Raw genomic sequence first — 57,671 nt, forward strand, 5'->3', positions numbered from 1 at the left:
AGGCTGCTGGGTATGAGGCCGAATAAATGCGACACGCTTTAGAGAGGAATTTTTGAACCCGGCTTATTTCGTCAGAGCGGCAATGCGATCAAGAGCGCTTCCAAAACCTTTGAGCGAGACCTTGAAAGCAACTGGCTGGCTGGGTTCAAGTGCGGTAGCAGTGATATTGAGATTGGCTGCCGTCTTGAGCTTACCGACTTGCTTGGCATCGAAAGAAAGTGGCGCCAGACAACCCTGCGGCAGGCAGGTCGAGAAGGTGAGCGCGGGTGCTTCTCCCTCGTCGATCTTCAATGTGGCGCCCTTCGCCAGATTCAACCCAAACGGCATCAAAAGCACGCCTTCAACCTTGCCGCCAGCGACATTGCGCAGTTCGACCGTCAGGACACGCTGGCCAGTCTGGGAGGAGTTCTGCATCTGGTTCATGATGCAGTTTGTGCTCTCTTTCTGCGCCTGGCAGGAGATGGACCAGTCCTGATAGGTTTCTGTGAGGGTGCTGGCGCCTCCGGGTAACGGCGCTGCGGAAGCTGTTGCCGTGAGAGCCAAGAATGCGGCGGCGGAGAGGAACGAATAACGATAGTTCATAGAAATGCCTTTGTGAAAATATTGTTTTGATGCGCCCCTGTAATGAATGCCAGGGACACTTGATCGTTTTCATCGCCTACAGACGATGGTGGAAGTTCCATGCGACTGGCGAATGCGTTAGGGCGCGTTTCGATTTGATCGATTCAGATCGACGCTTTGTTTGTTTTAAAGCGCATCTTGTCCGAAAGCCGCTTCACACTTTTCGGAATACGCTCTAATTGACGGTAGCTTTCGTTTGTCCGCGCAGTTGCTCAATCTGGGCCGTGATCTTGCTTAAATCCTCGTTGAGGAAGTCCTGCTCACGCTGGCGCAGCCATTGGTCCAGTTCCGGCTTCGTCGCTTGAGACGGCGCATTAGCGGCATTCAGCAGAAGAAGCGGAAAGGTTTCCTTGAGGAACTTTTCCCGGGCGCCACCCTTCTTTTCATCTATGGCGCAAACCATGGAGATCGCCGCATTGGCTATCGCCTCGGTTGCTTGCAGACGCGCTGCAAGGTTCAGAATCAATTGATGAAGGTGTTCAATATCGGTCATGGTTTTATCCTGACTGGCTGGTGTTGTATTCAAGTATGGAAATCAATCCGCGGCCCCGCGCAGCCTTGTCCGTTGCGATGATCACGCTCTCAACACAGTCGCCGCGTGGCTACACGATGCTAACGATGCCGGCCGTGCTGATGCCTGCGAACCACAGCGGAGCTTTCGGCGTAGGCAACTGTCCAGAAATATCCTCGACCAGAGGGGCAAATGCCCGCAGTACAAATCTTGGATATGGTCAGGCGCGTACCAGGCCGCCACCTCAGATCGATGAACGGCCCGGACCGGACAAGGTCACCACCCGCGTCAACAAAGGCCGCCATCGGTCTTTCCTTTCTCGCATTCAAAGTGAGGCTCCCGGTCCTCCATTGGAGTTTCGGGAGCCTCAGATTGCAGAGCTCATAGCCCAGGCCTGGGTCTTACCACTTCAACTTGAAGCCGACGGTTGCCTTAAGAGCATAGCTGTCAGCGAAGTGATTGAGTGAGGTGTTGATCGAGCCCTCACCATAGACGGCGTATTTCTGGTCCGCCCAGGCATAGGTGCCACCGGCACCGATGCCTGCCCAAGTCTTGTCGTTGTCGGTGTCGATATCAACACCGGCCACGTTGATCCGCATTCCGCCAAGGAAGGACTGGTAAAGATTGGCGACACCATAGACCGAAGTGTTGACCATGAGGCCGTCTTCACCCGTCCAGTCGTTGCGGTAGTTTGCAGCAAGGCCAAGACGCGCCGTCAGGCTGTTGGAATTGTCGAGACCAACCCGGTTACCCATAATGTCCTGGAAAGCGTCCGCATCCAGCGACGACCACATCAGCTGCGCCTGCGGCGTCAGCGACCAATGATCATCGATGGCGACACGCTGGCCTGCTTCCACACTCATGGCATAACCGAAGGCCTTCGCGCCGGTAGCCAGTGCCGAATTCATGTCATCGGAAGACAGGTCATTATCGAACCAGGTAAGCTGGCCCTGCGTGTCTACATAGAAGCCATTGTTGCCATACCAGGTCGCTGTTGCACCAAGGCTCCAGGCACGCGTGTCGGTATAGCCGTCACCGAAGAACGAGCTGGTATTGCCATGGGCCGTACCGTACTGCCCGGTGATGCCAGCAACCAGTTTTCCGTTGTCATCCTCGTAGAACTGACCGTCAACGCCTGCCTGCATGATGAAGGTATTGATGTCCTGCTTCATGCCGGTGACGCTTTGCGGTTCAAGCCGGTTATGCGCTCCTTCGATACGCGCCCAGATGCCATTTCCGTCGACCATGGCGCCGTTCGTCTGGCCGTCGCCATTCTCGCCCGTCCAGTACCGGTTGCCCACACGTTCCTGCAAGGTCGGCAACTTGTTCAAGGCCTGCATGTTCTGGCCGTACCCCTGATAGACCGGCACGCCAGCGCCATAACGGGGACCATTGTTGTCTGGGTTGTTTGGTTCCGTATCACCATAACGGCTCACGAGATACCAGTTACCATCCTTGTTACCGCTGCCCGATCCTTGCTGCAGTGTATAGGCATAGGCGCCAGCCCAGATAGCCTTCTTGTTATCCTTGGTTGTGTAATCGCTGACAAGCGAAAAGGTACCATTGGACTGCCCGGCAACATCGACAACTTCGATACCGTTGACCGTCTGGCCACCAAGCCCACCACGATTAACTACTTGCAGATTGGTAGTGCCTGAGGTGTCACCAGCAACCTTCAATCTGTCGGTCTTGGAGTTGTCGTCACCAAGCACCGTGTTGATGACGAGGGTGCCATTGGAGCCGGTGTAGTTACCAGCTACCGTTAAAGTGGTTCCGGCTGTCATGTCACTCAGAGTAACAGTGCCACCATTGTCGAGGGAGGCCACAGTCGTATCGTACCCGCCAATATCCAGCGTCCCGTTGCGCGTCGTCGTATAGGCCGATGCCGAACTGAATGCACCTTGGCTTCCCTGCGCCAGCGTCCCCTGCTTGACAAGCGTTGCACCGGTATACTGGTTGGAACCAGTGAGCGTCAGGTCAGCCGCACCGGATTTGGTGAAGCTGCCAGTGCCGGACAATACGCCGCTATAGGTCGAGTCCGCAGCTTCATTGACGGTGAAGGTTCCTGAGCCAATGTTGACCGTTCCGGCCCCACTGAGACCGCCAACCGTGTTGCTGGTACTTCCGAGATCTACTTTGCCATTATCCCCGACAGTCAGGACCCCGGTGCCGAAAGCATTGTCACTGCCCGCCTTTACGGTACCGCTGTTGACCGTCAGCCCGCCGCTGAAGCTGTTGTTTCCGCTCAACGTCAGAATTGTATTCGCACCGTCCTGAGTGACCTTGCCACCGCCGGCAATATTTCCGGCGAAATTGTAGTCACCCCCCTGCTTGAAGGATAACGTTCCCTCTCCGTTAACATCATTGGCAACTGTCACGTCACCTTTTATGTCACCCGAGTTGGTTCCGTCACCAAGCTGGAGCACACCGTTGCTGACGGTTGTTCCGCCGGTATAGGTGTTCTGTCCGGTAAGGACTAGTTTGCCGAGTTCGGTTTTATCGAGACCCTGGTTGCCGGTAAGCACGGACCCGATGGTTGCAGTCATCGCGGCGCCATCGACGGTTCCATCGCCAACCGCAATGATCGGCGCTCCCGTCGTGCTCGTCAGGTTGAGAGAGCCGCCATTAATCACATAACCATCGACAACGAAGCGCATACCGGCCGCATTAACCTGTCCAGCAGTGTCATCGACAGTGACATTACCCTTTTTGCCACCGAAGAAAGCGAATGAGCCATCATCGAAAGGCGCAAGCACACTGGCCTTATCGTCGGACCAGTTTTTATTGGTCGCGCTCCAGGTACCATCACCTCCGACAATGTTACCACTTTCGATATCGGCGATAGTCCCTTCCCCGTTCCAGTACTGAACCTTTGCGCCATAGGCGTTCACGATATAGACTGAGCCGGTATAGGCGGTCACGACCGACATACGGTCCTTCGCCGCCTGTCCTCCCGGTACGGTACCGAACGAAAGGCCATCATCCGTCAGTGTGCCATCATAGGTGAACAGTTTGTAGGTCCCTGGACCGAAACCGCCAGTATCGACCACATTGAGGGTACCATCCATCGTCAGACTGCCATCCACATGGAAAGCAGCCTGCTGGGACACGCTGCCCCACTGGACGCTGGTTGTGCTATTAGCGGCGAGGGTCAGATCACCTCCGATAGTCAGCGTCTGCCCGCCTTTACCGTAGAGAGTTCCGCTTGCCACATCGACATTGCCGTCGATCTTGCCAGCACCGCCAACTCCGGCTGTGCTGTTGACGAGATTTACATTGCCGCCCAGTTCATTGTCGACCTGCAGATAGCCGTTGTTGACAGACGCGGTCCCGGTAGCGGCACTTGCGTCACCGTTGATGATCAGCTTGCCGCTTCCATCCTTCGACCAATCCGTGGTTCCGGTCATATTGCCAGCCAATGTCAGGTCGGCATCGTTCTGGAATGTCGCTCCGGCATCGCCAACAACCACATCACGGTCCATCGTGAACTGCGCGGTATTCTGCAACGTGCCATTCTTGATTGTCAGAGAACCGCTTGTGTCGCCCATATTGGCGTCAGCCGAAACAGCCAGCGTTCCGCTGTTGATTGTGGTGCCACCGCTATAGGTGTTGGTGCCCTTCAATGTCAGCGCGTCACTGCCGGACTGTTCGACATTGCCGAAACCACTGATCGTTCCCGCAAAGACCGGATTGCTCGACATGTCGAAGACAAGCGCGCCGTTATTGTTTGCATCTGCACCGGTATTGACATTGCCCAGGATTTTTCCGGTTGTCCCGCCATTACCAAGCTGGAGCGTGCCGCCAGCTATTGTTGTATCGCCAACATAAGTGTTGTCCTTGGCCAGAACCAGTGTTCCAGCTCCGCTCTTCGTCAGGCCGCCATTACCTGAGACAACGCCGTCAACAATCGTGTCATTGACCGTGTCATCCGTTTCGATCGTACCGTTGCCTGCTCCGAGAGCAAAGGCGCGGGCACTGGCAAAGCCTTGACTGTATTTGAGAGTCCCACCGTCAATACTAACCTGACCGCTAACATTGCCGAGGTTGTTCTCGTTGCTTACTGAAAGCGTTCCGGCCGTGATCGATGTGCCGCCGCTGTAAGTGTTGTTCCCAGTGAGGATCGTTTCGCCGGTACCCTTCTGCGCAAACTGACCGGCCCCTGAGATCACGCCACCGAAGGTAAATGTTCCAGTTTTGTTAATAGCGAACGTTGCTATCTGCGGCCCTTGGGCATCGACGGAAATTCCATCAGCTTCATTGATCGTGCCGCCGTCGCCGAGTTCAAGCGAACCCTGCAGAACATCCGTTCCACCAGTATAGGTGTTGGCACCTGTTAGAACCAGAGTGCCATAATCGGTTTTCTGCAGGCCTTCCGTACCAGCAATCGGCGCTGCGATCGTGGCCGTCATGGCCTTCCCGGCATCGGTTGTATCCCCTACACGAATGATGGGTTTATCAGTTGAGGGAGTGTTTGGGTCATGAGCCAGTGTGATGGGATTGTTACCGGTCAGACTATATCCGTCCGCTTGGAACGCCATACCGGACGCTTGAATACCCGTATCAACGGCTACTGTTCCAGCCGGCCCGTTAAAGAGAGCAAACTCATAGTTGTTCCAGAGACCTGTAATGCCTAGATCGTTTGAGTCATGCCAGCTCGGATCAGTCTGGTTCCAAGTGCCGTCGCCACCCTTCCAGGTATTCAGAACAACACCAGCAGAGTTCATAATGTTTATTTGCTTGTTAACATCATCATAGACAATATAGGCATCAGATGATTGGCCGCCCGGTACGGTACCTATCTTCAAGTTTGCGGGATCGGTTCCGGTAGCTGTGCCCTGATAATCAAACAGGCGATAGGCTCCGGGGCCGAAACCGCCAAAATCCTGAATATTCACGGTACTGCCTTGGAAGCTCAGCGCACCTTGAACATTAAACAGACCTGTGCTGTTCGGAGCTCCGTAAGCAACCTGTATCGTGCTGCCTGCCTGCATAGTCAGGCTACCACCGAAGGTCAGTGTCGCGCCATCCTGGCCCTTCAGCATTCCGGCAACCGTGGTATTGCCTCCGATTGTGCCGCTACCACCAAGGGTTCCACCGGCTGCCACACTCATTGATGATGCTGCGCTGCCAAGGGTGCCATTCACATAGAGACTTCCTGCGGTGACATTCGTTGTTCCTTCGAAGGCACTGCTATCAGCCGTGAACGTCGACGATCCCGGCCCGTTCTGCTCCAGAATGCCGCTACCGCTTAAGACATCATCAAAATTAATGTTAGTATCTGCAGCAGCATCAAAAGCGAGCGTGCCATCGTTCAACACATCGCCTGCGAGAGAACCATTATTCGTTCCATCACCGATCTGTAACTTTCCACCACTATCGATGGTCGTACCGCCGTCGATAACCGCAGAACCTGTCAGAATCGTCGTGCCTGCACCAGTCTGCTCCAGTTTTCCGCTTCCGGCGATATCACCTCCATAGGTCAGTGTGTCCCGGTTGAAGATCAGAGTGCCATTGTTCTCGATATTGCCCGTCAGACTCCCGCGCAAACCGTCATCGCTGCCGATCTGCAGTATTCCCTGCTCAATGGACGTTCCGCCACTATAGGTATTGGTTCCCGAAAGCGTAAGCTTGCCTAGGCCAATTTTAGTCAGTCCGCCCGTACCGGTAATATCGCCCGCCAGTTCTGGACTGTTCATCAAGGTGTCGATTGTGCCGCCCGCGGCCTGAAGCGCAATCTCACGGTTCGACTTGAAATCGCTGCCAGTGATCTGGAGCTCGCCGCCATTGAAGGAGAGGTTGCCTGTCGAAGCTCCCAGATTGTCATCGCTGCCGACCTGCAGCACACCGTCATTTATAGACGTACCGCCCTTATAGGTGTTGACACCTTCGAGTACGAGCGCGCCTTCACCAGCTTTCGTGAGACCGCCATCACCGCTGATCACCTTGCTGATCGTCGATGTTCCCTCATCAGTCTGGATCGTCGCATCCCCGTTCAGCGTGAAGGTGCGGTCCATTGTAACGCCATTTGCCAACTCAAGCGTGGTGCCACCAGCCATGGTGACGGAACCACTCGCCTCGCCAAGATTGGCATCGGCACTGATCTGCAGAATACCGCCGTTGATCGTCGTGCCGCCAGCATAGGTGTTGGTCCCCGACAGCGTAAGCAAGCCGCTACCTGTCTTCGTCAGACCACCGGTACCGGATACAACAGCAGCAAGCGTGTTGCTGTTCGTTCCGGTGTCGACAACACCACCACCATTGAGAGTAACAGCGTGGCTGAACGCAAAAGAATTTGTCAGCTTAAGGGTCGCACCGTTGGCGATACTTAGCGCACCGGTGCCCAGATTGTCGTCTTCGCTGATAGCAAGTGTTCCAGCCGTGATCGAGGTGCCGCCACTATAGGCGTTTTGACCGGAAAGGGTGATGGTGGTACCCGTTCCCGATTGAACGACCGACCCCGTTCCGGAAATGACCCCGGTAAACTCCTGATCTGCACTGCTGCTAAATTCGAGAGTACCATCATTGGTCACATCACCTGTTATCCAGCCAGCACCGCTGAGACGAAGCGTACCCTCCTTGATGAAGGTATTGCCGCTGTAGGAATTGCCGGCATTTGTCAAAACCAGTGTTCCAGTGCCGTCTTTCGTCAATTCGCCAGTGCCGGAGAGAATACCACCAAGTGTGCCCGTATTGCCCTGGGTGTCGATCAGACCTCCCGCATCGTTGATTGTCATGGCTCTTGCAGTCGTGACATCAGCGGACAACTGTAGTGTTCCACCGTTGAAAGTGACCGCACCGCTGGTTACACCAAGATTTTCATCTTTGCTGATCTGAACGACACCGCCGTCAAGGAACGTGCCTTTGTAGGTATTGGTCCCTGCAAGAACGAGTGTACCCACGCCGGACTTGTGCAATTCACCACCACCGACGACACCGCTCAGTGTGCTGGTACCTGCCATGGTATCAATAGTGGAACCCGTCGTTCCCAGCGTAATGCCTCTGGCGCTCGTCACGCCCTGGCTGAACTGCAGTTCGGCTTCACCGTCAATCGTGACGGCTCCCGTAGCTATACCAAGATTGGTATCGTCCGAAATCTGCAGGATACCCGCCTTGATATCGGTTCCACCTTGATAGTCATTTGTTCCGCTAAGAACCAGGGTACCCGTTCCAGCCTTGTTCAACGCACCGGTTCCGGTCAGCTTGCCGGTGAGTGTGTTGACGCCATCATCAAAAACATCAATCGTGCTATTGGCATTGGTGAGTTTGATGCCACGCGTGGTATCAAAACTTTCATCCAGACGCAGGGTCGCATCACCGATGATAATGCTGTGGCTAGTGTCCGCGCCGAAGTTCGCATCCTCAAAAACCGCCAGCGTACCTGCGTCAATTTCGGTATCGCCGGTATAGGTGTTGATACCGGTCAGGGTAAGTGTGCCGGAACCTGTCTTGGTAAGGTTGCCTCCGTCGATCACGCCTGAAATCGAATTGTCATTCCCATTCGTATCAATTGTCGCCCCGGTGCCGTCAAGCGTCAGGTCATGCGTCATGATGAAAGCATCACCAAACTGCAACGTCGCATCCTTGACATACAAATGGCTCGTGGGATTTCCCAGATTGCTATTGTCGCTGATCTGCAAGGTGCCAGCATTCACATGCAAATTGCCGGTGAACGTATTGTCACCGCCCAGAACAAGCGTTCCCGTGCCCGACTTGTTGAATTGCCCGGTGCCATCAATGACACCTGTAATCGTATCGTTGTAAGTGCCTGTATCGATGGTACCGCCAGAGGCGCCAATCGAATAACCTCGCGTCGATGACAGATCAGCAGCAAACTGAAGTGCACCGCCATCGATATCGACGACGCCTGCAACATTGCCAAGATTATTGTCGGCAGCAACGATCAGGCTGCCGCCCAGAATATCCGTGCCGCCACTATAGCTATTGGCTCCGGCAAGCGTCGTCGCGCCAGTGCCCTTCTGAACCAGCGTTCCGCGACCATCAATTATGTTGCCCAGCGTGAAATTGTCGGAACGATCGATCGCCAGAACTGGAATATATTCCTCATCTGATTTTCCCAACGTGATGCCGCCGGTGACGCTGCCGGTCGTTCCGCCGTCCCCAAGCTGAAGCGTACCAGCCTGAACGGTGGTCTGGCCCGTGTAATCATTGGCTGCAGTGAGTATCAGGGTACCAAGATCGGTTTTTTCCATACCGTCTGTACCGGATAGTACCGCGTTAATGGTAGCCGAGAAGTCTGACGATCCGGCATCACCCACACGTATGATAGGCGCATCTGTAGAACCACTTGCTAGCGTCAGTGGATCCCCGTTAATTATATAACCATCAGTATAAAAATTCATACCTGCAGTAGTAACCGGACCGCTAACCGTAACCGTACCGGCTTGGCCGCTAAACATCGCATATTGAGTAGCAACCCAACTTGCATGCAGACCGCCATCTACATCTGTCCAGTTTGTTGTCGCCGCGTCCCAGGTACCGTCGCCCCCCGTCACCGATGAACCAGAGCTGGTTACAGAACCATCCCAATATCCGAGAACCATTCCCTGATGATTTGTGAGATAGAAATCATTGCCATCGCTATGGAGATCAATATCTCCAGCAACTACACCTTGTGGAAGAGTGCCTACTTGCAATGTACCAGAAACCGTTCCGCCAAAATGGAACAGGTTGTACTGACCCGGGCCAAAACCACCGAGAGAACTGATATTCACTGTATTGTTGTTTAAGTTCAGATTGCCACTAACGTTGAACAGCGTACCCGCACTGGCATCGAATGCACCGTAGGACACATTCAGCACACCTCCCGAAGCAAGCGTCAGGTTGCTTCCGAAGTTAAGCGTTGAACCTTGTGCTCCTATAAGTATGCCACCGCTGTTGATCGTCGTATCGCCGCCGATAGTACCTTCACTACCATTACCGCTAAGCGATGCACCGCTCGCAACCGTAACAGTTCCGGTACCAAGCTTCCCGTCGACGACAAGCCCCCCCGCGCTCACCGTCGTGGCACCGGAGAAGGCCGAGTTGTCTCCGCTTACAGTGAGGCTGCCCGTGCCCTGCTTTTCCAGCGTACCAGTGCCGCTGAGAACATGGGTGAAATCAATATTATTGCTGCGATCGACAATCAATTTACTGTTGTTGACGATATCGCCGTTGATAGAGCCAGTGCCGCCGCCATTGCCGATCTGAAGCGTACCTGCCGAGATGGTGGTCGTACCTGCATAATCATTGTTGCCGGTGACTGTCAGCTTGCCCGCACCGCGTTTTTCAAATGTACCCGAGCCACTGATCTTCTTGTCATAAGAAAGATCGTCCGAACGGTCCACGATAAGCGCCGCATTGTTTACAATATCGCTGTTGAGTTTTCCGCTGGTGCCGCCGGCGCCCAGCTGAAGCGTACCGCTGTCAATCGTCGTAAGACCAGTATAGGTGCTATCACCCGTCAGAATGAGCGTGCCCGTACCAATTTGCTTCAACGAACCTGTGCCGGTGATTGTGCCAGAGTACGTGTAGGAATCGGAACGATTGAACGCCAGAGTGCCGCTGTTGGTGACACTACCAGATATGGCGCCGGTAGCTGCGCCGTTACCAACCTGCAGCACACCACGCTCAATCACAGTATTGCCGGTATAGGTGTTTGCACCAGTCAGAATCGTAGTACCAGTGCCGCTTTGTTTCAGTACACCGGAACCACTGACCACTCCTGAGAATGTACTTGAGTCACTGCGGTTGAACGCCAGCGTTGCGTTGTTGACAACATTTCCCGTAATCGATCCAGCAGCCGCCCCGCTACCGAGCTGCAATGTACCTGCGGAAATTGTCGTGCCACCACTGTAAGTATTGGCGCCCGTCAGAACCAGCGTTCCGCTACCCGTTTTGGTCAGCTTGCCTGCGCCGCTTACAACACCACTGAGCGTATCCGCATCAGTGCCCGTATCGATTGTGCCGTTCTTGTTGGTAATACTGAATGCACGCCCGGACGTGATCGTACCTGCAAGGCTGAGTGTGCCGCCATCCAGTGTCACGTTGCCCGTTGTCGCACCAAGCTTGGCATCGCTGGCGACCTGCAGTGTGCCACCGCTGATGGTCGTCCCGCCGGAATAGCTATTCGTACCGTCGAGAATGAGCGTACCGGTTCCACTCTTGACCACCGAGCCAGTACCGCTGATGCTACCGGAATAGGTCTTGTTGTCGCTGCGGTTAAAGTTCAATGCACCGTTGTTCGTGACCGCGTTGCTGGCAAGCCAGCCAGTCGTACCGCCATTGCCGACTTGCAGGGTTCCGGCGGAAATCGTTGTTGCGCCCGTATAGGTGCTGTCGCCCGTAAGCGTCAGCGTTCCGGCACCCAACTTGGTGAGACTACCGCCACCGCTGATGACGCCAGCATAAGCCAAGTCATTGGAACGATTGAAAACCACCGAACCACTATTGGCTATATTGCTTACAATCGAACCCGTTGTGCTGCCATTGCCGATCTGCAACACGCCTGCTGCAACCGTCGTCGGCCCCGTCGCGCTGTCGGCGCCGGTCAGAATCATCGTGCCCGCGCCCGTCTTGGTCAGCGCACCCGCGCCACTGATGGCGCCTGAAAAAATGCTGCTGCCAGTGACCGTTTCGATCGTGCCGCCGCCTGCGCCAAGCGTCACGGCGCGCGCATTGTCGAAGGCAGACGAAAGACGCAGCGTGCCGCCGTTGAGGTTCAGACCGCCAGAGGTGGCGCCAAGATTGCCATTCGAACCGGCAACCAGCGTGCCGCCATTGATATTCGTGCCACCCGTATATTGATTGGTTCCAGACAGAACCAATGTGCCAGCACCAATCTTGGTCAGAGCACCGCCCGCGCCAAGATTCTGGGCAACAGTGAAAGTATTGCCCGCTGTGCTCACATCGAACGTGCCGCCACCCGCACCCCACGTGATCGCGCGGCTCGTTGAGGTGTAAGTCGTTCCCGTAATCTGAAGCGTGCCACCATTGAACGTCAGCCCACCTGTCGTCGCCCCGAGGGCAGAGTCGGCAGCAACGGAGAGAACACCACCCTTTAAAGTCGTTCCGCCTGAATAGGTATTTGCTCCCGTCAGCGTGATCGTGCCAGTGCCGGCGCGGGTCAATCCACCTGTGCCGGAAATAATACCGCCGTAACTTGTCGACGCAGAACCGTCGATCGTGAGCATACTTGCGCCCAAGACGACCTTGCCGCTTGTTCCTTCCAGCGAGCCTATCGAAAAATCGGTAGTACGCGTACTGCCGCTTATATCAAACGCACTACCGGCTCCGTCAGTCTTGACCCGGGCACCGGCCGCCGTCGCCGCTCCAGTGAATAAAAGCGAACCTGAACCTTGAGCTAAAAGCCTGGTATTTGCTGCAGCGGTGTTGCCTTTGAATTCAACCACTCCAGAACTACCGGCAATCACCGTCCATGCGTTCGTTCCAAGCGTAATGTTGGACGCGGTGGCAAAATCTATTCCGTCAAACGTAATTTTTGCACCGGCGCCATACGTCCCGAATGCAGTCGCGTTATCGCCCAAAATCGACATGGTTCCGGGCAGAGCAGTCGTACTGCTTCCGCCCGTGAATGTTTCGGTGGCGCCGGCCTCAACGAGAATACCATAAGCGGACGCTCCGGTCGTGGATATTGAAGTCGACGCGTCCATCGTAACGCTTGAACCAGCATCCTTGACCCAGACACCGTGTCCATTGCCGGACACAGTCGAGATACTCACGTTTTTGAGAGTAATGCTGGCGCCAGATTGCGCCACAACACCCTGCGCTCTGCCTGCCCCTGTCGCCTTCGTTTCAACACGCGTTCCGGTGGCCGTAATTGAGCTGCCCGCTCCAGTCGCATAAAGGCCAAAGCCGTTCATGCCTTCCGTCGAGACATTCGCACTACCGATTGTCAGCTGCCCACCGCCGCTTACAACAACACCTCTTTTGTCATCGGATTTAGCCGTGATCGTGACGCCATCGCCAATCGTCGCACTGGTGGCGGCAACGATGCGAACCCCATCACCACCCGTCGCGGTTATGCGCGTATTCGCGCCCGTCAAATCAAGTACGGACCCGGCATCCTGAACCCAGACACCATACCCACCCGACGTGGTAACGTTGACATTGGACAAATTGCCAGCTCCAGCACTCGCAATTAATACACCGCCTCCATTCGCTGTTATGGTTGTACCGGTAGCAGTGATTGAACTGCCCTTCCCGCTAGCGCTAAGGCCAACGCCGCCCGCGCCGCTTGCAACAATAGTTGTACCGGTGGCAATGATTGAACTGCCCGTACCACTGGCACTAAGGCCAATGCCGTTCGCGCCTTCCGCCGAAACATTCGCGCTACCGATTGTGAGCAGCCCGCCACTCTCTACAGCGACACCTCTTTTGCTATCGGATTTGGCTGTAATCGTGACACCATCGCCAATAGTTGCGTTCTTGGTAGTGGTGACCAGAACCCCATCACCACCCGTCGCGGTTATGAGTGTATTAGCCCCCGTCAAATCAAGTACGGAATTGGCATCACGCACCTGAACGCCGTTACCACCCGATACAGTAACGTTGATATTGGACAGGTTTCCGGTTCCAGCACTCGCAATCGTTACACCGTACCCACTCCCCGTTATAGTTGTGCCAATTGCTTTAACAGTGGACCCCGCTCCTGTTACATAAATTCCGCTTTTCCCTGGGCTATTAATAGTAATGGTATTATTTCCTGCCAGTGTGTAAGTATTACCGTCGTTGACAGCCACGCCATCGGCATTCGTAACGGTAATCCTATCACCAGCAGCCAGATTCTTGTTCGTCTGTGTAGCCGTATAGTCCGTCGCTGCCGCCCGATGACTGCTTAGCGCCAGACCGGAAACAGAGAGCGCCAGCACCAGCGCCACCTGCGCCAAAAGACTGCCGCCACGCTCTAGCCTGCCTTCGACAGCTCCGCTCGCCTGCCCCAAGGTAAAAGCGCGCGCCCAAGGAGCACGTTCAATTCCACGCATCGACATCTCGATCCGACCTTCCCGAGAAACGCGGGTCTGGGTGTTCTCGTCGCGGAATTTTCCAGCAAAGCAGCAGTCGTTCATGCCGTAAGGCCCCTTGGCAAAAGCGCGTTGCAACGCGCAAAAAAGACATCTCTAATCAACATTATAGTGAAACATCATTTTCCATCTCGTAATAAAAGGTGGAATCAAGGCCACTATTTTTAAAATAATTTCGTTATTTCATCAAAATATGCTAGCAGTCAATGCCTTAACAAGACGTATAAGCTCTATTATATTTTAGTTATACTTGTATAATGTCTAAGTATATTATTATATTCTTTTAAATCGCGCAGATTTTGGGATCAGGGCATATCTCGAAAAGAAAGCATTGCGATCTGAGCAACGCCGCTCATAATTGTAGTGACGGCAGAAAATGTTCGTGATGATTGACCTGTTCGCACCGGTGCATAGAGTGGCAAATTCCAGCACTGCCAGCCCACACGGAACCCTTGGCGCTCTACGCCGCCGACACGCTTTCGATCGAAGCGCTTGAGAGGGTGGCCAACTGCTATGCCGATGTGCTGAAAGCACTGGATTGCCACGACGCCTGTTCCCGCAAGTGAGAAAGCAGCTTGAGCCAACAAAAAAGCCCAGCTGATGAAGCCGGGCTTTTTGGCAGTTCGGTAAAACGATTTCCCGTCCCGACTATTCTTCTTCGTCTTCATCCGGGGTCGAGCTCTTGAGCGAAGAGAGCTTGGCAAAGACCTTGTCTGCGTCGAGCTCTTCTTCTGCAGGCTGCTCGTCACGATAATCGAAATTCTCGGTCGCAGAAGCTGGCAGCAAGGTGCTATCCGATTCCGGTGTCGCCGGACGGTTGCGCGAGGCGCGTTCGACTTCGATGTCGAGATCGATCTGCGAGCAGAGGCCAAGCGTAACCGGGTCCATCGCCGTCAGATTTGCCGAGTTCCAGTGCGAACGATTGCGAATCTGTTCGATGGTCGACTTGGTCGTACCAATCAGGCGGGAAATCTGCGCATCTTTCAGCTCAGGGTGATTGCGAACCAGCCAGAGAATCGCATTCGGACGATCCTGACGCTTGGAAAGCGGCGTGTAACGCGGGCCCTTGCGCTTGGCTTCCGGAACGCGAACCTTCGGTTCAGAAAGCTTCAGGCGATAGTATGGGTCTTTTTCGCCCTTCGCGATCTCTTCACGCGAAATCTGACCCGTGATGACCGGGTCCAGACCCTTGATGCCCTGAGAGGCTTCACCGTCGGCAATAGCCTTCACTTCCAGCGGGTGCAGCTTGCAGAAAGCGGCAATCTGGTCAAAAGACAGAGCCGTATTATCGACAAGCCAAACGGCCGTTGCCTTCGGCATAAGAAGCTGGGTGGCCATTAGATATAATCCTTCTGTTCGTCCGCTCCGGTGGCGCGGGACGTGGGCAAAACCACAATTTCCGGGAAATCACGGCCTATATATCGTTTTTTTATCGCCAGAGCAAGAATGGCTCTGAAGCTTAAGCGATATCGAGCACAATCTTGCCAATATGCCTGCCCTCCTCCATGCGTTCATGCGCACGCCAGGCATCTTTCAGCGAAAAGATCATGTCCATCACCGGCGCGACGCGTCGTTGCGCCAGAAGCGGCCAGACTTTTGTCTCCAGTTCCCGCGCAATGCCAGCCTTGAAGTCAACTGGTCGCGGACGCAGCGTGGAGCCGGTATGGGTCAGACGCTTGCTCATCAATATTGCGAAATTGGCCGTGGCTTTCGCACCGTTGAGAAAAGCAATCTGCACGATGCGGCCATCCTCGGCTGCAGCCTTGTAATTGCGGTCAACATAATCGCCGCCGACCATATCGAGAATCACATTGGCGCCTTTGCCCCTGGTCACTTCCTTTACGACCTCGACAAAATCCTCTTGCCCGTAATTGACGGCGCGATCTGCTCCGAGTTTCAGGCACGCTTCGCATTTTTCTTTCGAGCCCGCCGTTGCAATGACGGTCGCACCAAATGCCTTTGCAAGCTGGATAGCCGTCGTGCCAATACCGGACGAGCCGCCGTGAACCAGAAAAACCTCGCCCTTCCTCAGCCCGCCGCGCTCGAACACATTGTGCCAGACGGTGAAGAAAGTTTCAGGGATCGCCGCCGCTTCGATGTAGCCATAGCCGGCAGGCAAGGGCAGTGCGTTGGTTTCATGCGCGACGGCATATTCAGCGTAGCCGCCGCCCGCCAGCAGTGCGACCACCTGATCGCCGGTCTTGAACCGCTTGACGTCGCTGCCCACGGCAACAATGTCACCGGCAATCTCCAGTCCCGGAATATCCGATGCGCCGGGTGGCGGCGCATATTGTCCCTGTCGCTGCAGGACGTCCGGTCGGTTAACCCCGGCGGCGCGTACCCGCACCAGAATTTCACCTTCCTTGGGTTCAGGCACCGAGCGCTGAACAGGTCGTAGCATATGGGCTCCGCCCGGTTCGGAGATTTCGATAGCAGTCATCTGGGAAGGCAAGTCGGCCATCATATTCAAAACTCCATTCAGATTTCTGGCCCTACGCATCGTCGCAGAAATGCCGCACGGCGGATGCAAGACGTCACGTTAGGGAAATCGTCATCGATTTTCTCAAATATATATGCGACGATTCAAGGTGTTAAATCTTTTCTGAGCCATCATTGACCACGGAGGACGGCTATGAGCGGTTTCGATGAGGATGTGGTAAAGCCCCGCAACAGCGTGGCGCTAAGCGAAGAGGAGCTATCGCTGCTTTCGGTCATCGAGATCGACCAGCGTATAGCGCTGCTGCAATCCGAAATAGAGCGATTGAAGACAGAACGCCTCAAGAAGGGCGATAGCCGCGCTGCGGCAGAAGCATTGTTTCGATAGGAATGGGGTCGTCAACGGAAATGGATACCGGAGCAAAGCAACCGGAACCATTTCCGAGCGACGCGCTTTAGGAACAACAATCATTGATCGCAGCGATCGCTCATCAGCCTCAGCACTGACAGTTCGGCTTCAGACTTCGGGAATAGAGTTTTGCGCATTTACATTCAGGTTCTGGCCCTTCTCTGCGGCACAGCCTTCCTTCTCATAGCTTCGGGACTTCACGGTCTTCTATTGCCGCTGCGCGGCGGTGTGGAAGGTTTCTCAGTGGCATCGCTCGGCATGCTCGGCACGACCTGGGCAGGCGGATTCGTTGCCGGCTGTCTGTTTGCACCGCGCCTTGTGCGCCGTGTCGGTCATGTGCGGGCATTCGGTTGCTTTGCCGCATCGGCTGCGGTTATCGCTCTGCTTTCCGGCATCTTCGTAGATGCCACGATTTGGGTGATCCTGCGCGCCTTCACCGGCTTTTCGATGGCTGGCGCCTTCATGGTCATTGAAAGCTGGTTGAATGAGCGTGCGACCAACGAATCGCGCGGCAAGATTTTCGGCATGTATATGATGGTCAACTACGGAGCCACCATGTCCGGCCAGATGTTGGTAGCGGCAGGCGACGTACGCTCCGATCATCTGTTCATGATAAGCGGCATATTCTTCTGCCTGGCTCTCATCCCGACCGCGATCTCCACAGCCGTCAGCCCCAAGCCACTGACGGAAGTGCAGCTTGATCTCAAGGCGCTCTACAATAACTCACCTGCAGCTTTCGTAGGTTGCATCCTGATCGGCATCGCCAATGGCGCCTGGGGTACGCTCGGAGCTGTCTTCGGTGCGAAGTCCGGCATTTCGACCACCGAAATCGCCTTGATGGTCAGTGTCACCATCGCAGCGGGCGCCTTGATGCAGATTCCGATCGGACGCATTTCCGATCTGGTCGACCGGCGTTTCGTTCTGGCAAGCGTTGCGGCGCTGGCGGCACTGGTTGGCCTCATAGCCTTCCTCGTCGCTCCATCCAGCGGCCCGGTCATCATTACGATGACCGGATGCTATGGCGCACTTGCCTATGCACTCTATCCCGTTGCCGTCGCCCACGCCAACGATCATGCGACATCGGAAAGCTTTGTGAAAGTATCGAGCGGGCTTCTGCTGCTTTACGGCTTCGGCACGATGCTCGGGCCACTGCTGGCAGCAGCGGCCATGGATATTTTCTGGCCGTCCGGCCTCTTCGCCATCACCATGCTCGCGCATATTTCCATCACCGGCTATGCGTTGTTCCGTTCACGCAAGCGTGCATCCGTCCCGAAAGAAGAGAAAGACCAGTTCAAGAGCATGCCTTCCGAACGTGGGGCAACACCGGAAGCGCTGAACCTCGATCCAAGAGCTGAGACGGAAGGGTGACGGGCGCTGAAAATGACCGTCGATAAATAGAGCCGGTTAAATAGTTGAATCAATATGTTCGGCGGCTGTGTCACAGCCGCCAATACTGAATTTTGGCATCTTCGCTTGGGAATGCAAACTGCATTCACGACAAAGAAATACCAGCTCGTCAGAGCCGTTCGGTCTCCAATGTCGATGGCTTGAGACGCCTTATCAAACCGCGATCTAAGCGCGGCTTCCCTGTTAGTGACGTGTTACCTGGGATCTCAGTTTTTCGATCTGGTCCTTGAGCATAAGCTTCTTGCGCTTGAGAGATGCAACGTGCAGGTCGTCCATTGCCGGTGACGCTATGGCTTCGGAAATTTCCTGCTCCAGAGCGCCGTGCTTTTTTTCGAGCGTGGCAAGATGGGACTCGATAGCCATCATCAGATCTCCTTTGGTTGATTTCCCTTATTTACGGAACAGCGCAGACCTCGTTTGTCCGTTTACCCGCTATCCCGTCATTCAACCTGCATGAACGCCCGGCAAACCTCCTGTATTCCGGGCCAAACACGCAGTCCCGGCTGCCTTGGATGCGGTATTGCTTGTCGCCTTCGACAGCCGCCGTCCATGACAGAACCATGACAGTTTGGCATGAGTTTGGTGCAAAGTCGATTTTGTCGTGGTAGCATTTTCCTGACGCGAAAAATGTGATAAGGGCTTCGCCGGAAACGGGCTGACGCCGCACCTTTTATGGTTTGGCGCGGCCCGTAAAACTATTCAACAGAACGGGGCACCGCATGTCCGATCAGGAACAGGCCGAAATCAGATTGGCCGTCGCACGACTGAAACAGGAACACGCGGATTTCGATGCTGCCATAAACGCCATGATAGCGGTTGGCTGCGACCAATTGCGCGTCCAGCGCATGAAGAAGAAAAAACTCGCAATCAAGGACAAGCTGCAGGAGATGGAAGATCGGGTGATCCCCGACATCATCGCCTGAATGTCCATAATGATCGATGATAGAGCCGGGGTTCGCCCGGCTTTATCATTTTAATATCACCCGAAACATGCACGAAAGAAGCGGAGCAGGAAGATCAATGAGCGTTACTGCCGATGTCGCCATCATCATGGGAAGCCAGTCCGACTGGGAAACCATGCGCCATGCAGCGGACACACTGGAAGCACTCGGCATTTCCTTCGATGCCCGGATCGTTTCCGCGCATCGCACGCCTGACCGGCTCGTTGCCTTTGCCAAAGGTGCCAAGGCGGAAGGGTTCAAGGTCGTTATCGCAGGCGCGGGCGGCGCGGCTCACCTGCCCGGCATGGCTGCAGCCATGACACCGCTGCCTGTCTTCGGCGTTCCGGTCCAGTCCAAGGCGCTTTCGGGTCAGGATTCGCTCCTCTCCATCGTGCAGATGCCAGCTGGCATTCCCGTCGGCACGCTCGCCATCGGTCGCGCCGGTGCGGTCAACGCCGCCCTTCTCGCCGCCGCCGTTCTGGCGCTTTACGATGAGGCGCTTGCAGCCCGCCTCGATGAATGGCGCACTGCGCAAACGGAAAGCGTGGCTGAGCGCCCTTCAAACGAGGCCTGATATGAACAACTCCGCACTCAATTCTGTACTCAGGCCCGGTGCAACCATCGGCATCATCGGCGGCGGTCAGCTCGGCAGAATGCTTGCCATGGCCGCAGCACATCTCGGTTTTGAAACGGTAATCCTGGAGCCACAGGCCGATTGCCCGGCAGCACAGGTTGCCAATCGCCAGATCATTGCCGCCTATGACGATCCGAAAGCGCTTGCAGAACTTGCAGCAGCGTCCGACGTCATTACCTACGAGTTCGAGAACGTGCCGGTCAGCGCTGCCGACAGGCTGGCCGAAACCGCTCTGGTCTTTCCTCCCCCGGCAGCGCTTGAAGTCTCGCAGGATCGCTTTACAGAAAAGCAGTTCCTCAACTCCAGCGACATCGAGACGGCACCCTGGCGTCTTGTGGACGATGAAGAGACCCTGATTGCAGCTCTGGGCGCACTTGGCGAGCGCGGCATCCTGAAGACGCGGCGTCTTGGTTATGACGGCAAGGGACAGGTCCGCCTGACATCACTCGACGAGTCCGAAGCTCACAAGGCGATTCTCGCGATCAATCGTGCCCCGGCCATCCTCGAAGGCTTCGTCGATTTCGAGTGCGAAGTTTCGGTGATTGCAGCACGTGATCGCTCCGGCAATGTCGCAATCTTCGATATTGCCGAAAACGTTCACAAGGACGGCATCCTTGCGACTTCGACCGTACCGGCTGCCATTTCCGAAAACACGGCCGAAGCGGCTCGCAAGGCCGCTGCAAAGCTTCTGAACGCGCTTGATTATGTTGGCGTGCTGGGACTTGAGTTCTTCGTCCTGAAGGATGGCACGCTACTGGCAAACGAATTCGCCCCGCGTGTCCATAATTCGGGCCACTGGACGGAAGCGGCCTGCGCCATTTCGCAATTCGAACAGCATATCCGTGCCATCGCCGGTCTGCCTTTGGGTAACACCGACCGGCATTCGGATTGCGTGATGGAAAACCTGATCGGCGACGATGTCGAGAAGGTGCCAGCGATTCTCTCTGAAAAGGATGCCGTGCTGCATCTTTACGGTAAAAAGGAAGCACGTCCGGGCCGCAAAATGGGCCATGTGACGCGCATTCACCCCCGCGGGAAATAATGTTCATCGGGAATCCCGTCGATTCCCGATGAATCTTTGCCACCTGCCAAGAATTTCAGCTCCAGTGCCCTGAATCTGCGGCTCAGGAGTTGACATTTGCCTGAAACCTTGTGTATTTCGGCCAACCCTTCGGGCATCTAACAGTGCCTGTAATCAATTGGCGCCTCGAGCGCCTGTTTTTATGAAGCCCCGCGGCATCTGCACGTCAACGGGCCAACAAGACCGGTGATTGACATGAAGATCAAGAACTCGCTTAAAGCGCTCAAGGGCCGTCATCGTGACTGCCAGCTGGTCCGCCGCAAGGGCCGCGTTTACATCATCAATAAGACCGCCCCGCGCTACAAGGCTCGTCAGGGCTAATCTTATTTCTGATTTTGCATTTGACGTTTCGCTGCGCATGGTAAAATCTATGCGCATGCGGAACGTTTTTGCATGTCTGGTTTCTTTTTCTGTACTCGCGTCGCTTGGTACGACGATGCCTTTGGCTTATGCCGAAGTGGCACCCGGCAAAATACCGCTCACCGCACCTCTGACACCCGTTCAAACCGGTCCCGACAGCGAACAGAAACCTGCCCCCGAAAAGCCCGCACCAGCGGCAACCCAGACGCCTGAAGAGCGTCTCGACAAGCTCTTTGCCGATCTTCGCCGCACGACGGACGAAGCCAAGGCGCGGCGCATTGCTTCACAGATCAATACGCTGTGGTCGCAGTCAGGCAGCGCAACAGTCGATCTTCTGATGCAATGGGCCAATGCGGCGATGCTCGAGCGGCGTTATCCCTCGGCAATCGACTTCCTGAATGAAGCGATCGCGCTCGACCCGGAATATGCGGAGGCCTGGAACCGCCGCGCTACGGTCTATTTTCTGCAAAAAGACTACGCCCACGCCATGTACGATATCAATCGTACCCTGGAGCTGGAACCGCGCCATTATGGCGCCCTGACCGGCATGGCGGCCATCTTGCGCCTGCGCGGCCTCAAGGAACAGGCGCTAAAAGCCTATGAGCAGGCTCTCATCGTCTATCCGATGATGCGCGACGCACAGAAGAACTTCAACGATTTGGCCGACGAACTGACGGATACGCGGACTTAGAGCCTGTTCTAGAAGTCGCCTGTATCGCTTTTTGATTCAGGCTCTTAGAACGGCTTCTGCCTCCCCACAAAACATTCTCAAAATTCGGCAAGACCAAAACAAAAAACGCGCTCCAAAGGAGCGCGTTTCTTTAGATGCCGTCCGCCATAACTGGATGAGATTTCGGCTGTGGCGAGCCGGAATCGAAGATGGGCGCTTTAGCGACCAAACTGGTGGAGTTTGAGAACCGGAGCGGAATGTACTGTTGGGTACATGAACACCGGAAGCGCAAAACAACGCCATTTGCCGGCCGTCACGGCTGGCATATTTTCAGTTTAAATGCCTGACTTTCCGTCTGGTCCAATATAGGCGATGCGCAGCATGTTGGTCGCGCCCGGCGTGCCGAATGGGACACCTGCGGTAATGATGACGCGGTCGCCAGCTTTGCCAAATTCTTCATGGAAGACAATTTCGCAGGCATGGTTGACCATATCTTCCAAATCATGCGCATCGGCGGTCACCACGCAATGCAGGCCCCAGACGAGCGACAGCTTACGCGCAGTATCGACGACCGGCGACAGGGCGATGATCGGCGTGCGCGGACGCTCGCGAGCGGCGCGCAGACCGGTCGTGCCGGAAGCGGTGTAGGTGACGATGGCCGAAAGCTTCAACGTCTCTGCAATCTGGCGTGCAGCAAGCGAAATCGCGTCGGCACCCGTTGGTTCTGGCGCAGCACGCTGCGCATCGATGATGGTCGAATAGGTCGGTTCCTTTTCAACCTGTTCGGCAATGCGGTTCATGGTGGCAACGGCTTCGACCGGATACTGGCCCGAAGCCGATTCCGCCGAAAGCATGATCGCATCGGCGCCTTCAAACACAGCGGTTGCAACGTCGGACACCTCTGCACGGGTCGGGACCGGAGCCGTAATCATCGATTCCAGCATCTGGGTAGCGACGACGACCGGTTTGCCAGCGCGGCGCGCCTTGCGGGTAATCTGCTTCTGAATGCCTGGAACGCTTTCAAGTGGCACTTCAACGCCAAGATCACCGCGCGCAACCATCAATGCGTCCGAAAGCTCGATGATTTCATCGAGACGCGTCACGGCTTGCGGCTTTTCGATCTTCGACATCAGGCCGACCTTGCCGCGCGAAACCTTGCGTACCTCGGCCAGATCTTCCGGACGCTGGATGAAGGAAAGCGCAACCCAGTCAATTTCTTCCTTCAGGACGGCATCGAGATCCTTACGGTCCTTTTCCGTCAGCGCACCGACGCCGAGCGTCGTGTCCGGCAAGCTGACGCCCTTGCGGTCCGAAATACGCGTTCCGGAAATCACCTTGCAGCGGATCGACTTGCCGTCGCTTGCCTCGGCAACCAGATGCAGCTTGCCGTCATCGATCAGCAGGCGATGCCCCGGTTCAACAGCTTCAAGAATTTCCGGATGCGGAAGATAGACGCGATGTTCGTCGCCAGGCGCTTCATTGTTGTCGAGGGTGAAGGTCTGGCCGGGAACGAGATCGACCTTACCGTCCTTGAACTTGCCAACGCGCAGCTTCGGGCCCTGAAGGTCGGCGAGAATGCCGATAGGGCGGCCCAGTTCCTTTTCCACATTACGGATGCGCTTGACGAGGGTGCGCATCAGGTCATGGTCGGCATGACTCATATTGATGCGGAACACATCCGCGCCTGCCTCAAACAGCTTGCGGATGACGGCTTCTTCACCCGACGCCGGACCTAGCGTGGCGAGAATCTTGACCTTGCGGTTGCGCTTCATTGACTATTCGTTCCTGTAACGGTGGGGTTTGCTGTCGGCGTTTCATCGGTGAGCTGAACCATCCAGCTCGATTGTTCCCCGGTGTCGTATTCCTGAAAGCCGTTGCGCTGGAAACCGCGCGCGAAGCAATCCTGGACGCCAGTAATACGGAATTCTTTCTCGGCCACGCACATATTGACCTTGCCCTCCCAGCGTCCGCCGCCCTGAGCGTCTTCGGCATAGAGGTAATAATAGCGCGATGTCAGCGGCCCCTCGATGAGGGTTTTGCAGCTTGATCCGTCGATATGCCACCAGCCTTCGGTCACCCAGCCGGTTTTGGCTCTGTAGCCGATGGACACACCAACCAGGTTCTGGGTTGCATTGCATACGCGGAAATCCGCACGAGCCTCTATGGATGTCATGCCCAGCGCAGTCATCAGCACACCGGCAAACAAAACTAGAGATAGTGGAAGTCGCATACGCAGAACCCCTTCAGCCCGCTATCGGTTTTATCGAACAATTTATATTGCACAGGGAAATCCCATCTCGGGCAAATCCCATCTCGGGTCGCTCTCTTTTCGGCAGTTTCGCCTTTGATGTCAACGCAATCCCATTGAGAACAGGTACTCTTCATCAAAGAATGATCGTTGCAATCCGGGCTTTCTCATGACAGACCTGAAACAGCTTCCCGCACAACACAGAAATAATCCCCTTATTTAGCCTCGGATTTCGCTCCATGCCGCTTCAATCCGGATCAACCGCTTCGCCGCCATTCTCACCGGCATACAGTGTCGACGGCGATTTTAGTCTCGGCCTGCTCCTGACCGCCGATCATGCACGGCGTGATGTTCCAGCCGAATATGGCACGCTTGGTTTGCGGACAAGTGAATTCGACCGGCATATCGCTTATGACATTGGCGTCGAGAATCTGACCCGCAAACTTGCAACCCGCCTGAACGCGCCTGCCGTCCTTGGCGGCTTTTCACGCCTTTTGATCGATCCCAATCGTGGCGAAGACGACCCGACGCTTATCATGCAATTGTCCGATGGGGCGGTCATTTCCGGCAATTACCCAATGTCGACAGGTGAACGCGAGGAACGGCTTGAACGCTTCTATCGTCCCTATCACGACACGGTCGCGCGAGCGAGCGAACGCGTGGTGGCTGAAAGCAGGGCAGCGCCTTTCATCGTCTCGATCCATTCCTTCACGCCGCGCTGGAAGGAAAAGTCCCGCCCCTGGCAGATCGGCCTTCTCTGGGACAAGGACGACCGCGCCGTAAAGCCGCTTTTGTCGCTGCTGCGTGAAAACGTCGATCTGACGGTTGGCGATAACGAACCTTATGACGGCGCCCTCAAGAACGATGCCATGTATCGCCACGCGACGGCAAAGGGCTTCGCCCATGTCCTGATCGAGGTACGACAGGACCTGATTGCCGATGACAAAGGTGCGACTGAATGGGCTGACAGGCTGGCGCCAATGATCGCGCACATCAACACCTTGCCCGGCATTCACGCGGCCCAGTATTTCGGCTCACGTGCTGATCGCAGTGAGTAACAGGCCTGTCAGGAGAGGCTTTACCCGCTATCCACAGGGCTTGACCCGCCAAATCGGGTCGTGCATCGAAAAAGGCTCTTAATTTTGCCTGCGACTCGCGGGAAAAACGGTCCAGACTTTCGATAAGCGGTTTTCACGCAATGCGTGTCCGCATCATCACAGATTTTGAATTGGAGAACTCCTCGTGAGCGACGACATTACCAGCGAAGCCCAAACCATTGCTGTCGGCCAGTTGCGTGCTTTCATCGAGCGCATCGAGCGCCTGGAAGAAGAAAAAAAGACCATCGGTGACGATATCAAGGAAGTTTACGCGGAATTGAAGGGCTCGGGGTTTGACAGCAAGGTCGTGAGGACCATTATTCGTCTGCGTAAAAAAGAAGACCATGAACGTCAGGAAGAAGAAGCCATGCTGCAGCTTTATATGGATGCGCTTGGCATGAGCTGATTTCGGCTCTTCCCGGAGCCTTCCTTCTTCCCGAAATCGAAACCCGACGGATCGTCCGCGATTCGTATTCAGAGGAAGGGGATAAGGTCTATGGAGTTCAGGAAGCTCGGACGTACCGAACTCAATGTTTCGCCACTTTGCTTCGGTGGCAATGTATTTGGATGGACGGTCGATGAAGCGACGTCTTTTTCGCTTCTCGACCGTTTTGTCGATGCCGGATTCAATTTCATCGACACAGCGGATGCTTATTCCGCCTGGGCGCCCGGAAATGTGGGCGGCGAATCCGAAACCATTATCGGCAACTGGCTGAAATCTCGCGGCCTGCGCGACAAAGTCGTCATTGCCACCAAGGTCGGCTCCGAAATGGGGCCTGACGAAAAAGGTCTTTCCCCGGCCTATATCCGCAAAGCGGTCGATGCCTCCCTCAAACGGCTGCAGACGGATTATATCGATCTCTATCAATCGCACTGGGACGATCCCGAAACACCGTTCGAAGATGTGCTCGGCACCTATAAAGAGCTGATCGACGCAGGCAAAGTGCGCGCCATCGGTGCGTCCAATCTCACGCCTGAGCGACTGACTGAAGCGCTTGATGTCGCCCGGACCAACAATCTGCCACGCTATGAAAGCCTGCAGCCTCTTTATAATCTCTATGATCGAGCAGATTTCGAAAATGGGCTAGAGAAAATCTGCCACGAAAACGAACTCGGCGTTATTTCCTATTATTCGCTCGCAGCAGGGTTCCTGACCGGGAAATATCGTTCTGCTGACGATCTCGGACAAAGCGCACGCGGCAAATCGGTCGAAAAATATCTGACGGATCGTGGTTCGCGGATCATAGCGGCACTCGATGACGTAGCACGAAATCTCGATGTCACGCTTGCGCAGGTTGCAATCGCATGGCTCATCGCGCAGCCATCAGTCACAGCCCCTATCGCCAGCGCCACACGCTCGGCCCAGCTCGGCGAACTGATCGCCGCAGCCGAACTTACACTCAGCGACGATGAAATCGCCTTGCTGAACAAGGCGAGCAGTTAAGTTCGAAGATTATGTCGAAGGGTAGCCCTACCCTTCGATTTCCTCTCGCAGCATTTCCAGCTCCAGCCATTCTTCTTCAATGGCCGCATTTTCGGAGCGCTTCTTCTCAAGAAGATCGGCAGTCTTGGCAAAAAGCGCCGGGTCCTTGGCATAAAGCTGCGGATCGGCGAGCTTGCCTTCCAGCACTACGATTTCCTTCGAGAGAGCGTCCATCTTGCCGGGCAGCGTTTCGAGCGCGAATTTCTGCTTGTAGGAGAGCTTGCGCTTTTCCTCACGCTTCGGCTGCGAAGCGTCCTCTTCCGACTTCTCGTCACTGCGGACGCCTGAGACCTTGACCGAGCGGCGGCTCAAGGCCTGCTCCTTGCGCTGCGCCATCATGTCGGCATAGCCGCCTGCATATTCGAGCCAGCGCCCGTCACCTTCCGGCGCAATCACCGACGTAACCGTGCGATCCAGAAAATCACGGTCGTGGCTGACCAGAATGACTGTGCCAGGAAAACCTGCAACCAGTTCCTGCAGCAGATCGAGCGTTTCCATATCAAGATCGTTGGTAGGCTCGTCGAGGATAAGCAGGTTGGCGGGCCGCGCCAAAACACGGGCCAGCATAAGCCGCGCACGTTCACCACCGGAAAGCTCGCGAATTGGTGTGCGCGCCTGTTCGGGCTGGAACAGAAAGTCCTTCATATAGGACACGACATGCCGCTGCTCGCCATTGACGACAAGGCTTTCGCCGCGCCCATCCGTCAGATAATGCGCCAATGTCTCATCCAGATTGAGACTTTCGCGCTTCTGGTCGAGTTCGGCCATTTCGAGATTGACGCCAAGCCGCAATGTTCCGGAATCCGGCGCAATCTTGCCAGTCAGAAGCGACAGAAGCGTGGTCTTTCCGGCACCGTTCGGACCGACAAGACCGATACGATCGCCCCGCTGCACACGGATCGAAAAATCCTTGACCAGAACACGCTCGCCATAGGCCTTGCTCAACCCCTTGGCTTCGATCACCAGCTTGCCGGATTCCTTGGTATCGCTTGCCGCCAGTACCGCCGTCCCTTGTGCCTTGCGATGATTGCGAAAATCGGCACGCATGGAATGCAGTTCGCCGAGACGGCGCATATTACGCTTGCGCCGAGCGGTGACCCCGTAGCGCAGCCAGTGCTCCTCGCGCGCGATCTGCCGCCCCAGCTTGTGATGGTCGCGCTCTTCCTCTTCCAGCACCTTGTCGCGCCATTCCTCGAAATGGCCAAAGCCCTGCTCCAGACGACGCGTAAGACCGCGATCCAGCCAGACCGTCGCCCGGCTGACATTTTCCAGAAAGCGGCGGTCATGCGAGATCAGCACAATCGCCGAGCGAATCTGGCGCAGTTCGCTTTCCAGCCATTCGATGGTGGTCAGATCCAGATGGTTGGTTGGTTCATCCAGCAGCAGAACGTCGGGCTGCGGCGCGATCACTCGCGCCAGAGCGGCACGGCGTGCCTCGCCGCCGGACAGATGATCCGGCTTTTCGTCGCCGGTCAATCCGAGATGTTCGAGAAGATAAGTGACACGATGCGGGTCATCGGCTGGTCCGAGCCCCGCTTCCACATAGGCGCGCACATGGGCAAAGCCATCCATATCCGGCACCTGCGGGAGATAGCGGACAGTTGCACCCGGATGTTTGAAAACCTCACCCGACGTTGCTTCCACCATACCGGCGGCGATCTTGAGCAGCGTGGATTTACCCGAACCATTACGTCCGACCAGCGCGATGCGATCGCCTTCGCTTACCGAAAGGCTGGCATCTTCCAGAAGCGGCGTGCCTCCGAAGGTGAGCTTGATCTCGTCGAGGCGAAGGAGCGGTGGTGCCATGGTTCTCTTCGATAAACAGGGTTAAAAATTCCGCCCTGCTTGTCCGCGACAAAAGCCGTTCTGTCAAATGGTACGGCACGAAAAGACCCGTGAAAAACAAACAGGCCGGGTTTCCCCGACCTGTCAGCAAACTTATTTATCCAGCTATTCCTGGCCCAGTCATTACTGGCCCAGTGTTACTGGCAAGGCGCTTCGTAGACGCGGCCATAAGGATCGCGGTAACGGCAGTACTGCGTTCCGTTGCGCGTCTGGGCTGCACCAAGGAGCGTACCGGCAACGCCGCCGATAGCAGCACCGGCAAGAGCGCCACGGCCATTGCCGCCAATTGCACCACCGGCGAGTGCGCCGAGTGCTGCGCCACCAACGCCGTACCCGGCCGTGCGCTGTTCATTCGTCGTGCATGCAGCCGTCGAGAACGCGAGCACGCCAGCAACAGCAATCATCGTAAGACGTGACTTCATTGAAACATCTCCTACAAGAGTTGAACTAATCACCGACTTTGCGTCCCCAATTTCGGCGTAAAGCAGATGACACCCGCTTGGCCCATTTACAATACGTTTCGCCTGCCAGCGTCAAGCTCTTTCGATTGATAAGGTTATCGGCCCCGGAGCGGTGTTTCCTCCATCGCCAAGTTGGCGATAAGTATCGCTAATCCAGAACTCGCAGTAACGCGAAGTGTTCCACGAACTACATTGGAAACTGTCCATGAAGAGCCGAATGGCAGTGTCACATTATCTAACGGCCACTCTGCATTCGTGATCGAAAGGCCTTCGATAGTGCTGAAATTGATCACACTGAACGGCGTCCCGTCCGGAAAATCATAAACATAATCTCCGGGCGGCAAAGGCCAGGCCTCCTCGGAACCGCTGGACAACAGCACGTTCCGCCCTTTTGCAGCCTGCGCTGTTGCCATGGTCAGATGCAGAAGCGTGTGATCGGTGCGCTGACCGCCGAAGGCTCCGCAAAGGATCACCCGATCCGCACCCCGCATATAGGCCTCCTCGAAGGCCAGTTCCCCGTCCGTCATGTCCTTGGCAGCAGGGAACCTCTTTTGCGGCACGTGTCCATATTGCACGCGAAGCTCAGCAGAAGCCGAATCGAAATCGCCAAGCCAAAGTTCCGGTTCGACACCAAGAGCAGCAGCGTGCCTGATCCCGCTATCGGCAGCGAGAATACGCGCACCTGCAATTTGGCGTTTCAGGCGATCGGTCACGACCAGATCACCGCCGAGGAGAATGACGAATGTGCTCATAAGCCGCTCATAACACGGGCAAATCCATGCCGGAAGCCTGCATTCGCCGCCATTGCGCTCCCTTGCCCTTCCCGTTGCGAAAGATTATTGTCGCAACCGCTCTAACGGGGTGCCGTCTGCTTTCGCGGATGGCTGAGAGGTCGCATTCCCGGCCAACCCGCTGAACCTGATCCGGTTTGCACCGGCGGAGGGATTAGATGCTCCATAAACGGCGCTCAATCCTCTTGTTGTAAAAGAAAGGAAGTGCCGTGATGCGGCTTTTATCTTTGCTGGCCTTTTCATTCTCCACAGCCCTCGCTTTCACGCCTTCTGCGCAGGCGAAGGACAAGCTCACTGTTTATACCTATGACAGTTTCGTTTCCGAATGGGGTCCGGGCCCGAAGATCAAGGAAAACTTCGAGAAGGAATGCGATTGCGAAGTGGACTGGATCGCTTCGGCCGACGGTGTCGCGCTGCTCAACCGCCTGAAGCTTGAAGGTGGCAATACCAAAGCCGATATCGTCCTCGGTCTCGATACCAATCTGACGACCGAAGCACGCGCCACCGGCTTTTTTGCTCCAAGCGGCATCGACCAAAGCAATGTGAGCATTCCGGGCGGGTTCAAGGACGATATCTTCGTTCCCTATGATTATGGCTACTTCGCCGTGGTCTACGATTCGGAACAAATGCCCAATCCGCCCAAGAGCCTGAAAGAACTGGTGGAAGGCGATGCTTCCCAGAAGATCGTGCTGCAAGACCCGCGCACGTCGACGCCAGGGCTGGGCATGTTGCTCTGGATGAAATCGGTTTATGGCGACGAAGCGGAAGCGGCCTGGCAGAAACTGCAGAAGCGTGTTCTCACCGTCACACCCGGCTGGTCGGAAGCCTATGGTCTTTTCACCAAGGGTGAAGCGCCGATGGTGCTGTCCTATACAACGTCTCCCGCCTATCACATGATTGCGGAAAAGACGGAGCGCTATAAGGCTCTGGCCTATCCGGAAGGTAATTATCTCCAGATCGAGCTGGCCGCCCAGACCACCACTGGTGCGAAAAATCCACTGGCACAAAAGTTCCTGGCTTTCATGACCAGCCCCGGCTTTCAGGATGTTATTCCTGAAACCAACTGGATGTATCCAGCGAGCAAGACATCCACCCCGCTTCCAGCCGCTTTCGACGCGATGCCGAAGCCGGAAAAGACTCTTCTCCTGCCTTCCGACGAAGTAGCCAAGAACCGGAAGTCATGGGTCGATGAATGGCTGGCGGCGACCAGTAAATGACGACATTCCCGGCACAGCACCGCTCGAAAGACGCACCCGCCGCCAGACCGGCTGCGGGCGTACTGGCGCTTGTCTTTCTGGTCGTGCTTGCCGGTGGTGCGCTTGTCGCACTGGCATTCGAAGCGGGCCGCGGTGGTTTTGACGCCGCGGTTAATTTCGACACCTATCTGTGGCGGGTTGCGCGCTTCACGATCCTGCAGGCGATCGCTTCAAGCCTGCTTTCCGTGCTGTTTGCGGTTCCGGTCGCCCGTGCACTTTATGCCGAAGCGAGCTTTGCGGGGCGCGGGCTTATTCTGCGCCTGTTTGCCCTGCCGCTTGCTCTGCCTGCACTCGTCGCAGTGCTCGGCGTCACCAGTATCTATGGTCGCAACGGGTTCATTGCGCATCTGTCAGAAGCCGCAGGACATCCGTTCCAACCGGACATTTACGGTATTACGGGCATATTGATCGCCCATGTTTTCTTCAACATGCCGCTCGCTGTCCGTCTCATTCTTGCAGGCTACGACTCGATACCAACCGATTACTGGAAACTATCCGCGCAGCTTGGCATGGGCAATGGAGCGCGCTTCCGGCTCATCGAATGGCCCGTAATCCGGCGCAATCTGCCGGGCATGATCGGCCTCCTGTTCATGCTCTGCGTGACGAGTTTCACAACTGTGCTGACGCTGGGCGGCGGACCGCGTGCCACCACGCTGGAAGTCGCAATCTATCAAAGCTTGCATTTCGATTTTGATCCGGGTCGCGCGGTCGCCCTCACCTTCACGCAGCTTGCATTGACGTTGCTGGTCCTTCTGGCTCTGCGGATGACCGGTAGTCCGTCTGAAGAAGGCTTCACCCACGCGGCGACACCGCGACGCTACGGCAAGGCGTCAACGGCTGAACGTGTTGCGAACGTCATCGTCATTGGCATAGGTTTCCTCTATGTCGCACTGCCGATTGCCGGCGTTGTCATCTCCGGCCTCGCCGCAGATCTTGCGCGACTTCTGACCGAGAGAACAGTTTGGCGCGCCATTGGCACCAGTCTGGTCCTCGGTTTTTCTGCGGCATTGCTCTCGGTCATCCTGTCACTTGCGCTTGTGTCGGCACGTGAAGCGATGAAAAAAAGCAAGGTCGCCAGTATTTTCGATACGGGTGCCAGCCTGATCCTCGTCATGCCGCCTATCGTCATCGGTGCCGGCTGGTTCATCCTACTTCGTCATTTCACCGATCCGTTCGCGGTGGCACCGTTTATGGTCGTCACCGTCAATGCGGCCATGGCCATGCCCTTTGCCGTGCGTCTTCTACGCCCCGCATGGGATACGGCAGCAAGCCGCCACAACCGGCTTTGCGCACAGTTGGGCATTCGCGGCATCAGCCGTTTCCGGCTCATCGACTGGCCTTCGATCCGCAAGCCTTTCGGCATGGCCTTCGCCTTTGCCATGGCACTTTCCCTTGGCGATCTCGGCACGATTGCCCTGTTTGGCAGTGACGCGCTTTTGACGCTGCCCTATCTCCTCTTGCAGCGCATGGGCAGCTATCGCACATTCGACGCGGCAGGTCTGGCGCTTATTCTCGGGCTGCTTTGCCTCGTATTGATGATGATCGCGGATCGCGCATCCCGAAAGGAAACGCCTTCTCTATGAATGCCCGGATGGATGCCTCGATGAACGCCCCAATAAACGTCCTCGCCGAAATTCGCCTTGATGACGTTCGTTTCAGCTATGGTGAAACCGCCATGCATTTCGATGCGACGATAGAGGGCGGTGTTATTGCTGCAATTGTCGGACCAAGTGGTTCGGGCAAGTCGACACTTCTTAACCTGATTGCCGGTTTCGAATTTCCGCAATCCGGTCGCATCTTCATCGGCGATAAAGACGTCAGTGAACTTTCGCCAGCGGACCGGCCTGTTTCGATGGTGTTTCAGGAAAACAACCTGTTTGCCCATCTGACCGTCGAACAGAATGTCGGCCTCGGACGCTCGCCGAACCTGAAGCTCTCCGCGCAAGACCACGCCGATATTGCGGAGGCTTTGTCGCGTGTCGGGCTCGCAGGCAAAGAACAGCGCAAGCCGGAAGCGCTTTCCGGTGGCGAACGCCAGCGCGTGGCGATTGCCCGGGCTCTTATACGCCAGCGCCCGGTTCTGCTCCTTGACGAAGCCTTTGCCTCGCTTGGCCCAGCGCTACGACACCAGATGCTGGATCTTGTCAGGGAGCTTCAACTTGAAACCCGTATGACGGTGCTGATGGTGACCCATACGCCTGAAGATGCGCTCTATCTCGACGCGGTGTTGCTTTTTCTCGACAGTGGCCGGATTTCCGCAATAGGCCCCGCCACTGAACTACTCTCTCCGACTGGACCGGAAGCATTGCGGCACTATATCGGCGAAAAGCAGAATTCGGCGCTAAACCTCAAATAGAGTTACGGTTGCGGACATATTTTGTTCGCAATCTGCCGGAAGAACCGGCTACAGCTTTCTTATAGTGCCCATGTACGGCTTGTACGCTTTCTGGTCTGTGGCTAGATTTGGCCCCGGATCAAGCAATCTGATTCAGAAGCGAGGATAAAATACTGTTCCGTCAATCGACCCGTTCCCGGGCCTTCCTGTGTCTACCCATCTCCCTGCCAGAATGGACGCAGCACAATTGGCGGAAACCAGCCATCGGTCTTGGCTTGCTTGCGGTCGCCCTGATTTCAGGTTGCCAGTCGATCAATTCCAGCAAGGATCTTGGACTGCAGCCTTCCGACAATCCCGTGACGGTCGACAATGTGACGCGCAATGACCGGCTGGCGCAGCTCGGTGCGCAACAACATCCGCGCATTCTCGCGACCTATGGCGGCGAGTACAAGGACCAGAGGCTTGAACGTATGGTGGCCAAGATCGTCGGCAAGCTGACGACGGTTACCGACAAGCCGGACCAGACCTATCGCATCACCATTCTCGATAGTCCCAATATCAATGCCTTCGCATTGCCGGGCGGCTATCTCTACGTTACGCGCGGCCTGCTTGCACTCGCCAACGACTCTTCCGAAGTCGCCGCCGTGATTGCCCACGAAATGGGCCATGTCATCGCCAATCACGGCATTCTGCGCCAGGAGAAGGAAGCCGAAACGGCCATCGCCGGACGTGTCGCCAGCGAAGTGTTACACAATGAATCTGCCAGCCGCGAGGAAGCCCTGCGCGGCAAGCTTCGGCTTGCGCAGTTCTCGCGCAATCAGGAATTGCAGGCGGATGCCATCGGCATCAAGATGATCGGCGAAGCCGGTTACGATCCGTTCGCTTCGGCGCGTTTCCTGCAATCTATGGAAGCCTATCAGGGCTTTCGTTCGGTTTCGGGCGCGACCGATGCCAGCCTCGACTTTCTTGCAAGCCATCCGGCAACGCCGCAGCGCATCCAGCTTGCGCTTGGTCATGCACGCCGCATCGGCGCACCCGGCGTCGGCACAACCGATCGCGATTCCTTCCTCAACGGAATTGACGGCCTTCTCTACGGCGACTCGCCCAATGAAGGTTATGTCCGCGAACAGACCTTCATCCATCCGAAGCTCGGTGTCACTTTCCGCGCACCAGATGGCTTCACCATCGACAATTCGGCCAATGCGGTCATGGCAAGCGGCCCCGGCGAAGTTGCCATTCGTTTCGATGGCGCATCTCTTCCGGCGGGATCAAACCTTGCCGACTATATCCGCTCGGGCTGGGTAACCGGTCTCGACGACAGTTCGATCCAGACCACCACCATCAACGGGTTGCCCGCCGCGACTGCGCGCGCCAGCGCCGACCGGTGGCAGTTCGACATTGTGGTCATCGGTGCAAACAACAAGGTCTATCGCTTCCTGACAGCAGCACCGAAAGGCAGCAACGCCCTTCTGCCTGCTTCGCAGACGGTCACGCAATCCTTCCGCTTGCTGTCGCCTGCCGAACAGAACGCCATCAAGCCGCTGCGCATCCGCGTCGTGACGGTGAAGCCGGGCGACACGCTGGCCAGCCTGTCGGCACGCATGCAGGGCACCACCCGCAAATTGGAACTGTTCCGCCTTCTCAATGCCATGTCGGCAGGGGCGACGGTTTCGGTCGGTGACCGCGTGAAGCTGATCAGCGAGTAGGTCGTGATGACGGAAACATGCATCCACTCTGTCCTTGCCGGAAAAATCGCTCCTCTCGGACCGCGTAGCGTTCCAAGCGGCATCGACAAACAGCCAGTTACTGGCAAAGTCCGCGTGACTTTCGAGGGGCTGGACTGCGATGCGCAGGGCGACCGGAAAGTGCATGGTGGACCGGAAAAAGCGCTCCATCATTATCCGCACGATCATTATGCGGTCTGGCGCGAAGAAATCGGCGAAAACCCGCGTCTAAGCGCGCGTGGTGCTTTCGGCGAAAACATCTCCACATCGGGTCTGAACGAGCACAATGTCGCCGTGGGCGACAGGTTCCGGCTCGGCAGCGCACTTGTCGAGGTTTCACAGGGCCGCCAGCCCTGCTGGAAACTGAACGAACGCTTTGCAACCGCCGACATGGCCGTGCGCGTGCAGAAGACGGGGCGGACAGGCTGGTATTATCGTGTTTTGGAAGAAGGTAATGTTGAAGCTGGCGATTCGATGATCCTCGTCGACCGCCTTTCGCCAAACTGGACACTGCATCGTGTCTGGCACCTGCTATATGTCGACACACTGAACTATGACGAACTGTCCGTGATGGCGGAGCTTTCGCACCTCGCCGACAGCTGGAAACGCTATGCCGTGCGCCGCCTCGAAAATCGCAAAGTCGAGGACTGGTCGTCGCGGCTTGAAGGCAAGGCCACCGAACCACAAAAGTAAGGAGCCGTTCGGCCCCTCTACTTGTGTTGCGCTGATTGTAACAGCTTACGCCTGATAGGCTGCCAGTTCGTGCTGGCTCAACAAGGCAATCTTCAGCTTCTCCATCGCACGGCTTTCGATCTGTCGCACCCGCTCCTTGGAAATACCAAGCTTTTCGCCCAGCGCTTCGAGCGTCACGCCGTCATCATCAAGGCGACGCTCGCGGATGATGTGCAGCTCGCGCTCATTCAGCGTATCGAGAGCTACATTGAGCCATTGATTGCGACGTTCCATATCGATGGAGCTTTCAGCGACCTCATCCTGCAACGGATGGTCGTCAACCAGAAAATCCATGCGACGCGCTGCACCCGATTCCTCGTTGTTCACTGGTGCCGACAAGGAGCTATCCGGCCCCGAAAGACGGCTGTCCATGATCTCGACATCGCTTGTCGAAACGCCCAGCTGATCGGAAATTTCGCGATACATCTCGGCCTTGGTCATATTGTCGTCGGACTGAGCCAGCTTTGAACGAAGCCGCCGCAGATTGAAGAACAGCGCCTTTTGCGCCGAACTTGTTCCGCCGCGCACGATGGACCAGTTACGCAGGATATAATCCTGCATAGACGCACGAATCCACCACGATGCATAGGTCGAGAAACGCACTTCCCGTTCGGGGTCAAAACGGGCAGCAGCTTCAAGAAGGCCGACATAGCCTTCCTGGATGAGATCGTTCATCGGCAGTTTGAACTTGCGGAAGCGCCCGGCCATGGAAATGACCAGTCGCATATGTGCGGATGTTATGCGGTGAAGTGCGTCCTGATCTTTCAGTTCCTTCCAGCGAATGGCGAGGGCTCGCTCCTCTTCGCGCTCCAGATAGGGAGCCGACATTGCGCTGCGGATCATGGATTGGGAAGAGGCTGCTGTCGCTGGGAGGCTACGCGCAACCATAGGCATGCGATTGGCTGGAACTGCGGAAGAACTGCTCATGGATGACTGCTTCATCTGGTTCTCCTGTTCTGAACTCACGCCCATCGGGCGTTCAGTGGAAGGATATGCCAGTCCCACAAAGACTCATTGGACGAACTTGCGAATTCGCCCAAAATTCCCCGCCAGGCCTATTCTTTGGCCAAAGTAGTTACGCCGCAAAACAAACCCGTTTACGAACTGGTGTCTGGGAGAACGCGTCAGCTGCGATCAGGTTCCCACCAAGCAAGGATAAATCTCTGACAATGCAGGAAGATGACTAGGAAGGTTAATGACTGGCTGCAAAATTCAATAGAATTTTAACTAAGTGGCCCACTCAAAGAGCGGGCCACTTGTCAGATCTCATTTAGATCTGCGTCAATCCTCCGTCGACGACAAGGTCTGTTCCCGTCGAGAAGCTGCTTTCGTCCGATGCAAGGAAAAGGGCTGCAGATGCCAGCTCTTCCGGGCGTCCCAGACGTCCCAGCGGCACATAAGCGGCACTGTTCGTGCGATACGCCGCTGCTTCCTCCGGTGTTGTGACCTGCGACTCAATAATGGGAGTGTCTATCGGCCCAGGGCTTAGCGTGTTCACCCTTATCTTGTTTGCAAGTAGTTCCGCCGCCGCCGAACGCGCGAGAGATCGCACCGCCGCCTTCGTAGCATTATAGACGCTGTAGCCCGGCGTTCCCTTGCTTGTCATACATGTAGAAAGAAGAATGATCGAACCGCCGTCACGCATCACGGGAAGAGCTCCCTGGACGGTGAAGTATGTACCTTTCACATTGATATCGAACATCTTGTCGAAGTGATCTTCCGAAGCATCGCGGATCGAACTCAATTCCACAACGCCGGCATTGGCGACAAGAATATCGAGACCACCCTCCTCGTTCTGGACTGTTTCAAATAGCCGATCCAAGCTACCCAGATCGGATATGTCGGCCTGAATTGCCGTCGCACCTCGTCCCAGCTTATTTACGGCGGCTTCAAGTTCCGCCTTGCGACGACCAGCAATATAGACAGTCGCGCCTTCCTTGATAAAGCGCTGTGCGATGGCAAATCCAATACCGCTGGAACCACCTGTGACAACGGCGACTTTGGAAACGAGCTTACCCATGAAATCCTCGCTTGGGTTCATTGAACGACAGGGAGCCGCAGGTCCATGCGCGATATTGCGCATACCCTGCCTGACAGCTAGATATGACGAACCCGTGGAGGTTTAAACTGAAGATAAACGCACAACCCTCGTGAGAAAACGCACCATGGATCACTGGAATGAGGTTCGCATGTTTCTCGCGGTCGCTCAGGGCGGCACGGTTCGCGCTGCAGCAGATGCGTTGGACGTCAATCATGCCACGATCATACGTGGTATCAGTCGGCTGGAAGAAACACTGGAAACAAAACTGTTCGACAGGCTGGCATCCGGATACCGGCTTACGGATGCGGGAAGCGACATTGTTGAACTCGCAGGACAGATGGCGACAGCCTCATCCCAGATCGAGGCTCGGATTTTTGGGCGCGATCAGCGTGTCTCCGGGCCTCTGAGGTTCACGCTCCCGATTTCAATGGCGACTGACCTGCTGATGCCATCCCTCGCAGATTTCAAGGCCGCCTATCCAGACATTGGGCTGGAAATCGTGGGCTCGACGTCAATGATTAATCTCGTCAACCGCGAAGCTGATGTCGCTTTGCGTGTGGTCGTTGGCGGGAAGACGCCACCCGACAATTTATACGGAACAAGACTCTGCCAATTCCATATGGCATTCTACATTCATCGAAATCTGATGACACAACCGTCACCAGCTTCCGCAACCTGGTTGCTGGGACCAAACGAAAATGCCCCATCAGATTGGGAGTCAGCGACCGGGATTAAAATGGCTGCCAATCCGGTCCGCTTTGCGGAGATAGGATCACAGTTTCAAGCAACGCGGGCTGGGATGGGCATCTCGTTTCTCCCATGCTTTCTTGGCGATAGCGAACCGAAACTCATCCGCGTACCCGGAACTGCCAGTTCCTGTGTAGGCGATATCTGGCTACTGACCCATAGCGATACCCGACAAACAAGGCGCGTCCGCCTGCTATGCGATCACGTGCGAAGGGCAATACAGGGATTTGTGGGGCTATTGAATGGCCAAACAATATCTTAGCAGGTCAGACACCGACATCCCCAGACATACAAGGGCAAACAACTCATGAGCGCTGATCCAACAGATCGAGCAAGTCGGCCAGCCGCTCGACGCGATGCATTTTGAAGCAATCTGCTTTCCATCACACGGAGAATGACGCAGGCGAACTCTTCTCAATGGAGAAAAAAAGCCCGGCTATAATGCCGGGCCTTTTTGAAAGAAAGAGAAGTAAAGCTGCTTATGCCGCTTCAACTTCATCGTCATCGAGGTCCGCTTCAGCGTCGGCTTTGCCGCGCTTCGGTCCCTTGGCGAGATTCGCTTCGATCAGACGAACAGCTTCGGTTTCCGAAAGCTTGTTCACGGCAGCGATTTCGCGCGCCATACGATCAAGGGCAGCTTCATAGAGCTGGCGTTCCGAATAAGACTGTTCCGGCTGGTTCTCAGCGCGGAAAAGATCGCGAACGACTTCCGAGATCGAGATCAGATCGCCGGAATTGATCTTTGCATCATATTCCTGGGCGCGGCGCGACCACATGGTACGCTTCACACGTGCGCGGCCCTGTACGACCTTGAGTGCACGTTCAACATAGTCGGTCTCCGACAGCTTGCGCATACCGATGGAAGCGGCTTTGGCAACCGGCACCTTCAGGCGCATCTTGTCTTTTTCGAAATCGATTACGAAAAGCTCGAGCTTGTGGCCTGCCACTTCCTGCTCTTCGATAGTGACGATCTGACCAACGCCATGAGCCGGATACACGATGGCCTCACCGGCCTTGAAACCGCCACGCGCTACTGGAGACTTTTTCTGCTGGGATGACATACGCTTCATTACTCCCTGTTGTGCCCGGCGCGACCCGCCGGTTGACACATGATGTTCGACCGCGCTCCGGAGAAATGAAGCACGGAAGTTGTTTGTCGGCTTGGAACTGAAAACGTATCTGACGGCAAATCTAGCCGACCGGGTGTACGGTGAGGGGGACGACGCCAAATCGCAATCATCTTCCCCGGTGCCATCAGCCCGGTACTAAAGATCAGCCCTTTCAGAGATTAACGCATAGCGCCACGAATTGACGTCCAGTCACCGAAATTATTGGAGCAACCTAACACAATTTCGCGAAAGAATCAACAAATTGCCAAATATGTCGTATCTGGCAATGCAACACGCCTAAAATATGAGCGTTTTCCCGTGATTTCATTCGTCTTTTGCCGATGCATTGCAGAAAAAGCAAGTGATAAATCCTGCATTCCTGTAATGTCGGACAACCTGGCAGTCTTGCCAGGCTGAACGTACACGTTCCTGGGGCGCAAAGTCTTCCGGAACGAAGACATACTTATACAATACCGTCCAGCTCGCAACAGCCTGCAAGCAGTACCTGCAATGCTGACCGGGTATTAGTCACCGCTACCAGGCTCGGCGGAGAAATACTTCTCCAGTTTGCCAGCCACACCGTCCATTTCCTTGGCCTCCGGCAGGGCATCCTTCTTCGCGGTAATATTGGGCCATTTTGCCGCATATTCCGTATTCAATTCCAACCACTTGTCGAGGCCCGGCTCGGTGTCGGGGCTGATCGCCTCGGCAGGGCATTCCGGTTCACATACGCCACAGTCGATGCACTCGTCGGGATTGATGACGAGCATGTTTTCGCCTTCGTAGAAGCAATCGACCGGACAGACCTCGACGCAGTCCGTATATTTGCAGCGAATGCAATTATCGGTCACGACATACGTCATCGTCGAACTCCTGTTGCCGCCCGAATTCCAGAACAGGCGGCTTATCTATCCTACAGCTTTGCGCCGATACTCCGGCAAGCCGACAATCGGCTCGGGGCTTTGGAATATCTCGCCACGAAGTCACTGTGCACGGAAATGGTTGCTAGTGGATTGAATTTGACGTTTGATACCCGTCCGACATCAATCTCATTTCAAACGTCAAATTCGAAAAATCCACTAGATCCATGGGTTTATTAGTGGTCTTTTAGCTTCCGACATTTGCTCAACGTCTGTATCAGGGGAACGCAAATGTCGGAATCAGACCACTAGCCTCAGCCCATGCCCTTTTATGACAATGCGTGAGGTAACGATTTTATCCTGCCGTGACAAGGGTACAAACGCCGCAACGTCACGAAGTAACGCACATCTGAAACAGCATTTCGTTTGACGGCTTTTGCTTGGAAAACGCTTTCGCCAGAACGGTTTGATGCGCAATTTCCATCACCGCCGCAACGAGCCTGCGGCAACGCGTCCGTGTCAGCTTCCGCGTAAACGATCCGTTTCGCGACGTTCTTTCTTGGTCGGGCGCCCGGCTCCGCTTTCGCGCTGCGGCGCTACGGCCTCCGGCGATATCGTAGAAGTGGATGCAGGTGGAGGCGTAAGATCTTCATAAAGCAGTTGGGCTTCGGGCGCCGGACCACGACGCTCCCCCGGAGCGAGTATCTTGTAAACGAGGATGCGTCGGTCGAGGGTAATGGTCAGCACATCGCCAACCTTCACCTGATGAGCCGCCTGCTCGATCTTGTCACGGTTGACCCGGACCTTGCCGCCGACGGCGAGTTTCGCCGCCAGCGATCTTGATTTGACCACGCGCGCGAAGAACAGCCACTTGTCGATTCGCTGTCTTGCGCCCGCATCTACAGTCATTTTACTTCTTCATCTGTTCTTTCAGAGCCAGAAGCTTGGCGAAAGGCGAATCGGGATCGATACGTACAGGACGTTCCTGCTCGACGCGCTTGCCGCCCTGATGGCCGTGATCGCGCTTCGGCTGACGCTGATTGCCACCACGGAAGTCACCCTTGGAGCCTTCGCGCTTGCCTTCGCCGTCATGACGCTTTTGCTTGTCGAAGCGCTTGCCGCCGCGATCATTACGCGCCTGCTGGTCTGCGCCACCTTCGGACTTGCGTGCTTCACCGCCCTGATCACGGTTCTGATGACCGCGATTCTGGTTGCCACGACTTTGACGCTGACGGTTCTGGTCCTGATTGCGGTTGCGGCCTTCGAAACGACCCTGACGCCACAGAAGAACAGGCTTTGGCTCTTCAGCCGCCGCTTCTGCGGTTTCACCTGCCGGTGCGGCTTCTGCAGCCACCGGAGCTTCTTCCGCTTTGGCTTCAGTTTCCGTTTCAGCGACAACAACCGGTGCAGGCACAGGTTCAGCCGCTGGCACGGCAGGTTTCTCAGCCTCTGCGACCGGCGAAGCGCCAATTTCCTTGACTGCAGCTTCAGCCGCGAAAGCATCCAGTTCGGCGAGCTTCGCCGTGACCGCAGCGGCTTCCATGGCCTCGTGACGATAGCCAAGGCTCTTCAGGATTTCTTCCATGTCGTCGGTTGTCGCACCGAGAATCGACATCATGGCAGGCGTGACAATGAAACGTCCGCCGTCATAAGCGCCATCCGGACGCGCACCGGAACCCGGACGCCAGGCAAGCGCCGGGCGAATGAGATCGGCAAGACGTTCCAGAATATCGATGCGCACAGCGCGACGGCCCAGCACACGATAGCCTGCCAGACGGTAGAACATCGGATCGAAAGCCGGATCGACGACGACCGAAGTGCGACCAGCGGCCAGCACGTTCACGACATCGCCATAACCGGCACGTTCGCGGCCATCGTTCTTCAGCGCCCAGAGCAGCGTGATGAGGCCAGCCGGAGCGGGTTTCAGCAGCATGGGCATGAAGACGTGATAGGCACCGAAACGCACGCCGAGACGACGGAGCGCCGCACGCGAATCCTGATCGAGCCCGCGCACTTCCTCTGCCACATCGCGGCGCGGGAGAATGCCGAGATTCTCGACGATCTGGAAAGCAAGGCCGCGTGTCATGCCGGTCAGAGCATCGGCGGCAGCCAGATCGGTGAGCGGCTTCAGAATGGTTTCGATATGATGAGCGACGAAACGTTCAATACGCGCGGCAACCTTGTCACGCGCCGCTCCGGTAAGCTGTTCGTCGGCCAGGATCACCGCGCGCGGCTTCAGCAGGTCATCGCCCGCAACCAGCGTTGCGACCGTTGCACCAACCCAGCGCATAACGCCGTCCGAGCCCAGCGCGAAATCGCCATTCGGCGCGGCAGCAAAGCGCTCCGCGCGACGTTCGAACTCGGCGGCCAGCGCCTTTTGTGCAGCCGACTTTACCGCCTTGGCGTCCGGCCCCTCGGCCTGAACGTCAGCGGTAAAACGGAATCCTTCCAGTTGCCCGACATTGTGGCCTTCGACAATCACGTCTCCGGCAGGGCTGATTTCTGCTTCAAGCATGGCATTCTCTCTCAGGCGCCTCATAAGCACGCTTGTCCTGCGGTCTACAAAGCGTTTCGTCAACCTTTCATGCAGCGCGTCGGACAATCTGTCCTCAATTTCGCGCGTCTTTTCCTGCCAGTGTGTCGGATCGGCAAGCCATCCCGGCCTGTGCGACACAAAAGTCCAGGTTCGAATTTGCGCCACACGATGCGACAGGGTGTCAATTTCCCCCTCTGTGCTATCGGCGCGGCGCACCTGTTCGCTCATATAATCTTCATCGACGCTCCCTCGGCGTACCAGATCCTGATAGATGGTTGCAATGATATCGGCATGCTGCGCCGGCGCGATCTTGCGATAATCGGGCAGCGCGCAGGCGTCCCACAAAAGCTCGATGCGTGCCGGTGTCTTGGCGAGCCGCACAATCTCTTCGTCTTTCGACAAATTTTCAAGCGCTTGTTGATCAACGGCAGGCAAAGCCTTGGCCAATCCTTCAATCGGTGCGGGCGTTTCCAGAGAATACCGCAGAGAATCGAGCGATGAAAAGTCGAAACGCGCCGTGCGCCACTGCAGAACTTTCACCGGATCGAAATTATGCGCTTCCACCCGTTCGACCAGTTCTTCGTCGAATGGATGCACCTGCCCGGTCACACCGAATGTGCCGTCACGCAGATGACGTCCAGCGCGCCCGGCTATCTGCCCAACTTCGGCAGGCGTCAGATCGCGGAACTGATAACCGTCGAATTTGCGGTTCTGCGCAAAGGCGACATGGTCAACATCCAGATTGAGCCCCATGCCGATGGCATCGGTCGCCACCAGAAAATCGACGTCACCCGACTGGTAAAGCTCTACCTGCGCATTGCGCGTGCGCGGACTGAGCGCGCCCATGACCACCGCAGCACCACCGCGCTGGCGGCGGATCAGTTCAGCAATCGCATAAACCTCGTCGGCAGAAAAGGCGACAATGGCGGAACGGTTCGGCAGGCGGGTAATCTTCTTGGCCCCAGCATAGGCCAGATGCGACAGGCGCGGACGCGTTACCACATTGATGCCGCGCAAGAGCTTTTCCAGAATGCCGCGCATCGTCCCAGCGCCAAGCAGGAGCGTCTCCTGCCGTCCCCGCAAATGCAGGATGCGGTCGGTGAATATATGCCCGCGTTCCAGATCACCGGCGAGCTGCACTTCATCGATAGCCACAAAAGCCACATCAGTGCGGCGCGGCATGGCCTCGACCGTGCAGACGGAATAGCGCGCGCCGGGCGGCACGATCTTTTCCTCACCCGTGACCAGCGCGACATTGGCCGCCCCGACCCGTTCCACCACGCGGTTATAGACCTCGCGCGCCAGAAGGCGCAGCGGCAGGCCGATCATCCCGCTTCCATGCGACAGCATACGTTCGATGGCGAGATGCGTTTTGCCGGTATTGGTCGGCCCAAGCACCGCAGTCACATCGCGGCCACTCAAGGTCAGCGGCAAATCATGGGCAGGGAGTTGGTTCATGCCAATAATCGGATTCCCGGTACAAGCGCCCGTCACGGGCTGGATGCTGGTTCTTGCGATAGCACTATACGACCTGCACCGAAAGCGCTCCTGTTAAGTTTCAGTATGGACGAGTTGCCAACCTTTCGGCGACCGATCTGCAGCCGGTCAATAACTTGTCGATTAACGATTGGAACGACCCTGGAACGAATCGGCGACGAATCGCTGACTCAGAGAGCTTCGCCTTTTGTTCACGGCAACATATAGTAAGCCTAACACAAAACCCCACAACATAATGAATCGGATGTTCCGCTTTTCCTCGTTCTCCCGACGCGGAACAACACCGCCGTTAACTTTTGGCAAAACCTGTCAACAGGCTGTTCCGATTACAATGCAATTCTTCAGAAAATCTTAATGATTACTGATAGTTCGTTAATGCCGAAGCGGATGGAAACTCGATTTTCGTTAACCTTCAGGCCAAAGCCGGAACGAATCGGCGACGAATCGCTGATCTGCAACGTTTCTCCGTTTGTTCTCACCACATCTGGTAGTCCGTGATCGCAATGCACCATAGAAAACCAGTATTAAACAGACTTTGAGCACCGTCTCATCGGTTTCGCGTTAACTTTCTAACAAGGCCACCATACCGACGCCAGCGATTTCAAACGTCTCATTGCGGAAACAAAAAGGCGGACGGAGCCAAATCTCCGTCCGCCTCTGTTCCAGTGAAGGAGAAGGTCAGTCGCGCTCGACGCACAAGGCAACGCCCATGCCGCCGCCGATGCAAAGTGTCGCCAGACCGCGCTTGGCATCGCGGCGCTGCATTTCGTAAAGCAGCGTCGTCAGAACGCGTGCGCCTGATGCGCCGATCGGATGACCGATCGCGATTGCTCCGCCATTGACGTTGACGATATGGGGGTTGAGACCAAGATCACGCACAACAGCACAGGACTGTGCTGCAAAGGCTTCGTTGGCTTCGACCAGATCGAGATCGCCGACGCTCCAGCCTGCCTTTTCCAGCGCCTTCTTCGTCGCCGGAATCGGGCCTGTTCCCATGATCGAAGGATCGACGCCAGCCGTTGCCCAGGAAACGATGCGCGCAAGCGGCTTCACACCACGCTTGGTGGCTTCATCCGCATCCATCAGCACGACAGCCGCAGCACCATCGTTAATCCCGGATGCGTTGCCTGCAGTAACCGTCCCCTCCTTGTCGAAAGCGGGCTTCAACTTGGTCAATGCCTCAATCGTCGTGCCGGGACGGATATATTCATCCGCCGAAATGACGATATCGCCCTTGCGACCCTTTACAGTGAACGGAACAATTTCATCCTCGAACCTGCCCGCATTCTGTGCCGCCTCTGCCTTCTGCTGGGAAGCAAGTGCGAACTCGTCCTGATCGGCGCGGGTCAACTGCCACTGATTGGCAATATTCTCGGCAGTGATCCCCATATGATAGCCATGAAAGGCATCAATCAGGCCGTCCTTCAGCATGGTATCGACCATCTTGAAGTCGCCCATCTTCACGCCGGACCGTAAATGCGCGCAATGCGGCGCCATGGACATGGATTCCTGACCGCCTGCCACGATGATCTTGGCATCGCCGGAAAGAATCTGCTGCATGCCGAGCGCAACCGCTCGCAAACCGGAACCGCATAGCTGGTTGATCGAGAAGGCTGTCGTCTCTTTCGGGCAACCGGCATCCATCGCCGCCTGCCGCGCAGGGTTCTGGCCCTCGCCTGCCGTCAACACCTGTCCGAGAATAACCTCGTCCACATCCGTCGCCGCCACACCGGCGCGTTCCAGCGCTCCTTTGATAACCGTCGCGCCCAATTCATGTGCGGGGATATTGGCAAACGCACCGTTGAAAGCGCCCACTGCGGTACGCGCCGCGCTGGCAATGACGATGGCTTTCTGGTCGGACATTCTTTCCTCCTTGAAATGTTGCGCAACACAAAGACCAAAATTCCGGCCTTGGCAAGCTTTGCCGTGTGCCCGCAACCGTCTTCATGAAAATCGATAAAGTGTTTTTCCCATGACGAGCAGCATTGGAGTGTGCATTGCCGGTCATGATCGCTAAATTGCATTTAGCTATAAATAGGAGATATTCATGACTTCACTGACGCTCGAACAAGCCAATGGGATTATTGCTGGTGCCTTTGCCAAGGCAGCCGAGCTGAAACTGAAGCCGCTGGCTGTCTCCGTCTTTGATGCAGGCGGAAATCTGAAAGCGTTTCAGCGGCAGGACGGAACTTCGATCCTTCGTTTCGAGATCGCCTCGGGCAAGGCTTTCGGTGCACTCGCCGTCGGAACGGGCTCGCGCTGGCTGCACAATCAGGCCAAGGACCGTCCACACTTCCTGGAAGGTTTGTCGGGCGTGTCCGGCGGCAAGGTCGTGCCGGTGCCGGGCGGCGTTCTGATCAAGGATGCAGGCGGCGAAATCCTCGGTGCCGTCGGCATTTCCGGTGATACATCAGACAATGACGAAATTGCAGCCATTTCCGGTATCGAAGGCGCAGGCTTTGCATCAGACGCAGGCTGATTTTCAGCAAAAGCTCACGATCAAGGCCGCTTTATGCGGCCTTTTTCATGCAGCTTGCAGAGAAGACCGCACAAAAGAAAACGCCGCTTCCGGAAACCGGAAACGGCGTTTTTGAAAACCATCTTTCGGCTGCAATGCAGCGTCAGACTTATTCCTTGGCTTCGAGGACCTGACGGCCGCGATACATACCGCTCTTCAGATCGATATGATGCGGACGACGAAGTTCGCCCGAGTTCTTGTCCTCGACATAGGTCGGGGCCTTGAGAGCGTCAGCCGAACGGCGCATGCCGCGCTTCGACGGAGACGTTTTTCGTTTTGGTACTGCCATGGATCCAGCTCCACTGATCGGTCAATAAACGTCCGGCACGGCCCCGAAGAGCCTGTCACATCGGACAAAATTCCGGAAAGTCACGTGCCTATACACGCTCTAACGGCATTTGACCAGCGGGAGTCTTATCTTTTTTTCGTATCATGCATTTATTGCACGCAAACCACATAGGGACCTGACCGTGCGGCGCGTCCGGCGACGATCCGGGCAATGCGCTGCATGTTGCGCGTCGGCTTGGCGGGGTTGCGCAAGGCCGGGTTTGGCAGCGTGACGGCAAGCAGTGCGGATTGCTGTGCATTGAGTTTTGCTGCCGGGCGCTTGAAATGATGCTGGGCTGCGGCCTCGATTCCGTAAATGCCCGGTCCCCACTCGGCGATATTGAGATAGATTTCCATAATGCGCTTTTTGGACAGAATACCGTCGGCAGCCAGCGCCAGCGGAAATTCGAGCCCCTTGCGGACATAGGAGCGCCCATTCCACAGGAAGAGGTTCTTCACGGTCTGCATCGTGATCGTGGAAGCGCCGCGGCTCGGACCACCCTCGCCCGTATCGTCCAGAACCAGCCCCAGCTGATGCCAGTCCACCCCGCCATGGCTGCAGAACTGGCCGTCCTCGGCCATCATTACCGAATTGACGAGAACCGGCGCGATATCGTCGATACTGACCCATCTCCGGTCCACGCCCTGAAACAGAACATAGTCCTTGACCATCAGGGTCGAGATCGGGCGGACAAAGGGTACGGAATAGACGAAAAGCAGGAAAATCGGCAGCACGGCCAGAATCACCAGAATCTTGAGCGCGAGAGCAATCCGGGCACCCCAAACAGGATCCGCCAGATAATTGCGTCCATCTTTGCTCTTGATGATGATTTTTGCCACTGCCACCGCCTGCTACCTTCCCCCAAGCGACATAAACCATTCCTTAATAAGTTTGAACCGGATTCCATAATCCAACCGGGGAAACAAGTCGAAACACGCCGTTTCGTGACGTTCAAATGAAAAAGCCTGTGCTGATCGTTGTGGCCAGTTGACCAAATCAGCGCTTTCGTCCATCCCCTTTGACATGGAAAAGCTGTCGACCGATTTCACCGCCATTCTCAACCATCGTGCCATGGAAGTAGAAATGGCACTGACGGGCCTTCTGGACCAGCGCCTCAAGACGGGAGAAATCGCCCGCCCGGAACGGCTGCTCGCCGCCATGCGGCATGGTGTCCTGAACGGTGGCAAGCGCCTCCGGCCTTTTCTCGTTGTCGAAAGTGCCGCTTTGTTTGGCAAAGGTGGCGACGCCGTTCTGCGTGTTGCAGCCGCGCTCGAATGCATTCACTGCTATTCGCTTGTCCATGACGATCTGCCAGCCATGGATGACGATGACCTGCGGCGCGGCCAGCCGACCGTGCACAAGGCATTTGATGAAGCTGCCGCCATTCTGGCCGGTGACGGCCTTCTGACCTATGCTTTCGATATCATCTCGTCGGATGAAACCGATCTCGATGCAGCAATTCGCCTGCAACTGGTTTCAGCGCTCGCCCGTGCATCCGGTCTCGGTGGCATGGTGGGCGGACAGGCTCTCGATCTGATGGCCGAAACCAGCAAGCCTGACGAAGCCGGCATCATCACGTTGCAGGCAATGAAGACTGGCGCATTGATCCGCTTCGCCTGCGAGGCCGGAGCCATCATCGCCAATGCATCCAGCGAAGACCGCGAGCGCATGGCCGAATTCGGCTCCGCTATTGGCCTTGCCTTCCAGCTGGCGGACGATCTTCTGGACGTGACCGCCGACGCCGAGGCGATGGGCAAGGCCACTGGTAAAGATGCCGCCGCCGGAAAGGCCACGCTGGTTTCACTCCACGGCATCGACTGGACCCGCAAGCAACTGTCCGGACTGGTTGCCCAGGCGGAAAGCTTGCTGGCACCTTTTGGCAAGGATGCGGATATCCTGAAGCAGGCCGCCCGCTTCATCGCCGAACGGCAGAGCTAGACCATGTCTCCCGCAAGCGGGAACCGGTTTTGCTCAGGATAATGCGTAAAAACAACGATTTAAAGATCGTCTTCACGTACCTTGACGATAACCACATCGTCAGCGGAAAGCATGCGCCCGTCCTGAGAACGCACATCAAGCGCGGCCACGTCCTCGCCTGAAACGCTGTCGACAAGACGCGAATGAGTTTCACCCGGCGCAAAGAGATGCTTTTCTCCCCATTGCCTGAGCGACACGATGACAGGCAGCAGATCGCGGCCTTTTGCCGTCAGGCGATACTCCTGATGCGCGCCACCATTAGGGTCTGGCACGGATTCCATGATTCCCTCTCCCGTCAGCTTGCGCAGACGTTCCGAGAGAATATTGCGGGCGATTCCGAGATTCTTCTGAAAGGCGCTGAAACGTGTCACGCCGTCGAAGGCTTCACGGACGATCAGCAGCGACCACCAGTCGCCGATCACATCAAGCGCGCGCGCACTCGGGCAATAATCGCCTTTCATGCTTTTCTTTCGAACCATGTTAACTCCACAGATTGCAATCTGGTTGCAATATAAAACCTTTTTCGCTACAAGCAAAATGGTTTCATTTTAAAACCATTTTGCAGGAGTCCGTCATGCAACCTTCAACCGGCGCGGCAGCAACGCTGTCCGCGAACCCTGATGCACGCCCTTTGCTTTCCTCGACTACCCTTTTTCTGTTTGCGGCTGCAAGCGGACTGGCGGTAGCCAATGTCTACTTTGCTCACCCGCTGCTCGATGTGATGGCCGATGACCTTGGCCTCAAACGCTCAACAGCAGGTCTCATCGTCGCCGCCAGCCAGCTCGGTTATGCAATCGGCCTGATTTTTCTCGTCCCGCTTGGCGACCTCTTCAACCGGCGAAAGCTGATCATCACGCATTTCCTTCTGTCGGTCCTGTCCCTGATCGCAATCGGCTTTGCGGCCAATGCCACCGTGCTTCTGGTCGCCATGGCCACTATGGGCCTGCTCGCCGTCGTCACACAGGCACTTGTCGCCTATGCGGCCAGCCTCGCAGCACCGGCGCGACGCGGCCATGTGGTTGGCATCGTAACCAGCGGCATCGTGCTCGGCATATTGCTGGCGCGCGCGATAGCCGGCGCGCTCACCGACATTGGCGGCTGGCGCAGCGTCTACTTCGTTTCCGCTATTCTCACGCTTTTGATCGCGCTCCTGCTGTGGCGCAGCCTGCCCGACCAGAAGCGGCAGCCGACCAGCGTTAGCTATCCGGCACTCATTCTGTCGCTTGTGACGCTGTTTCGCTCCGAGCCGGTACTACGCATTCGCGCCATCATCGCCATGCTGATCTTCGCCAATATTACCACTTTGCTCGCGCCACTGGTCATGCCGCTCAGTGCACCACCCTTCGAACTGAGCCATGCAGAGATCGGTCTGTTCGGACTGGCAGGTGCTGCAGGAGCGCTTGCCGCGTCGCGTGCTGGCGGTGTTGCCGACCGCGGCTATGCGCAGCGGATGACAGGCATCGCTTTGCTGCTGATGTTCATGTCATGGGGTCTGATAGCCCTGCTGGAACATTCACTGCTCTGGCTGATCGCAGGTGTGCTGATTATCGACTTCGGCCTTCAGGCTGTCCACGTCACCAATCAGGCGATGATCTACCGTGTACGCCCGGACGCACAGAACAGGCTCACCGCCGCCTATATGGTTTTCTATTCCATCGGCAGCGCAAGCGGTTCGGCGGTTTCAACCTGGGTCTATGCTTATGCAGGCTGGAATGGCGTTTGCCTGCTTGGCGCAGGCATCAGCCTTGTCACGCTCATCTTCTGGGCAGCAACATTAAAGGCTACACCAGAGACCGCTACGCGCGCAGTTACCTGTACCGCTTAGTTCTGGCCAGCAGCGATTTTCTGATCGAGTCCGAAGCGGTTCTCGATGTAATCGGCAACCATTTTCTGGAAGTCCTCGGCAATAGCAGGACCGCGCAACGTCGTGACTTTCTTGCCATCGACAAAGACCGGTGCGGACGGCGTTTCGCCCGTGCCGGGAAGCGAGATGCCGATATCAGCGTGCTTCGATTCGCCCGGCCCGTTGACAATGCAGCCCATCACGGCAACCGACAGCGCTTCTACGCCGGGATATTTCTCGCGCCAGACCGGCATGTTGCGGCGGATATCGTCCTGAATAGTCTGCGCCAGTTCCTGGAACACGGTCGATGTCGTACGACCGCAACCGGGGCACGCCGCAACAATCGGAATAAATTGCCGGAAGCCCATGGTCTGCAGAAGCTCCTGCGAAACCTGCACTTCGCGGGTGCGGTCGCCGCCGGGTTCAGGGGTAAGCGAAATACGGATTGTGTCGCCGATGCCCTGCTGCAATAGAATGCCCATGGCCGCCGACGAGGCGACAATGCCCTTGGTGCCCATGCCTGCTTCGGTGAGGCCGAGATGCAGCGCATGATTGGAACGCTGCGCCAGCATCGTATAGACGGCGATCAGGTCCTGCACCTGACTGACCTTGGCCGACAGAATGATCTTGTCGCGGCCAAGTCCGATCTCTTCGGCAAGATTGGCGGAAATCAGAGCCGACTGCACAATGGCTTCGCGCATGACTTCCTGTGCGCTCAATGGCGCGCCAGCGTCCTGATTGCGATCCATCAGCGTGGTCAAGAGTTCCTGATCGAGTGATCCCCAGTTCACACCAATACGCACCGGCTTGTCGTAACGGATCGCCATTTCGACGATATCAGCGAACTGCTTGTCCTTCTTGTCCTTGAAGCCGACATTGCCCGGATTGATACGATATTTTGCAAGCGCTTCCGCACAGGCCGGATGATCGGCCAGCAGCTTGTGACCAATATAATGGAAGTCGCCAACCAGCGGCACATCATGGCCAAGACGTTCCAGCCGTTCGCGAATTTTCGGAACGGCGGCCGCCGATTCATCACGATCCACCGTAATGCGCACGATTTCCGAACCGGCACGGTGAAGTGCAGCCACCTGCGCGACCGTGGAGTCCACATCCGCTGTGTCCGTGTTGGTCATTGACTGCACGACGACGGGCGCACTGCCGCCGACGATAACGCCACCGACACTGACGCCAACCGACTGGCGACGAGGAAATGGATGCGAAAAATAGCTGACGGCCTCGGAAGACATTTTGCTCTGTTCTTAACTGTACCTGTTCTCAGGTGGCGCAGCGCGACGCGAATGTCAACGCCCGCCTATATTGAGGCCCGCATATATCTGGGTCTGCGTATATCCGGCTCTCGCTTTATATAATCGCTTGCCGTTGCCTTGTCGCCCTCTCATTATGTCGCCGGGAACAAGGAGGAAATCACGCATGAATGCTGCATCTGCCTGCAAGACCGCAATCGTCACCGGATCGAATTCCGGGATCGGCCTCGGTATAGCCCATGCGCTGGCGGCGGCAGGACACAACGTCGTGATCAACTCATTCACCGACCGTGAGGAGGATTATACGCTCGCACGCAAGCTTGGCGAGGAACATGGTGTCAGCGCGGTCTATATCGCGGCCGACATGTCGAAGGCCGAACAATGCCGCGCACTGATCGCAGAAACGGTAAAGCAGTTCAGCAGTGTGGACATTCTCGTCAACAACGCCGGTATCCAGCATGTATCTCCCGTCGAGGAGTTTCCGGCCGAACAATGGGACCGCATCATCGCGATAAACCTGACATCGGCCTTTCACACCTCGGCTGCCTCGATCCCGCATATGCGCAAGACTGGCTGGGGCCGCATTATCAATATCGCTTCAGCCCACGGCCTCGTGGCATCGCCGTTCAAGTCGGCTTATGTTGCCGCCAAGCATGGCATTGTCGGTTTTACCAAAACACTGGCGCTGGAACTTGCAACCGCAAAGATCACGGCCAATTCCATCTGTCCCGGCTATGTGCTGACGCCGCTTGTCGAAGCGCAGATACCGGACCAGATGAAGGCCTACCACATGGACCGCGAAACCGTGATCCGCGAAGTGATGCTAGATAAACAGCCGACGAAGGAATTCGTCACCACCGCACAGATCGGCGCCCTTGCCGCTTTCCTCGCAAGCGATGCGGCAGCGCAGATCAATGGCGCTGCCATTCCCGTCGACGGCGGGTGGACTGTCGAATAGCGCATCCCGAAAAGTGGAAACCGGTTTTCGGATAAGATGCGCGTCATTAAGAAAGTTCAGTGCTTATGATCCGCGTATCGGGCCAGACTTGAAAAGGCCAGCACGACCAGCAGCAAGACCGGAAGCGCCAGAAACACCACGCCAAAGCCGCTATGCTTGGCAACAAAACCGATCAGCGACGGCGCCACCAGCATGCCGGAATAACCAAGCGTCGTTGCGATGGACAGGCCGACACTCGGATTGACGCCCGGCATGTTACCAGCCATCGAGAAGGCGATCGGCACCATGTTGGAAATACCGATCCCGCAGATCGCGAAGCCGATAATCGCCGTTGCTGGGCTGTTTCCGAAACCGACGATCAGCATGCCGATGATTGCAATGATCGTGCAGGCACGAAGGGTTTTGACTGCACCAAACCGGTCGCGGACCAGATCGCCTGCAAAACGCATGATGGCCATTGAGCCCGAGAAAGCTGCGAAGCCGAAGCCTGCCACCGTGACGGAAGCACCCAGATCCTGGCGCATATGATAGGCGCCCCAATCGAGAATCGCCCCTTCCGGCACCATGGAAAACAGCGCCATGACACCGACAAGCCAGGGCAGAGGATTGCGCGGCAAGGTCAGCTTCTGCTTTTCGCCGCTTGGATGATGATGCTCCGTGTCCGGGATGATCGAAGGCCATGCGATAGCAATCAGGATTGCGGCCACAATAGTCGTCACCAGCGCATGAACGGTCGACCCGAATTGCGCGATAAGAAAGCCGCCTGTCGCAGCACCGATGAGGCCGCCGAGGCTCCAGAATGCATGGCAGGACGACATGATTGCCCGGCGCATTTTTTTCTCGACCGCGACCGCATTGGCGTTCATCGACACATCCATCGCAGCCATGGTCCCGCCGAAATAGAACATCACGATCACAGCCGTGACCACATTCGGCACCAGTGCGATGATGAGCAGCGCCGGGATAAAGGCGAGTGCAAAAATGCGCACCACCATGCCCGAACCGCGATGTGCTGAAAGCGCACCTGCGACCGGCATCATGGCCAGAGAACCAAGGCCGAAGACGAGGATCATCAACCCCATGCCTGCACTATCAAGTCCGAGGCGTTCGGCAAATTCCGGAATTTTTGGGGCCCAGCCGCCGAAAATATAGCCGTTCATCAGGAAGAGTAGCGCAACGGCAATCCGCTCTCTGGTTACAATCGGCGCACGCGCAGGCGCCGCATCTTCGCGTCCGGAAACCTGTTCCATCTGTCCCTCAGTTGCGGTCCGCTGCCGCACGTAAAATCTTCATATCCGATGTCGCATAGGGCGCAAGCGCTGCTTCATCCGCATCATATTCGACAGCCATGACACCGACATCGTTCAGGGGAACGACATCATGGGCGGCAACCGTACCGAGCTTGTCGCTCGTAATGGCCAGTGCCACCACCCGGCTACGTCCGGCTATCACTCGCTTGAATTCCGCATCGTCCAGATGCAGCGCCGTTACGCCGATTTCGGCGGCAATACCGCACGCGCCCAAAACGCAAAGATCAGGCCGCAGCAGTTCCGCATCACGCAAGGCGCGTGCCCCGACGGCGGCACTCACCCGCCGGTCGATGGGACCACCAATCATGATCAGCTCAATCTCCGGCGAGCCCATAAGAATTGCAGCGATAGACGGCGTATTGGTGACGACGGTGATGGCTTCACCACGTTCGACCAAAAGTCGCGCCAGAGCCGTATTCACCGAAGATGCATCGAGAAACACCGTCATGCCGGGTTCGACCAGTTCCGCCAGGACCGCAGCCAGGGCGGCCTTCGCTTGTGGTCGCTCGGAATCCCGTTCTGCGAGCGGAGAAGGCTCGGGCACGGCACGCAACGCGCCGCCATAGACACGCTTGCAGAGCCCCGCCGCCGCCATCTCGCGCAGATCGCGCCGGATCGTATCCTCGGACACGCCGAAACTTTCAGCCAGTTCAGCAGCCAGTACGCGACCAGACTGCTGTAGCAGTTCCTGAATGCGCGCCTGTCTTTCGTGAAGCAGAAGCTCTGTCACCGTCACCCTCCTATCATGCACAATCATGCATAAATCGGCACAAACATGCATATCAGATTTTGGGAACCCTGCAAGCGCAAAAAAAGCCGTACCTTTTGACAGGCACGGCATTAACGTTTCTGATGCTTTTAACGACTCGAAAGCGACAGTTACGGTCTCTGATGGGCCGCTACGCTTCCCCCTCATCCTGAGCTTGTCGAAAGACGAGGGTAGGCGTTGTGCATTTCCCTCGCCCTTCGAGACGCCGTTTTCAACGGCTCCTCAGGATGAGGGAAAAGGAGACCTGGAACGCGATCCGAAGATCGATCCACTTTGACAGAAGCCCATAACTGTTACGAGTAGACGACGAGCAAATCCTTGGCATCGATCTGTTCGCCGGGACGTACCAGCACTTCCGTGATAGTGCCATCGCGTTCGGCATGGATGGCGGTTTCCATCTTCATCGCCTCTATGGAAAGCAGCACATCACCCTGCGTAACCGCCTGGCCGGTCGCCACGGCAACCGTTGATACGACACCCGGCATCGGTGCACCAACCTGCCTGTCGTTCCCGGCTTCCACCTTGCGACGCACACCGCCAGAAGCGCCTTTGGCCCGGTTCGGCACCTTGATGCGGCGCGGCTGACCATTCAGCTCGAAGAACACCGTCACCATGCCCTTCTCATCGGTTTCGCTCATTGCCTGATTGACGATCACCAGCGTCTTGCCGCGCTCCAGATCGACGAAGACTTCTTCTTCCGGCTTCAGGCCGTAGAAATAGACCGGCGTTGGCAGAACACTTGTCGGACCATAGGTTTCCTGCGCGGATGCATAATCGGTGAAGACCTTCGGATACATCAGTGCCGACGCGAATTCCTGATCGGAAATCTTGCGATCGACTGTCTCCTCGAACCCTTCACGCTCGGCGTTCAGATCGGCAGGTTCCAGCAGGGCACCGGGACGCACGGTAAACGGCTCTTCGCCCTTCAGAATCTTTTTCTGAAGCGCCTTCGGCCATCCCGATGGCGGCTGGCCAAGATCGCCGCGCATCATCGACACCACGGAATCCGGGAAAGCAATGTCCTTTGCCGGATTTTCGACGTCGGCAACCGTCAGATCCTGACTGACCATCATCAGTGCCATGTCGCCCACAACCTTGGAGGATGGCGTGACCTTGACGATATCGCCGAACATGCGGTTCACATCAGCATAGGCCTGCGCCACCTCATGCCAGCGGGTTTCAAGTCCCAGCGAACGGGCCTGCTCTTTCAGGTTGGTGAACTGACCACCCGGCATTTCATGCAGATAAACTTCTGAAGCTGGTCCCTTGAGGTCGCTTTCGAAAGCCGCATACTGGTTGCGTACGGCTTCCCAATAGAAAGAGATGCGGCGGATCGAATCCGGATCAAGGCCCGGATCGCGCTCGGAACCGTGCAGTGCCTCGACAATGGAACCGAGGCAAGGCTGCGATGTGTTGCCGGAGAGAGCATCCATCGCCGCATCGACCACATCCACGCCCGCATCGATCGCGGCAAGTACGGTCGCCGCCGAAATGCCCGACGTATCATGCGTATGGAAATGGATCGGCAGATCGGTTTCCTCGCGTAGCGCCTTGAACAGGGCGCGGGCTGCGGCAGGCTTCAAAAGCCCCGCCATATCCTTCACCGCAATGATATGCGCGCCAGCTTTTTCAACTTCCTTCGCCAGATTGACGTAATATTTGAGGTCATACTTGGCGCGTTCCGAGTTCAGAATATCGCCAGTGTAGCAGATCGCCGCTTCGCAGAGCTTGTTCTCCTCCAGCACCGCATCCATCGATACACGCATGTTTTCGACCCAGTTCAGACTGTCGAAAACGCGGAACAGATCGATGCCGCCGCGTGCTGCCT

At 56.4% G+C, this 57,671-nt stretch carries 46 protein-coding genes and 1 riboswitch (1 of these 47 running past the window's edge); of the genes, 20 read left to right on the plus strand and 26 right to left on the minus strand.

Features of this window, described 5'->3' with window-relative positions:
- Window positions 1-63: 63 nt before the first annotated feature.
- The 6 genes from CES86_RS08910 to CES86_RS08930 form a co-directional block, all read right to left on the minus strand.
- On the minus strand, window positions 64-582 hold the full coding sequence (locus CES86_RS08910; protein ID WP_012091314.1) for an invasion associated locus B family protein: 519 nt from the start codon (window positions 580-582) through the stop codon (window positions 64-66).
- Between the two features lie 214 nt (window positions 583-796).
- Window positions 797-1,114 (minus strand): hypothetical protein, encoded by a 318-nt coding sequence (locus CES86_RS08915; protein ID WP_010661413.1) that lies wholly within the window; start codon window positions 1,112-1,114, stop codon window positions 797-799.
- A gap of 419 nt (window positions 1,115-1,533) precedes the next feature.
- Window positions 1,534-14,217 carry an autotransporter-associated beta strand repeat-containing protein gene (locus CES86_RS08920; protein WP_094514188.1) on the minus strand — a complete coding sequence of 4,228 codons (12,684 nt, stop codon included), beginning with the start codon at window positions 14,215-14,217 and terminating at the stop codon, window positions 1,534-1,536.
- Window positions 14,218-14,477: 260 nt separating this feature from the next.
- The gene (locus tag CES86_RS27140; protein WP_125335374.1) at window positions 14,478-14,840 is read right to left on the minus strand and encodes a hypothetical protein; all 363 of its coding nucleotides are present in this window, start codon (window positions 14,838-14,840) and stop codon (window positions 14,478-14,480) included.
- The gene (locus CES86_RS08925; RefSeq protein ID WP_012091312.1) at window positions 14,821-15,510 is read right to left on the minus strand and encodes a DUF1013 domain-containing protein; all 690 of its coding nucleotides are present in this window, start codon (window positions 15,508-15,510) and stop codon (window positions 14,821-14,823) included. The genes CES86_RS27140 and CES86_RS08925 overlap by 20 nt, the downstream gene beginning before the upstream one ends.
- A gap of 121 nt (window positions 15,511-15,631) precedes the next feature.
- Window positions 15,632-16,636, minus strand: a complete 1,005-nt coding sequence (locus tag CES86_RS08930) for an NAD(P)H-quinone oxidoreductase (protein ID WP_094514190.1) — start codon at window positions 16,634-16,636, stop codon at window positions 15,632-15,634.
- A 168-nt stretch (window positions 16,637-16,804) separates the two neighbouring features.
- Here CES86_RS08930 and CES86_RS08935 point away from each other — a divergent pair, with 168 nt between their 5' ends.
- Window positions 16,805-16,996 carry a DUF1192 family protein gene (locus CES86_RS08935; protein WP_010661417.1) on the plus strand — a complete coding sequence of 64 codons (192 nt, stop codon included), beginning with the start codon at window positions 16,805-16,807 and terminating at the stop codon, window positions 16,994-16,996.
- A 150-nt stretch (window positions 16,997-17,146) separates the two neighbouring features.
- Window positions 17,147-18,385, plus strand: a complete 1,239-nt coding sequence (locus tag CES86_RS08940; protein WP_012091309.1) for an MFS transporter — start codon at window positions 17,147-17,149, stop codon at window positions 18,383-18,385.
- A gap of 222 nt (window positions 18,386-18,607) precedes the next feature.
- Here CES86_RS08940 and CES86_RS08945 read toward each other — a convergent pair whose 3' ends face one another.
- On the minus strand, window positions 18,608-18,790 hold the full coding sequence (locus CES86_RS08945) for a YdcH family protein (RefSeq protein WP_012091308.1): 183 nt from the start codon (window positions 18,788-18,790) through the stop codon (window positions 18,608-18,610).
- 353 nt (window positions 18,791-19,143) lie between these two features.
- Here CES86_RS08945 and CES86_RS08950 point away from each other — a divergent pair, with 353 nt between their 5' ends.
- From CES86_RS08950 to CES86_RS08970, 5 genes are all read left to right on the plus strand, one after another.
- Window positions 19,144-19,347 carry a YdcH family protein gene (locus CES86_RS08950; protein WP_006471281.1) on the plus strand — a complete coding sequence of 68 codons (204 nt, stop codon included), beginning with the start codon at window positions 19,144-19,146 and terminating at the stop codon, window positions 19,345-19,347.
- Window positions 19,348-19,444: 97 nt separating this feature from the next.
- A complete protein-coding gene (gene purE / locus CES86_RS08955) occupies window positions 19,445-19,939 on the plus strand; it encodes a 5-(carboxyamino)imidazole ribonucleotide mutase (protein WP_010661420.1) in 495 nt (164 codons plus the stop codon).
- Between the two features lies 1 nt (window position 19,940).
- Window positions 19,941-21,041: a 5-(carboxyamino)imidazole ribonucleotide synthase gene (locus tag CES86_RS08960; RefSeq protein ID WP_094514191.1), complete on the plus strand. Its 1,101-nt coding sequence runs from the start codon at window positions 19,941-19,943 to the stop codon at window positions 21,039-21,041.
- A 234-nt stretch (window positions 21,042-21,275) separates the two neighbouring features.
- Complete coding sequence (ykgO, locus tag CES86_RS08965; RefSeq protein WP_010661422.1) at window positions 21,276-21,401, plus strand: type B 50S ribosomal protein L36; 126 nt, start codon at window positions 21,276-21,278, stop codon at window positions 21,399-21,401.
- Window positions 21,402-21,438: 37 nt separating this feature from the next.
- Window positions 21,439-22,131, plus strand: a complete 693-nt coding sequence (locus CES86_RS08970; RefSeq protein WP_012091306.1) for a tetratricopeptide repeat protein — start codon at window positions 21,439-21,441, stop codon at window positions 22,129-22,131.
- A 314-nt stretch (window positions 22,132-22,445) separates the two neighbouring features.
- Here the strand turns inward: CES86_RS08970 and pyk are convergent, their stop codons facing one another.
- On the minus strand, window positions 22,446-23,882 hold the full coding sequence (gene pyk, locus CES86_RS08975; protein WP_012091305.1) for a pyruvate kinase: 1,437 nt from the start codon (window positions 23,880-23,882) through the stop codon (window positions 22,446-22,448).
- Window positions 23,879-24,340, minus strand: coding sequence for a DUF1036 domain-containing protein (locus CES86_RS08980; protein WP_010661425.1), 462 nt, complete (start codon window positions 24,338-24,340; stop codon window positions 23,879-23,881). Before CES86_RS08980 ends, pyk begins: the two co-directional genes overlap by 4 nt.
- A 257-nt stretch (window positions 24,341-24,597) precedes the next feature.
- Here CES86_RS08980 and CES86_RS08985 point away from each other — a divergent pair, with 257 nt between their 5' ends.
- The 3 genes from CES86_RS08985 (at window position 24,598) to CES86_RS08995 (ending at window position 26,899) form a co-directional block, all read left to right on the plus strand.
- Complete coding sequence (locus tag CES86_RS08985; RefSeq protein WP_094514192.1) at window positions 24,598-25,416, plus strand: N-formylglutamate amidohydrolase; 819 nt, start codon at window positions 24,598-24,600, stop codon at window positions 25,414-25,416.
- Window positions 25,417-25,600: 184 nt separating this feature from the next.
- A complete protein-coding gene (locus tag CES86_RS08990) occupies window positions 25,601-25,861 on the plus strand; it encodes a DUF2312 domain-containing protein (RefSeq protein WP_002964837.1) in 261 nt (86 codons plus the stop codon).
- A 90-nt stretch (window positions 25,862-25,951) separates the two neighbouring features.
- Complete coding sequence (locus CES86_RS08995) at window positions 25,952-26,899, plus strand: aldo/keto reductase (protein WP_094514193.1); 948 nt, start codon at window positions 25,952-25,954, stop codon at window positions 26,897-26,899.
- Window positions 26,900-26,926: 27 nt separating this feature from the next.
- Here CES86_RS08995 and CES86_RS09000 read toward each other — a convergent pair whose 3' ends face one another.
- The 3 genes from CES86_RS09000 to CES86_RS09015 all read right to left on the minus strand — a co-directional run bounded on the left by CES86_RS09000 (window position 26,927) and on the right by CES86_RS09015 (window position 29,996).
- Complete coding sequence (locus tag CES86_RS09000; protein WP_094514195.1) at window positions 26,927-28,744, minus strand: ABC-F family ATP-binding cassette domain-containing protein; 1,818 nt, start codon at window positions 28,742-28,744, stop codon at window positions 26,927-26,929.
- Window positions 28,745-28,920: 176 nt separating this feature from the next.
- Complete coding sequence (locus CES86_RS09010) at window positions 28,921-29,205, minus strand: hypothetical protein (RefSeq protein WP_010661429.1); 285 nt, start codon at window positions 29,203-29,205, stop codon at window positions 28,921-28,923.
- A 134-nt stretch (window positions 29,206-29,339) separates the two neighbouring features.
- A complete protein-coding gene (locus CES86_RS09015; RefSeq protein WP_010661430.1) occupies window positions 29,340-29,996 on the minus strand; it encodes a thiamine diphosphokinase in 657 nt (218 codons plus the stop codon).
- A gap of 95 nt (window positions 29,997-30,091) precedes the next feature.
- Window positions 30,092-30,206: riboswitch (TPP riboswitch) on the plus strand.
- Between the two features lie 41 nt (window positions 30,207-30,247).
- Here CES86_RS09015 and thiB point away from each other — a divergent pair.
- From thiB to CES86_RS09040, 5 genes are all read left to right on the plus strand, one after another.
- Window positions 30,248-31,252: a thiamine ABC transporter substrate binding subunit gene (gene thiB / locus CES86_RS09020; RefSeq protein WP_094514197.1), complete on the plus strand. Its 1,005-nt coding sequence runs from the start codon at window positions 30,248-30,250 to the stop codon at window positions 31,250-31,252.
- Entirely contained in the window at window positions 31,249-32,874 is a 1,626-nt protein-coding gene (gene thiP, locus CES86_RS09025; RefSeq protein ID WP_094514198.1) for a thiamine/thiamine pyrophosphate ABC transporter permease ThiP, read from the plus strand. Before thiB ends, thiP begins: the two co-directional genes overlap by 4 nt.
- A gap of 20 nt (window positions 32,875-32,894) precedes the next feature.
- Window positions 32,895-33,647, plus strand: a complete 753-nt coding sequence (thiQ, locus tag CES86_RS09030; RefSeq protein ID WP_373418753.1) for a thiamine ABC transporter ATP-binding protein — start codon at window positions 32,895-32,897, stop codon at window positions 33,645-33,647.
- 203 nt (window positions 33,648-33,850) lie between these two features.
- Window positions 33,851-35,332, plus strand: coding sequence for a cell division protease CdlP (gene cdlP / locus CES86_RS09035; protein WP_029376279.1), 1,482 nt, complete (start codon window positions 33,851-33,853; stop codon window positions 35,330-35,332).
- Window positions 35,333-35,338: 6 nt separating this feature from the next.
- Entirely contained in the window at window positions 35,339-36,043 is a 705-nt protein-coding gene (locus CES86_RS09040) for an MOSC domain-containing protein (RefSeq protein ID WP_094514200.1), read from the plus strand.
- Window positions 36,044-36,088: 45 nt separating this feature from the next.
- Here CES86_RS09040 and CES86_RS09045 read toward each other — a convergent pair whose 3' ends face one another.
- Together CES86_RS09045 and CES86_RS09050 are read right to left on the minus strand one after the other, a co-directional pair.
- Window positions 36,089-37,024 (minus strand): RNA polymerase factor sigma-32, encoded by a 936-nt coding sequence (locus CES86_RS09045; RefSeq protein WP_094514201.1) that lies wholly within the window; start codon window positions 37,022-37,024, stop codon window positions 36,089-36,091.
- Window positions 37,025-37,352: 328 nt separating this feature from the next.
- On the minus strand, window positions 37,353-38,102 hold the full coding sequence (locus CES86_RS09050) for an SDR family NAD(P)-dependent oxidoreductase (RefSeq protein WP_010661437.1): 750 nt from the start codon (window positions 38,100-38,102) through the stop codon (window positions 37,353-37,355).
- 145 nt (window positions 38,103-38,247) lie between these two features.
- On the opposite strand from CES86_RS09050, the gene CES86_RS09055 reads away from it, so the two are divergent.
- Window positions 38,248-39,132 carry a LysR family transcriptional regulator gene (locus CES86_RS09055; RefSeq protein WP_094514203.1) on the plus strand — a complete coding sequence of 295 codons (885 nt, stop codon included), beginning with the start codon at window positions 38,248-38,250 and terminating at the stop codon, window positions 39,130-39,132.
- 217 nt (window positions 39,133-39,349) lie between these two features.
- Here the strand turns inward: CES86_RS09055 and CES86_RS09060 are convergent, their stop codons facing one another.
- The 5 genes from CES86_RS09060 to CES86_RS09085 all read right to left on the minus strand — a co-directional run bounded on the left by CES86_RS09060 (window position 39,350) and on the right by CES86_RS09085 (window position 46,735).
- A complete protein-coding gene (locus CES86_RS09060) occupies window positions 39,350-39,931 on the minus strand; it encodes a CarD family transcriptional regulator (RefSeq protein WP_006471273.1) in 582 nt (193 codons plus the stop codon).
- 572 nt (window positions 39,932-40,503) lie between these two features.
- Window positions 40,504-40,842 (minus strand): ferredoxin FdxA, encoded by a 339-nt coding sequence (gene fdxA, locus CES86_RS09065; RefSeq protein WP_006467781.1) that lies wholly within the window; start codon window positions 40,840-40,842, stop codon window positions 40,504-40,506.
- A gap of 516 nt (window positions 40,843-41,358) precedes the next feature.
- Window positions 41,359-41,748, minus strand: a complete 390-nt coding sequence (locus CES86_RS09075; protein WP_012091281.1) for an RNA-binding S4 domain-containing protein — start codon at window positions 41,746-41,748, stop codon at window positions 41,359-41,361.
- A 1-nt stretch (window position 41,749) separates the two neighbouring features.
- A complete protein-coding gene (locus CES86_RS09080) occupies window positions 41,750-44,833 on the minus strand; it encodes a helicase-related protein (protein WP_094514205.1) in 3,084 nt (1,027 codons plus the stop codon).
- Between the two features lie 717 nt (window positions 44,834-45,550).
- Complete coding sequence (locus CES86_RS09085) at window positions 45,551-46,735, minus strand: acetyl-CoA C-acetyltransferase (RefSeq protein ID WP_094514208.1); 1,185 nt, start codon at window positions 46,733-46,735, stop codon at window positions 45,551-45,553.
- Between the two features lie 184 nt (window positions 46,736-46,919).
- Here CES86_RS09085 and CES86_RS09090 point away from each other — a divergent pair, with 184 nt between their 5' ends.
- Window positions 46,920-47,351, plus strand: a complete 432-nt coding sequence (locus CES86_RS09090) for a GlcG/HbpS family heme-binding protein (protein WP_012091278.1) — start codon at window positions 46,920-46,922, stop codon at window positions 47,349-47,351.
- Window positions 47,352-47,499: 148 nt separating this feature from the next.
- On the opposite strand, the gene rpmF is transcribed toward CES86_RS09090, so the two are convergent.
- Entirely contained in the window at window positions 47,500-47,679 is a 180-nt protein-coding gene (rpmF, locus tag CES86_RS09095) for a 50S ribosomal protein L32 (protein ID WP_006467787.1), read from the minus strand.
- Between the two features lie 149 nt (window positions 47,680-47,828).
- On the minus strand, window positions 47,829-48,557 hold the full coding sequence (gene mtgA, locus CES86_RS09100) for a monofunctional biosynthetic peptidoglycan transglycosylase (RefSeq protein ID WP_029376280.1): 729 nt from the start codon (window positions 48,555-48,557) through the stop codon (window positions 47,829-47,831).
- 184 nt (window positions 48,558-48,741) lie between these two features.
- Here mtgA and CES86_RS09105 point away from each other — a divergent pair, with 184 nt between their 5' ends.
- On the plus strand, window positions 48,742-49,656 hold the full coding sequence (locus tag CES86_RS09105; RefSeq protein WP_029929494.1) for a polyprenyl synthetase family protein: 915 nt from the start codon (window positions 48,742-48,744) through the stop codon (window positions 49,654-49,656).
- Between the two features lie 59 nt (window positions 49,657-49,715).
- Here CES86_RS09105 and CES86_RS09110 read toward each other — a convergent pair whose 3' ends face one another.
- Window positions 49,716-50,174 carry a winged helix-turn-helix transcriptional regulator gene (locus CES86_RS09110; RefSeq protein WP_036587731.1) on the minus strand — a complete coding sequence of 153 codons (459 nt, stop codon included), beginning with the start codon at window positions 50,172-50,174 and terminating at the stop codon, window positions 49,716-49,718.
- 95 nt (window positions 50,175-50,269) lie between these two features.
- On the opposite strand from CES86_RS09110, the gene CES86_RS09115 reads away from it, so the two are divergent.
- The gene (locus tag CES86_RS09115) at window positions 50,270-51,520 is read left to right on the plus strand and encodes an MFS transporter (RefSeq protein WP_094514209.1); all 1,251 of its coding nucleotides are present in this window, start codon (window positions 50,270-50,272) and stop codon (window positions 51,518-51,520) included.
- Here the strand turns inward: CES86_RS09115 and ispG are convergent.
- A complete protein-coding gene (gene ispG / locus CES86_RS09120) occupies window positions 51,517-52,788 on the minus strand; it encodes a flavodoxin-dependent (E)-4-hydroxy-3-methylbut-2-enyl-diphosphate synthase (RefSeq protein WP_010661447.1) in 1,272 nt (423 codons plus the stop codon). The two genes, CES86_RS09115 and ispG, sit on opposite strands and share 4 nt — an antisense overlap.
- A 184-nt stretch (window positions 52,789-52,972) precedes the next feature.
- On the opposite strand from ispG, the gene CES86_RS09125 reads away from it, so the two are divergent.
- The gene (locus CES86_RS09125; RefSeq protein WP_094514211.1) at window positions 52,973-53,764 is read left to right on the plus strand and encodes a 3-hydroxybutyrate dehydrogenase; all 792 of its coding nucleotides are present in this window, start codon (window positions 52,973-52,975) and stop codon (window positions 53,762-53,764) included.
- Between the two features lie 56 nt (window positions 53,765-53,820).
- Here CES86_RS09125 and CES86_RS09130 read toward each other — a convergent pair whose 3' ends face one another.
- The 3 genes from CES86_RS09130 to pyc form a co-directional block, all read right to left on the minus strand.
- Window positions 53,821-55,014, minus strand: coding sequence for an MFS transporter (locus tag CES86_RS09130; RefSeq protein WP_094514213.1), 1,194 nt, complete (start codon window positions 55,012-55,014; stop codon window positions 53,821-53,823).
- 7 nt (window positions 55,015-55,021) lie between these two features.
- Window positions 55,022-55,855: a DeoR/GlpR family DNA-binding transcription regulator gene (locus tag CES86_RS09135; RefSeq protein ID WP_373418752.1), complete on the minus strand. Its 834-nt coding sequence runs from the start codon at window positions 55,853-55,855 to the stop codon at window positions 55,022-55,024.
- A 281-nt stretch (window positions 55,856-56,136) separates the two neighbouring features.
- Window positions 56,137-57,671, minus strand: the 3' end of a protein-coding gene (gene pyc / locus CES86_RS09140) for a pyruvate carboxylase (protein WP_094514215.1). 1,939 nt of this gene lie beyond the right edge of the window; the window shows 1,535 of its 3,474 coding nt (coding positions 1,940-3,474); the start codon falls outside the window, past its right edge; it ends in the stop codon at window positions 56,137-56,139.

Origin of the sequence: Brucella lupini (assembly GCF_002252535.1) — a bacterium.
In the GTDB taxonomy this organism is placed as follows: Bacteria; Pseudomonadota; Alphaproteobacteria; order Rhizobiales; family Rhizobiaceae; genus Brucella; species Brucella anthropi.

Bases quoted from the DNA above. Each gene is read 5' to 3' on its own strand.
- CES86_RS09105 (WP_029929494.1), top strand. From the start codon at position 48,742: ATGGAAAAGCTGTCGACCGATTTCACCGCCATTCTCAACCATCGTGCC.
- CES86_RS08980 (WP_010661425.1), bottom strand. From the start codon at position 24,340: ATGCGACTTCCACTATCTCTAGTTTTGTTTGCCGGTGTGCTGATGACT.
- CES86_RS08920 (WP_094514188.1), bottom strand. From the start codon at position 14,217: ATGAACGACTGCTGCTTTGCTGGAAAATTCCGCGACGAGAACACCCAG.
- CES86_RS09055 (WP_094514203.1), top strand. From the start codon at position 38,248: ATGGATCACTGGAATGAGGTTCGCATGTTTCTCGCGGTCGCTCAGGGC.
- CES86_RS08915 (WP_010661413.1), bottom strand. From the start codon at position 1,114: ATGACCGATATTGAACACCTTCATCAATTGATTCTGAACCTTGCAGCG.
- thiB (WP_094514197.1), top strand. From the start codon at position 30,248: ATGCGGCTTTTATCTTTGCTGGCCTTTTCATTCTCCACAGCCCTCGCT.
- CES86_RS08935 (WP_010661417.1), top strand. From the start codon at position 16,805: ATGAGCGGTTTCGATGAGGATGTGGTAAAGCCCCGCAACAGCGTGGCG.
- CES86_RS09010 (WP_010661429.1), bottom strand. From the start codon at position 29,205: ATGAAGTCACGTCTTACGATGATTGCTGTTGCTGGCGTGCTCGCGTTC.
- CES86_RS08970 (WP_012091306.1), top strand. From the start codon at position 21,439: ATGGTAAAATCTATGCGCATGCGGAACGTTTTTGCATGTCTGGTTTCT.
- CES86_RS08985 (WP_094514192.1), top strand. From the start codon at position 24,598: ATGCCGCTTCAATCCGGATCAACCGCTTCGCCGCCATTCTCACCGGCA.
- CES86_RS08960 (WP_094514191.1), top strand. From the start codon at position 19,941: ATGAACAACTCCGCACTCAATTCTGTACTCAGGCCCGGTGCAACCATC.
- thiQ (WP_373418753.1), top strand. From the start codon at position 32,895: ATGAACGCCCCAATAAACGTCCTCGCCGAAATTCGCCTTGATGACGTT.
- CES86_RS09130 (WP_094514213.1), bottom strand. From the start codon at position 55,014: ATGGAACAGGTTTCCGGACGCGAAGATGCGGCGCCTGCGCGTGCGCCG.
- CES86_RS08945 (WP_012091308.1), bottom strand. From the start codon at position 18,790: ATGATGGCTATCGAGTCCCATCTTGCCACGCTCGAAAAAAAGCACGGC.
- CES86_RS09080 (WP_094514205.1), bottom strand. From the start codon at position 44,833: ATGAACCAACTCCCTGCCCATGATTTGCCGCTGACCTTGAGTGGCCGC.
- CES86_RS08910 (WP_012091314.1), bottom strand. From the start codon at position 582: ATGAACTATCGTTATTCGTTCCTCTCCGCCGCCGCATTCTTGGCTCTC.
- purE (WP_010661420.1), top strand. From the start codon at position 19,445: ATGAGCGTTACTGCCGATGTCGCCATCATCATGGGAAGCCAGTCCGAC.
- CES86_RS08995 (WP_094514193.1), top strand. From the start codon at position 25,952: ATGGAGTTCAGGAAGCTCGGACGTACCGAACTCAATGTTTCGCCACTT.
- CES86_RS09045 (WP_094514201.1), bottom strand. From the start codon at position 37,024: ATGAAGCAGTCATCCATGAGCAGTTCTTCCGCAGTTCCAGCCAATCGC.
- CES86_RS08950 (WP_006471281.1), top strand. From the start codon at position 19,144: ATGTCCGATCAGGAACAGGCCGAAATCAGATTGGCCGTCGCACGACTG.
- CES86_RS27140 (WP_125335374.1), bottom strand. From the start codon at position 14,840: ATGAAGACGAAGAAGAATAGTCGGGACGGGAAATCGTTTTACCGAACT.
- CES86_RS09115 (WP_094514209.1), top strand. From the start codon at position 50,270: ATGCAACCTTCAACCGGCGCGGCAGCAACGCTGTCCGCGAACCCTGAT.
- pyk (WP_012091305.1), bottom strand. From the start codon at position 23,882: ATGAAGCGCAACCGCAAGGTCAAGATTCTCGCCACGCTAGGTCCGGCG.
- CES86_RS09090 (WP_012091278.1), top strand. From the start codon at position 46,920: ATGACTTCACTGACGCTCGAACAAGCCAATGGGATTATTGCTGGTGCC.
- CES86_RS08930 (WP_094514190.1), bottom strand. From the start codon at position 16,636: ATGATGGCCGACTTGCCTTCCCAGATGACTGCTATCGAAATCTCCGAA.
- CES86_RS09110 (WP_036587731.1), bottom strand. From the start codon at position 50,174: ATGGTTCGAAAGAAAAGCATGAAAGGCGATTATTGCCCGAGTGCGCGC.
- rpmF (WP_006467787.1), bottom strand. From the start codon at position 47,679: ATGGCAGTACCAAAACGAAAAACGTCTCCGTCGAAGCGCGGCATGCGC.
- fdxA (WP_006467781.1), bottom strand. From the start codon at position 40,842: ATGACGTATGTCGTGACCGATAATTGCATTCGCTGCAAATATACGGAC.
- CES86_RS08925 (WP_012091312.1), bottom strand. From the start codon at position 15,510: ATGGCCACCCAGCTTCTTATGCCGAAGGCAACGGCCGTTTGGCTTGTC.
- CES86_RS09015 (WP_010661430.1), bottom strand. From the start codon at position 29,996: ATGAGCACATTCGTCATTCTCCTCGGCGGTGATCTGGTCGTGACCGAT.
- CES86_RS09075 (WP_012091281.1), bottom strand. From the start codon at position 41,748: ATGACTGTAGATGCGGGCGCAAGACAGCGAATCGACAAGTGGCTGTTC.
- CES86_RS09085 (WP_094514208.1), bottom strand. From the start codon at position 46,735: ATGTCCGACCAGAAAGCCATCGTCATTGCCAGCGCGGCGCGTACCGCA.
- ykgO (WP_010661422.1), top strand. From the start codon at position 21,276: ATGAAGATCAAGAACTCGCTTAAAGCGCTCAAGGGCCGTCATCGTGAC.
- ispG (WP_010661447.1), bottom strand. From the start codon at position 52,788: ATGTCTTCCGAGGCCGTCAGCTATTTTTCGCATCCATTTCCTCGTCGC.
- CES86_RS09050 (WP_010661437.1), bottom strand. From the start codon at position 38,102: ATGGGTAAGCTCGTTTCCAAAGTCGCCGTTGTCACAGGTGGTTCCAGC.
- CES86_RS09060 (WP_006471273.1), bottom strand. From the start codon at position 39,931: ATGTCATCCCAGCAGAAAAAGTCTCCAGTAGCGCGTGGCGGTTTCAAG.
- thiP (WP_094514198.1), top strand. From the start codon at position 31,249: ATGACGACATTCCCGGCACAGCACCGCTCGAAAGACGCACCCGCCGCC.
- CES86_RS09000 (WP_094514195.1), bottom strand. From the start codon at position 28,744: ATGGCACCACCGCTCCTTCGCCTCGACGAGATCAAGCTCACCTTCGGA.
- CES86_RS09125 (WP_094514211.1), top strand. From the start codon at position 52,973: ATGAATGCTGCATCTGCCTGCAAGACCGCAATCGTCACCGGATCGAAT.
- CES86_RS09135 (WP_373418752.1), bottom strand. From the start codon at position 55,855: ATGCATGTTTGTGCCGATTTATGCATGATTGTGCATGATAGGAGGGTG.
- CES86_RS09040 (WP_094514200.1), top strand. From the start codon at position 35,339: ATGACGGAAACATGCATCCACTCTGTCCTTGCCGGAAAAATCGCTCCT.